49 protein-coding genes, 2 tRNA genes and 3 pseudogenes (2 of these 54 cut by a window edge) are annotated in these 55,925 nt (G+C 69.8%); 31 read left to right on the top strand and 23 right to left on the bottom strand.

Going from position 1 to position 55,925, the window contains the following annotated elements; genetic code table 11:
• Positions 1 to 326, top strand: the 3' portion of a protein-coding gene (locus tag DAETH_RS03550; protein WP_264777385.1) for a DUF1684 domain-containing protein. It extends 235 nt beyond the left edge of the window; the window shows 326 of its 561 coding nt (coding positions 236-561); its start codon lies beyond the left edge, outside the window; the stop codon is at positions 324 to 326.
• A gap of 4 nt (positions 327 to 330) precedes the next feature.
• Here DAETH_RS03550 and lepB read toward each other — a convergent pair whose 3' ends face one another.
• Complete coding sequence (gene lepB / locus DAETH_RS03545) at positions 331 to 948, bottom strand: signal peptidase I (RefSeq protein ID WP_264777384.1); 618 nt, start codon at positions 946 to 948, stop codon at positions 331 to 333.
• Between the two features lie 102 nt (positions 949 to 1,050).
• On the opposite strand from lepB, the gene DAETH_RS03540 reads away from it, so the two are divergent.
• A complete protein-coding gene (locus tag DAETH_RS03540; RefSeq protein WP_264776549.1) occupies positions 1,051 to 1,383 on the top strand; it encodes an FKBP-type peptidyl-prolyl cis-trans isomerase in 333 nt (110 codons plus the stop codon).
• A 118-nt stretch (positions 1,384 to 1,501) separates the two neighbouring features.
• Here the strand turns inward: DAETH_RS03540 and DAETH_RS03535 are convergent, their stop codons facing one another.
• Positions 1,502 to 1,711 (bottom strand): hypothetical protein, encoded by a 210-nt coding sequence (locus DAETH_RS03535; RefSeq protein ID WP_264776548.1) that lies wholly within the window; start codon positions 1,709 to 1,711, stop codon positions 1,502 to 1,504.
• Between the two features lie 208 nt (positions 1,712 to 1,919).
• Here DAETH_RS03535 and DAETH_RS03530 point away from each other — a divergent pair, with 208 nt between their 5' ends.
• The 3 genes from DAETH_RS03530 to DAETH_RS03520 all read left to right on the top strand — a co-directional run bounded on the left by DAETH_RS03530 (position 1,920) and on the right by DAETH_RS03520 (position 6,100).
• Complete coding sequence (locus DAETH_RS03530) at positions 1,920 to 3,962, top strand: beta-galactosidase (RefSeq protein ID WP_264776547.1); 2,043 nt, start codon at positions 1,920 to 1,922, stop codon at positions 3,960 to 3,962.
• 21 nt (positions 3,963 to 3,983) lie between these two features.
• On the top strand, positions 3,984 to 5,081 hold the full coding sequence (gene galT, locus DAETH_RS03525; protein ID WP_264776546.1) for a galactose-1-phosphate uridylyltransferase: 1,098 nt from the start codon (positions 3,984 to 3,986) through the stop codon (positions 5,079 to 5,081).
• A 68-nt stretch (positions 5,082 to 5,149) separates the two neighbouring features.
• The gene (locus DAETH_RS03520) at positions 5,150 to 6,100 is read left to right on the top strand and encodes a nucleoside hydrolase (RefSeq protein ID WP_264776545.1); all 951 of its coding nucleotides are present in this window, start codon (positions 5,150 to 5,152) and stop codon (positions 6,098 to 6,100) included.
• 102 nt (positions 6,101 to 6,202) lie between these two features.
• Here the strand turns inward: DAETH_RS03520 and DAETH_RS03515 are convergent, their stop codons facing one another.
• Together DAETH_RS03515 and DAETH_RS03510 are read right to left on the bottom strand one after the other, a co-directional pair.
• Positions 6,203 to 6,679: an AAA family ATPase gene (locus DAETH_RS03515; protein ID WP_264776544.1), complete on the bottom strand. Its 477-nt coding sequence runs from the start codon at positions 6,677 to 6,679 to the stop codon at positions 6,203 to 6,205.
• Positions 6,672 to 7,073 (bottom strand): M67 family metallopeptidase, encoded by a 402-nt coding sequence (locus DAETH_RS03510; RefSeq protein WP_264776543.1) that lies wholly within the window; start codon positions 7,071 to 7,073, stop codon positions 6,672 to 6,674. The genes DAETH_RS03515 and DAETH_RS03510 overlap by 8 nt, the downstream gene beginning before the upstream one ends.
• A 120-nt stretch (positions 7,074 to 7,193) precedes the next feature.
• Here DAETH_RS03510 and DAETH_RS03505 point away from each other — a divergent pair, with 120 nt between their 5' ends.
• The 3 genes from DAETH_RS03505 to DAETH_RS03495 all read left to right on the top strand — a co-directional run bounded on the left by DAETH_RS03505 (position 7,194) and on the right by DAETH_RS03495 (position 13,650).
• Positions 7,194 to 10,256 (top strand): DNA translocase FtsK, encoded by a 3,063-nt coding sequence (locus DAETH_RS03505; protein ID WP_264776542.1) that lies wholly within the window; start codon positions 7,194 to 7,196, stop codon positions 10,254 to 10,256.
• A gap of 312 nt (positions 10,257 to 10,568) precedes the next feature.
• Positions 10,569 to 12,794, top strand: coding sequence for a fasciclin domain-containing protein (locus DAETH_RS03500; RefSeq protein ID WP_264776541.1), 2,226 nt, complete (start codon positions 10,569 to 10,571; stop codon positions 12,792 to 12,794).
• A 130-nt stretch (positions 12,795 to 12,924) separates the two neighbouring features.
• Positions 12,925 to 13,650 (top strand): fasciclin domain-containing protein, encoded by a 726-nt coding sequence (locus DAETH_RS03495; RefSeq protein ID WP_264776540.1) that lies wholly within the window; start codon positions 12,925 to 12,927, stop codon positions 13,648 to 13,650.
• Between the two features lie 60 nt (positions 13,651 to 13,710).
• Here DAETH_RS03495 and DAETH_RS03490 read toward each other — a convergent pair whose 3' ends face one another.
• Positions 13,711 to 14,553, bottom strand: a complete 843-nt coding sequence (locus tag DAETH_RS03490; RefSeq protein WP_264776539.1) for a metallophosphoesterase family protein — start codon at positions 14,551 to 14,553, stop codon at positions 13,711 to 13,713.
• A gap of 105 nt (positions 14,554 to 14,658) precedes the next feature.
• Between DAETH_RS03490 and cysK the strand changes: the two genes are divergently transcribed.
• On the top strand, positions 14,659 to 15,633 hold the full coding sequence (cysK, locus tag DAETH_RS03485; RefSeq protein ID WP_264776538.1) for a cysteine synthase A: 975 nt from the start codon (positions 14,659 to 14,661) through the stop codon (positions 15,631 to 15,633).
• Between the two features lie 299 nt (positions 15,634 to 15,932).
• Here the strand turns inward: cysK and DAETH_RS03480 are convergent, their stop codons facing one another.
• Complete coding sequence (locus DAETH_RS03480; protein WP_264776537.1) at positions 15,933 to 16,733, bottom strand: DUF937 domain-containing protein; 801 nt, start codon at positions 16,731 to 16,733, stop codon at positions 15,933 to 15,935.
• Between the two features lie 194 nt (positions 16,734 to 16,927).
• Between DAETH_RS03480 and DAETH_RS03475 the strand changes: the two genes are divergently transcribed.
• The 5 genes from DAETH_RS03475 to DAETH_RS03455 all read left to right on the top strand — a co-directional run bounded on the left by DAETH_RS03475 (position 16,928) and on the right by DAETH_RS03455 (position 20,776).
• Positions 16,928 to 17,734, top strand: a complete 807-nt coding sequence (locus DAETH_RS03475) for an ABC transporter permease (RefSeq protein ID WP_264776536.1) — start codon at positions 16,928 to 16,930, stop codon at positions 17,732 to 17,734.
• Entirely contained in the window at positions 17,727 to 18,593 is an 867-nt protein-coding gene (locus DAETH_RS03470; protein ID WP_264776535.1) for an ABC transporter permease, read from the top strand. Before DAETH_RS03475 ends, DAETH_RS03470 begins: the two co-directional genes overlap by 8 nt.
• A 138-nt stretch (positions 18,594 to 18,731) precedes the next feature.
• The gene (locus DAETH_RS03465; RefSeq protein WP_264776534.1) at positions 18,732 to 19,694 is read left to right on the top strand and encodes an ABC transporter ATP-binding protein; all 963 of its coding nucleotides are present in this window, start codon (positions 18,732 to 18,734) and stop codon (positions 19,692 to 19,694) included.
• Positions 19,691 to 20,137, top strand: coding sequence for a hypothetical protein (locus DAETH_RS03460; RefSeq protein WP_264776533.1), 447 nt, complete (start codon positions 19,691 to 19,693; stop codon positions 20,135 to 20,137). The genes DAETH_RS03465 and DAETH_RS03460 overlap by 4 nt, the downstream gene beginning before the upstream one ends.
• Positions 20,138 to 20,146: 9 nt before the next feature.
• Positions 20,147 to 20,776, top strand: coding sequence for a DNA-3-methyladenine glycosylase (locus DAETH_RS03455; protein WP_264776532.1), 630 nt, complete (start codon positions 20,147 to 20,149; stop codon positions 20,774 to 20,776).
• A gap of 10 nt (positions 20,777 to 20,786) precedes the next feature.
• Here the strand turns inward: DAETH_RS03455 and DAETH_RS03450 are convergent, their stop codons facing one another.
• Positions 20,787 to 21,857 carry a methyltransferase domain-containing protein gene (locus DAETH_RS03450; RefSeq protein ID WP_264776531.1) on the bottom strand — a complete coding sequence of 357 codons (1,071 nt, stop codon included), beginning with the start codon at positions 21,855 to 21,857 and terminating at the stop codon, positions 20,787 to 20,789.
• Positions 21,858 to 21,909: 52 nt separating this feature from the next.
• Between DAETH_RS03450 and DAETH_RS03445 the strand changes: the two genes are divergently transcribed.
• The 3 genes and pseudogenes from DAETH_RS03445 (at position 21,910) to DAETH_RS03435 (ending at position 25,472) form a co-directional block, all read left to right on the top strand.
• Entirely contained in the window at positions 21,910 to 23,310 is a 1,401-nt protein-coding gene (locus DAETH_RS03445; protein ID WP_264776530.1) for a TrkH family potassium uptake protein, read from the top strand.
• Positions 23,311 to 23,370: 60 nt separating this feature from the next.
• Positions 23,371 to 24,704, top strand: a pseudogene (locus tag DAETH_RS03440) (TrkH family potassium uptake protein).
• A gap of 108 nt (positions 24,705 to 24,812) precedes the next feature.
• Positions 24,813 to 25,472: a potassium channel family protein gene (locus DAETH_RS03435; protein ID WP_264776529.1), complete on the top strand. Its 660-nt coding sequence runs from the start codon at positions 24,813 to 24,815 to the stop codon at positions 25,470 to 25,472.
• Positions 25,473 to 25,829: 357 nt separating this feature from the next.
• On the opposite strand, the gene DAETH_RS03430 is transcribed toward DAETH_RS03435, so the two are convergent.
• The 3 genes from DAETH_RS03430 to trpC are packed head-to-tail and all read right to left on the bottom strand — an operon-like array spanning position 25,830 to position 27,944.
• Positions 25,830 to 26,285 carry a hypothetical protein gene (locus DAETH_RS03430; protein WP_264776528.1) on the bottom strand — a complete coding sequence of 152 codons (456 nt, stop codon included), beginning with the start codon at positions 26,283 to 26,285 and terminating at the stop codon, positions 25,830 to 25,832.
• A gap of 43 nt (positions 26,286 to 26,328) precedes the next feature.
• Positions 26,329 to 27,150, bottom strand: a complete 822-nt coding sequence (locus tag DAETH_RS03425) for an MBL fold metallo-hydrolase (RefSeq protein WP_264776527.1) — start codon at positions 27,148 to 27,150, stop codon at positions 26,329 to 26,331.
• Positions 27,151 to 27,155: 5 nt separating this feature from the next.
• Positions 27,156 to 27,944 carry an indole-3-glycerol phosphate synthase TrpC gene (gene trpC / locus DAETH_RS03420; protein ID WP_264776526.1) on the bottom strand — a complete coding sequence of 263 codons (789 nt, stop codon included), beginning with the start codon at positions 27,942 to 27,944 and terminating at the stop codon, positions 27,156 to 27,158.
• A 76-nt stretch (positions 27,945 to 28,020) separates the two neighbouring features.
• On the opposite strand from trpC, the gene hpt reads away from it, so the two are divergent.
• Positions 28,021 to 28,548, top strand: a complete 528-nt coding sequence (hpt, locus tag DAETH_RS03415) for a hypoxanthine phosphoribosyltransferase (protein ID WP_264776525.1) — start codon at positions 28,021 to 28,023, stop codon at positions 28,546 to 28,548.
• Positions 28,549 to 28,612: 64 nt separating this feature from the next.
• Here hpt and DAETH_RS03410 read toward each other — a convergent pair whose 3' ends face one another.
• The gene (locus DAETH_RS03410; protein WP_264776524.1) at positions 28,613 to 29,089 is read right to left on the bottom strand and encodes a GreA/GreB family elongation factor; all 477 of its coding nucleotides are present in this window, start codon (positions 29,087 to 29,089) and stop codon (positions 28,613 to 28,615) included.
• A 211-nt stretch (positions 29,090 to 29,300) separates the two neighbouring features.
• Here DAETH_RS03410 and DAETH_RS03405 point away from each other — a divergent pair, with 211 nt between their 5' ends.
• From DAETH_RS03405 to DAETH_RS03385, 5 genes and pseudogenes are all read left to right on the top strand, one after another.
• Positions 29,301 to 30,704, top strand: a complete 1,404-nt coding sequence (locus tag DAETH_RS03405) for a DEAD/DEAH box helicase family protein (protein WP_264776523.1) — start codon at positions 29,301 to 29,303, stop codon at positions 30,702 to 30,704.
• Positions 30,691 to 31,935 (top strand): DUF790 family protein, encoded by a 1,245-nt coding sequence (locus DAETH_RS03400; RefSeq protein WP_264776522.1) that lies wholly within the window; start codon positions 30,691 to 30,693, stop codon positions 31,933 to 31,935. The genes DAETH_RS03405 and DAETH_RS03400 overlap by 14 nt, the downstream gene beginning before the upstream one ends.
• A 235-nt stretch (positions 31,936 to 32,170) precedes the next feature.
• Entirely contained in the window at positions 32,171 to 32,551 is a 381-nt protein-coding gene (locus DAETH_RS03395; protein ID WP_264776521.1) for a helix-turn-helix domain-containing protein, read from the top strand.
• Positions 32,548 to 32,982 carry a type II toxin-antitoxin system VapC family toxin gene (locus DAETH_RS03390; protein WP_264776520.1) on the top strand — a complete coding sequence of 145 codons (435 nt, stop codon included), beginning with the start codon at positions 32,548 to 32,550 and terminating at the stop codon, positions 32,980 to 32,982. The genes DAETH_RS03395 and DAETH_RS03390 overlap by 4 nt, the downstream gene beginning before the upstream one ends.
• A 91-nt stretch (positions 32,983 to 33,073) precedes the next feature.
• Positions 33,074 to 33,211: pseudogene (locus DAETH_RS03385) on the top strand (hypoxanthine phosphoribosyltransferase); the annotation flags it as partial.
• 152 nt (positions 33,212 to 33,363) lie between these two features.
• Here DAETH_RS03385 and DAETH_RS03380 read toward each other — a convergent pair.
• The 6 genes and pseudogenes from DAETH_RS03380 to nth form a co-directional block, all read right to left on the bottom strand.
• Entirely contained in the window at positions 33,364 to 34,149 is a 786-nt protein-coding gene (locus tag DAETH_RS03380; RefSeq protein WP_264774389.1) for an IS982 family transposase, read from the bottom strand.
• A gap of 83 nt (positions 34,150 to 34,232) precedes the next feature.
• Positions 34,233 to 35,375, bottom strand: coding sequence for a hypothetical protein (locus tag DAETH_RS03375; RefSeq protein ID WP_264776519.1), 1,143 nt, complete (start codon positions 35,373 to 35,375; stop codon positions 34,233 to 34,235).
• 243 nt (positions 35,376 to 35,618) lie between these two features.
• Positions 35,619 to 41,420 carry an LAGLIDADG family homing endonuclease gene (locus DAETH_RS03370; protein WP_264776518.1) on the bottom strand — a complete coding sequence of 1,934 codons (5,802 nt, stop codon included), beginning with the start codon at positions 41,418 to 41,420 and terminating at the stop codon, positions 35,619 to 35,621.
• Between the two features lie 367 nt (positions 41,421 to 41,787).
• Entirely contained in the window at positions 41,788 to 42,504 is a 717-nt protein-coding gene (locus DAETH_RS03365) for a zinc ribbon domain-containing protein (protein ID WP_264776517.1), read from the bottom strand.
• A gap of 88 nt (positions 42,505 to 42,592) precedes the next feature.
• A pseudogene (locus DAETH_RS03360) lies at positions 42,593 to 43,662 on the bottom strand (MFS transporter).
• 16 nt (positions 43,663 to 43,678) lie between these two features.
• The gene (nth, locus tag DAETH_RS03355) at positions 43,679 to 44,341 is read right to left on the bottom strand and encodes an endonuclease III (RefSeq protein ID WP_264776516.1); all 663 of its coding nucleotides are present in this window, start codon (positions 44,339 to 44,341) and stop codon (positions 43,679 to 43,681) included.
• Between the two features lie 94 nt (positions 44,342 to 44,435).
• Here nth and DAETH_RS03350 point away from each other — a divergent pair, with 94 nt between their 5' ends.
• The 4 genes from DAETH_RS03350 (at position 44,436) to DAETH_RS03335 (ending at position 46,647) form a co-directional block, all read left to right on the top strand.
• A complete protein-coding gene (locus DAETH_RS03350; protein ID WP_264776515.1) occupies positions 44,436 to 44,657 on the top strand; it encodes a hypothetical protein in 222 nt (73 codons plus the stop codon).
• A gap of 339 nt (positions 44,658 to 44,996) precedes the next feature.
• Positions 44,997 to 45,072: transfer RNA gene (locus DAETH_RS03345), tRNA-Trp, on the top strand.
• Positions 45,073 to 45,655: 583 nt separating this feature from the next.
• On the top strand, positions 45,656 to 46,123 hold the full coding sequence (locus tag DAETH_RS03340) for a hypothetical protein (RefSeq protein ID WP_264776514.1): 468 nt from the start codon (positions 45,656 to 45,658) through the stop codon (positions 46,121 to 46,123).
• 131 nt (positions 46,124 to 46,254) lie between these two features.
• A complete protein-coding gene (locus DAETH_RS03335) occupies positions 46,255 to 46,647 on the top strand; it encodes a hypothetical protein (RefSeq protein ID WP_264776513.1) in 393 nt (130 codons plus the stop codon).
• 12 nt (positions 46,648 to 46,659) lie between these two features.
• Here DAETH_RS03335 and DAETH_RS03330 read toward each other — a convergent pair whose 3' ends face one another.
• From DAETH_RS03330 to DAETH_RS03315, 4 genes are all read right to left on the bottom strand, one after another.
• Positions 46,660 to 46,797, bottom strand: a complete 138-nt coding sequence (locus DAETH_RS03330) for a hypothetical protein (protein WP_264776512.1) — start codon at positions 46,795 to 46,797, stop codon at positions 46,660 to 46,662.
• An 874-nt stretch (positions 46,798 to 47,671) separates the two neighbouring features.
• Positions 47,672 to 49,270: a diguanylate cyclase domain-containing protein gene (locus DAETH_RS03325; protein WP_264776511.1), complete on the bottom strand. Its 1,599-nt coding sequence runs from the start codon at positions 49,268 to 49,270 to the stop codon at positions 47,672 to 47,674.
• Between the two features lie 93 nt (positions 49,271 to 49,363).
• Positions 49,364 to 49,684, bottom strand: a complete 321-nt coding sequence (gene cutA, locus DAETH_RS03320; protein ID WP_264776510.1) for a divalent-cation tolerance protein CutA — start codon at positions 49,682 to 49,684, stop codon at positions 49,364 to 49,366.
• 45 nt (positions 49,685 to 49,729) lie between these two features.
• Entirely contained in the window at positions 49,730 to 50,125 is a 396-nt protein-coding gene (locus DAETH_RS03315; protein ID WP_264776509.1) for a cell division protein FtsB, read from the bottom strand.
• Between the two features lie 58 nt (positions 50,126 to 50,183).
• On the opposite strand from DAETH_RS03315, the gene DAETH_RS03310 reads away from it, so the two are divergent.
• From DAETH_RS03310 to DAETH_RS03300, 3 genes are all read left to right on the top strand, one after another.
• Positions 50,184 to 50,675, top strand: coding sequence for an acyl-CoA thioesterase (locus DAETH_RS03310; protein WP_264776508.1), 492 nt, complete (start codon positions 50,184 to 50,186; stop codon positions 50,673 to 50,675).
• Between the two features lie 29 nt (positions 50,676 to 50,704).
• Positions 50,705 to 50,959, top strand: coding sequence for a hypothetical protein (locus tag DAETH_RS03305; protein WP_264777383.1), 255 nt, complete (start codon positions 50,705 to 50,707; stop codon positions 50,957 to 50,959).
• A gap of 111 nt (positions 50,960 to 51,070) precedes the next feature.
• Complete coding sequence (locus tag DAETH_RS03300; RefSeq protein ID WP_264776507.1) at positions 51,071 to 51,961, top strand: ROK family protein; 891 nt, start codon at positions 51,071 to 51,073, stop codon at positions 51,959 to 51,961.
• A gap of 111 nt (positions 51,962 to 52,072) precedes the next feature.
• Here the strand turns inward: DAETH_RS03300 and DAETH_RS03295 are convergent, their stop codons facing one another.
• Positions 52,073 to 53,323, bottom strand: a complete 1,251-nt coding sequence (locus DAETH_RS03295; protein WP_264777382.1) for an aminopeptidase — start codon at positions 53,321 to 53,323, stop codon at positions 52,073 to 52,075.
• A 62-nt stretch (positions 53,324 to 53,385) separates the two neighbouring features.
• Here DAETH_RS03295 and DAETH_RS03290 point away from each other — a divergent pair.
• A tRNA-Pro gene (locus DAETH_RS03290) sits at positions 53,386 to 53,462 on the top strand.
• 38 nt (positions 53,463 to 53,500) lie between these two features.
• Here DAETH_RS03290 and DAETH_RS03285 read toward each other — a convergent pair.
• Positions 53,501 to 55,925 carry the 3' portion of a tetratricopeptide repeat protein gene (locus tag DAETH_RS03285; RefSeq protein ID WP_264776506.1) on the bottom strand. It continues 65 nt past the right edge of the window, so only the last 2,425 of its 2,490 coding nucleotides appear in the window; its start codon lies beyond the right edge, outside the window — the gene reads right to left on this strand; its stop codon occupies positions 53,501 to 53,503.

The following is a 55,925-nucleotide window of genomic DNA, read 5'->3' as shown; positions in this document are numbered from 1 at the left end:
TCGGCACGGCGACGGCGGACCTACCCGGCGGCCCGCACACCTTCACCCTGTACGCCCCTCCCGGCGAGGACTTCCCCGAGCGGGTCTTCGTCCCCTTCCGCGACGCGACGAGCGGGCCGGAGACGTACGGGGCCGGGCGCTACCTCGACGCGCCCCTCGTCCGGGCGCCGGGGGGTGACGGGATGCTCGTCCACCTCGACTTCAACCTCGCCTATCACCCGTATTGCGCCTACGGAGAGGGGTGGACGTGCCCCCTGCCCCCGCGCGAGAACTGGGTGAGTCAGCCCATAGCCGCCGGGGAGCGGTTGCCGGGCGCCCTGGCCTGAACCCTCAGCGGTGGACCAAGCCCGGATTCGGCCACAGCCGCAGGTTGACGGGCCCGGCGGCGTCCCCCAGATCGACCGGCCCATAGGCGCGCGAATCCAGGCTCTCGCCGACGAGGCGGTTGTCGCCCAGCACCCAAACCTTGCCGGGGGGCACGCGCAAGGGGGGCTGGTCGGTCAGCACGCCGCCATTGACGTAGCTCTCCGCGATGGCCCGCCCGTTCACGATCACGCGCCCGTCCGTGATGGCGACCGTATCACCCGGCAGGCCCAGCACGCGCTTGATGTTGTAGGGGCGGTGCCGCACCCCCCAGACGGTCTCGTAGCTGTAGGGGCTGTCCGCCGGGGACTTGAAGATGAGCAGGTCGCCCCGCCGGGGGTAGGGGGTCGGCAGGCCCCAGGCGCGCAACCAGCGCGGGTACTTCAGGAGCACAAGCAAGTCCCGGTTGTGGAGGGTGGGATTCATGCTGTTGCCGTCCACCCGGGCGAGGGTCGCCACGAAGGTCGTGAACAGCCACACGGGCAGCAGCGCCCCGAGCACCCAGACCCGCCAGAAGGTCCGCAGCTCGGCGGGGATCGTCCCGGCGAGGGGCCTGCGGGAGGGGACGGGCGTCACGCGGGGCATGGTAGCAGCGGGCTCGCGGGGGCAGAGGACGGGGGTCACCCTTCCTTCACGCCCGCTTCAGAGTCCGGGCCGGGGGGAAGGTGGGAGCTTACGCTGGGCGGCATGACCCAGCAGGAACTGATCGTAGACAGGTACCACGAGGGCAACGGCACCCCCGCCTCGCCCGGCAAGACCGTGCGGGTCCACTACACGGGCACGCTGGAGGACGGCCGCAAGTTCGACTCCAGCCGCGACCGGGGCGAGCCCATCGAGTTCCCGCTGGGCGTCGGCTACGTCATCCCCGGCTGGGACCAGGGCGTCGCGCAGCTCCGGGTGGGCGACAAGGCGCGGCTGACCATTCCCCCTCACCTCGGCTACGGGGCGGCGGGCGTTCCCGGCGTGATTCCGCCGAATTCCACCCTGATCTTCGACGTGGAACTCGTGGACGTGCGCTGAGGCAAGGTCCGCCAGCGCCCAGCTTCCAGCCGCCAGAAAAGAAGCAGGGGGATCGCTTCGGGACAACAGGAACGCCCCGCACCTGACTCTCCGGTGCGGGGCGTTTCCAGCTCGACGTTCAGCCGCCGCCCGTGCCCACGTCGTCGTCGCCGACGTTGTTGCCCTGGCCGTCGATCAATTCCGCCTCCTCCATGCTGAGGTCGGTGGTGCCGGGGCTGTCCTGCACGACGCCGGACTGGGGGGTGGGGTACTTCGTCGCGCTCTCGGAATCGGTGCTGCGCTGGGCCTGGGGGGCACCCGGCTGCTCGTCGTCGCTGCGTCCGGTCATGGGGGGCAGCGTAGGCGTGCCCGGCCGGGGCCGTGTGTGCCGGGCGTGAAGTGGGGTTCACGGCGCCGGATTGACGCCCCGGCGCCGTCCCCCTAAGCTCCCCGGGAAGAACATTGTGAGGTCCCTTGCGATGATCCGGGGAGCCTTCGTTCTGGCCGCTGGCCGCGACACGGCCCCCTTCCGCCTCTCCCCCTGACAGGACCCCGCCATGACCCCACCCGACGCCGCCTCCCCCCACCACCTCCTGCTGGGCAGTTGCGACTACCCCGAGCATGTGCCGCGTGACTGCTGGGAGACGTACGCGCGGCGGCAGCGCGAACTCGGCCTGACCTTCGTGCGCCTCGCCGAGTTCGCCTGGAGCCGCCTGGAGCCCCGGCCCGGCGAGTTCGACTGGGCGTGGCTGGACGAGGCGGTGGAGGCGTACCACCGGGAGGGGCTGCGGGTGGTGCTGTGTACCCCCACCGCGACCCCGCCTGCGTGGCTGATCCGGACGCACCCCGAAATCCTCCCCGTGGACGAGGAGGGCCGGGTGCGCGAGTTCGGCTCGCGGCGCCATTACGACTTCGCCTCGCCCGTGTACCGGGAACACTCGCGGCGGATCACCCGGGCGATGGCCGAGCGGTACGGTCAGCACCCAGCGGTCGTGGGCTGGCAGACCGACAACGAGTTCGCCTGCCACGGCACCGGGAGGAGCTACGGCGGGGCGAGCGCGGCGGCCTTTCCCGGCTGGCTGCGGGAGAGGTACGGCACCCTGGACGCGCTGAACGAGGCGTGGGGCAACGTCTTCTGGAGCATGGAGTACGGCGACTGGGGGCAGATCAAGCCGCCGAACCTGACCGTGACGGAGGCGAACCCGGCCCACATCCTCGACTTCTCCCGTTTTGCGTCGGACCAGATTGCCAGCTTCCAGCGCGAGCAGGTAGACCTCCTGCGCGAACTCTCGCCGGGTCGCTTCGTCACCCACAACTTCATGATCTTCGAGAGCGGCTTCGACCACTACGAGGTGGCGCGCGGCCTCGACTTCGCCACCTGGGACAACTACCCGACCGGGATGCTGGAGTTCTTCGCGCAGGGGATCGTAGGCGAGGAGGACAGGAACCACTTCGCCCGCACCGGACACCCCGATCTGGTGGGATGGAATCATGACGTGTACCGGGGGCTGCTGAGAGGAGCGGGCAGACTGGGGCGGGAGGGCGAGGGCACTCCGAACGGCTTCTGGGTGATGGAGCAGCAGTGCGGGCAGGTGAACTGGGCCCCCTTCAACCCTCTGCCCGCCGATGGAGCCGTCGCCCTCTGGACGGCGCAGGCGTGGGCGCACGGGGCGGATGTGGTCAGTTACTTCCGCTGGCGGGCCGCCACGATGGCGCAGGAGGTCCTGCACTCGGGGCTCTTGCGGCACGACGAGACGCCCGACCGGGGGTACGCGGAGGTGGCGGCGCTCAATCAGGCCCGCTTCCCCCTCGGCGAGGTGCCCGCGCGGGTGGCCCTCCTCCACGATTACGAGAGCCTGTGGCTGCTGGGCGCGCAGCCCCACAGCGCCTCGCTGAGCTACTGGGCGCAGACGGTGACGTACTACCGGGCGCTGCGTTCCCTCGGGGTGGACGTGGACATCCTGCACCCGGACGCGGACCTGGGCGGGTACGCGGTCGTCGTCGCCCCGGCGATCACGCTGGCGACCGAGGAACGCGCGGTGCGGTGGGCGACGGCGGTGGAGGGCGGCGCGCGGCTGGTCTGCGGGCCGCGCACGGGCTTCCGCACCCCGAGTGGGCAGGCTTGGGCACAGGGGCAGCCGGGACCGCTCGCCGAGTTGCTGGGCGTGCGCCTGTTGCAGTTCGACTCGCTGCGGTCCGGGCTCACCCAGAAGGTCGCAGGGCCGGAAGGCGACTTCCAGGCTCACGCCTGGGCGGAGAGCTACCGGCTGGCGGGAGCGGAGGCAACCCACACCTACGTCGGAGGCCCGCAAGGCGGCCTGCCCGCCGTGACCCGCCAGGGCCGCGCCACGGTGATCGGCGCCCACTCCGACGCCCTGATCCGCGCCGTGCTGCGGGACGTGCTCGCCGAGGCGGGGGTCGAGACGGTGGACCTCCCCGACGGGGTGCGCCTCAGCCGCCGGGCGGGCGTGACGCTGGTGCAGAACTGGAACCCGGAGGCGGTGACGTGGGAGGGCCGGACGCTCGCCCCCGTGAGCTTCGAGGTCGTGGAGGAGTCTACCCCGGCGGGTGACGATCCCCGCCCGGCGCGGTTAGGGTAGGCCCATGAAAGCGGAGCGACCATGACCCAGCCCTCCCCCACCTTCCATGCCGAGGACTTCGAGAAGCCCGACGGGCGCGAGCTGACCCTCTACGGCCTGGAGCCCGTGCGGGTGGAGTCTGAGATTCCCACCCCCGGCGACCCGGTGCAGGCCCGCCCGGTGATGCGCTGGCACCCCCTGCGCTCCGAGTGGGTGATGTACGCCGCGCACCGCCTCAACCGCACCTTCCTGCCCCCGCCCGACTACAACCCGCTCGCGCCCATTCAGGAGGGGGGCCACCCCACCGAGCTGCCGCGCGGCGTGTACGACCTCGCCGTCTTCGAGAACCGTTTTCCCAGCCTGACCCTCGACGCGCCCGAGCCTGAGCCCGTCCAGGGCGCGGTGGTCCGGGCGGGCGTGGGCCGCTGCGAGGTCGTCGTCTTCAGCCAGAGCCCGGAAGGCCGCCTCGCCGACCTGACGCCCGGGCAGATGACCCTCCTGATCGAGGTCTGGGCCGACCGCACCACCCGCCTCGCGGCGACGGGCAAGATCAGGAGCGTCCTCGCCTTCGAGAACCGGGGGGTCGAGGTCGGTGTCACCCTTCACCACCCGCACGGGCAGATCTACGCCTACGACCATATCCCGCCCGTGCAGGCGCGGCTGCTCGATTCGGCGCGGGGGTACATGGAGAAGAACGGGCGCCCCTGGCTCGCCGACTTCGTGGCCGGGGAGCGGGCGGCGGGGCTGCGGGTCCTCCACGACGAGGGCGCGGCCCTGAGCGTCGTGCCCCCCTTCGCCCGCTACACCTACGAGACCTGGGTACTGCCCGCCCGCCCCGTCGCCCTGCTGAGCGACCTGAGCGCGGAGGAGAAGGCCGCCTTCGCCCGGACGCTGAAAGACGCCCTGCTGCGGCTGGACGCCCTCTTCGGCGTGCGGATGCCGTACCTCCTGACCGTCCACCAGGGCCCGGTGGGAGGCGACCCTCACCCCGAGTTCCCCCTCCACATCGAGATTTACCCGTACCTGCGCGCCCCGGGCCGCATGAAGTACCTCGCGGGCACCGAGCAGGGCGCGGGCGAGTTCGCCAACGACAAGCTGCCGGAGGTCGCCGCGCAGGAGTTGCGGAACCTGACGGTGTAGCTGGGAAGGACAGGTCGAGAGGTCGTCTGCGTTGCGGCGTGGACGACCTCGCTGCCTACAATGCGCGGGTGACCTCTGCCCCTGCGCTGCCCCGCCCCGTCATCCTCGACGGCGACCCCGGCCTCGACGACGCCATCGCCTGGCTGCTCGCGCTGGCGAGCCCGGAGGAGGTGCGGGTGCTCGGCGTGACGACCGTGCACGGCAACGTCGGCCTGCCCCTCACCACCCACAACGCCGGGGTGACGCTGGCGCTGGCAGGGGCGCAGGTGCCCGTGCACGCCGGGGCAGACCGCCCGCTCGTCCGCCCTCCGCTGACGGCGGCATCAGTGCATGGGGACAGCGGCCTTCCCGCCGCCGATCTTCCTGAACCGCTCCGGGCACCCGAGGCCGAGCACGGCGTCGATTTCATCATCCGCACCGTGCGCGAACGGCCCGGCGAGGTTACCCTCGTCGCCACCGGGCCGCTCACCAACGTCGCGCTCACCTTCCGGCTGGCCCCCGACCTGCCCGCTCTGCTGCGCGAGGTCGTGTGGATGGGCGGGAGCACCGGGGGAGGCAACCGCACCCCTGCAGCCGAATTCAACGCCCTCGCCGACCCGCACGCCGCCCACATCGTGCTGGGCTCGGGTGTGCCCCTGCGGATGTTCGGGCTGAACGTCACCATGCAGGTCATCGCCACGCCGGAGCGGCTGGACGCCCTGCGCGCCCTGGACAACCGGGCGGGGGCCGTCAGCGCCGAACTCCTCACCTTCTACGCTGGGGTGTACCGCGAGCGCTACGGTCTGGATGGCGGCGCCCTGCACGACCCGGTCGCCGTAGCCGCCGTGCTGCGCCCGAACCTGTTCGACATGAAACCCATGTCCGTGCAGGTCGAGCTTCAGGAGGGATTGAACCTCGGGCGGACGGTGTGCGACCTGTACGGGGTGACCGGACAGCCCGCGAACGCGCAGGTAGCGGTCGGCGTGGACGCGGAGGGCGTGTTCGGCCTGCTGCTGGAGCGGCTGGGCAGGCTGCCCTGACCGTCGTCTTTGCTCCTCCCCCTTGAGGGGGGAGGCCGGGTGGGGGTGAGCGAGCAGAGCAGTCCAGCCCCACCAGTTGCCCAACCTCCTGCCGCCATCCACCTACTCCTGCCCCACCCGAACCGCCTCCTCGTCCGCTTCGAGCGGCTGGAAGCGGGCACGCAGGAGCCGGAAGGTCTCGTCGCTGATCGGCAGGGCGTCGGGTTTGGCATTCCTCGACCTGACCCGCCTCAACGCTTCCTCGTCAGGCAGGGTCAGGGCGTACAGGGTGAGGGGCACCCCGAGCGCGGCGGCCTTCGCGCGCAGGGCGTCCCGGTCCGCCCGCCTCCAGTACCCGTGGTCGAGGATGACGGGCACGCCGAGGTCGAGGGCGCGGGTCCACTGCCCCTCCATCAGGGTCATCACGCGGGCGAAGGCGGGCGGGAACTCCTCGGCGTTCAGGTTCGGGCCGTACAGGGCGACCATCCACTCGTCCGGGGTGAAGCGCATTCCGGGCAACTCGCGCTCCAGCCACCCGGCGAGGGTCGTCTTGCCGCTCCCGACGAAACCGTGCAGGGCGTGGATGCGGGGCTCAGCCATCCGCACGAATCGGCACCACCCCGCCCTCCGGCAGCCGGTAGGCGACGAGGGTGCGGGTCACGAGGTCGGCGATCACGTACGGCACCGGGTACGCGGCGAGGCGCAGGTCGGTGGGGCTGGGCGAGGCCGGGCCGCGCGGGTGGCTGTGGTACAGCGCGACGAGGGTCAGGCCGCCCGCCTCCATCGCCCGCAGCGCCCGCAGCAGGTGTCCGGGGTCGGCGAGGTATGTGCTCTCGGGCTCGGGCGCGATGTTGGGCAGGGGGTAGAGGGCGACCGCCTCTCCCACCCCGGGCCGGGTGTGGCCGCCGAGCACGCCGACGCACTCGCGCGGGGCCTCGCGCCCGGCGTGCTCCCACAGGGCGTCCGCGAGCGGCGGGGGGAGGATCAGGGCCACCCGGGCATTATCGGGCCGGGGCGCGGCGCGGTGACGGTATTCTGCCCCACACCCCATCCCCGCCGCGAAAACGCGCGCTGGGCGCGGCAGAGAAAGTAAGGCTGGGGTACAATTCTGCCCATGGCGAAGGCTCGTGCAAAAAGCGCTCCTCCCGCGAACCGCTTCGACGGGGAGGCGCTGGGGCTGGTGCTGTTCGCGCTGGGGATCTTCCTGGCGGTCACGCTGACCCTGCCCCAGGTCGCGGAGGGCGGGTTCATGACACAGGCGCACGGGGCGCTGACCGGGTGGCTGGGCTGGGGAGCCTACCTCCTGCCCGTCGTGCCCGTGGCGTATGGGGTGCTGGTGTTCCTGGGGCGGGACCTGAGGGGCCTGACCCGCCGCGTGCTCGGCGGCGTGGTCGTCGTGGCCTCGCTCCTCGCGCTCCACGAGGTCTTTTCCCCGGGCGCGGCGGGCAAGGGAGCGGCGAGGGTGATGGGGCCGGTGGTGGACGCCCTGAGCCTCGCGGCGGCCCTCTTCCCGCTCGTCACCCTGACCCTCGGGCTGGAAATCATGCTGCGGCTGCGGCCCCTCACCCTGCTCAAGGGGCTCTTCCGGCGCCTGAGCGTCCTGCTGGGCGGGGCGACCACCCGGGTGCAGGGAGTGATCGAGACCCGGCAGGAGGGGCGCGAGGCGGCCCGGGCGCGGGCGGGGGTGCGGCAGGGGCTGGCGGCGCAGGCCCGCGACCTCGACGCGCTGCGGCGGCTCTACCCGGAGGCCCGCGAACTGGGGGGGCTCGACGAGGAGGTCCGCGCCGCCCGCCGCGAGGTGCGTGCTCTCGACGAGGCGGGCCTGAAGGGCATGGAGGGCGAGCTGGGAAGGTGGCGCGAGAGCCTGGGCACCTTCGCCCGGGGCGCCGCGCGTGACCTGCGGGAGGCGGTCACCCGCGAGGCTCCCGACGCGGGAGCCCAGGCGGAGGCCGTGGCGAACGAGGTCCGCGCCGGACGCCACGAGCTGAGCGTCGAACTCCCCAGCACCCTGGCGAGCGGCGCCCTGGAGCGGTTGCGCCGCAACATGGTCGCCGACCTGCAACGCCTTTCCGGCCGGGCCGGAAAACTGGAGCGCGAGCGTCAGGCGACCCTCAAGGCGCTGGCGAAGGCGGACGCGGCCACCCTGGCGCGTGAACTCCCCGCATGGCGGGAACGCGAGCGGGCGTGGCGCGAACTCGCCGAGGACTTCACCGCCTGGCAGGGGCGCGAGCGGCACTACCCCGGCTGGCCCGACCTTGCGGCGGCCTTCGACCGCGCCCCGACAGAGATCGCCGCCACCCTCGCCGAGGCGCTGGCGGGTGACCCCGACGGGACCCTGAGTGCCCAGGAGGAGTGGCGGGGCCGCCTCGCCCGCGCCCAGGAGGAGGCGCTGGAGCGGGTGCAGGCGATGGCGGTGGGGGGAAATGACCTCCCAGCTCCCGCCCTCGACTTCGACTTCACCGGGGAGCCTCCTGCCCGTGAAGGCCACCCCGCCACGACCGGGGAGGGCCAGCCCGTCCCCCTCTCCCCTCCCCCGTCCACCACCGTGATCGGCGCCGTGCCCCCCCGTGCCTCCGAACCGCTTCTCGGCGCGGCGGGCGTGCAGGCGAGCGCCCCCGCCCGCCGCGCTGCCCAGGCCACGCTGGAGGAGGAAGAGGAGGAAGAGAGCGCCGCCCCCTGGGAGAGCGCGCAGCCAGGGCGCCGCCGCCCCAACCAGGGCGCCGTGGACCTCGCCCTCCCCGGCTACGACCTGCTCGACCCCCTGCCCGTGGGCACGGTGAACCCCGCGCAGCTCGACGTGGCGGCGCGGCAGCGGGCGGCGGTGATCGACCAGACGCTGCGGCACTTCGGCCTCCAGGCGCGGGTGGTGGACTTCGCGCGGGGACCGACGGTGACCCGCTACGAGATCGAGCCCGCCCCCGGCGAGAAGATCAGCCGCATCGCTTCTCTCTCGAACGACCTCGCGCGGGCGCTCGCGGTGGGCGGGGTGCGCGTGGAGGCGCCCGTGCCCGGCAAGAGCGTGATCGGCCTGGAAGTGCCCAACACCGAGCGCGAGCCCGTGACCTTCCACCAGGCGGCGGCCTCGGGCACCTTCCGGGGAACGCGGGCGAAGCTCCCGATCATCCTGGGCAAGAGCATCGACGGCGAACTCATGGTGGGCGACCTCGCCAAGATGCCGCACCTCCTCATCGCGGGTTCGACGGGCTCGGGCAAGTCGGTGTGCGTGAACACGCTGATCACCTCGCTGCTCTACCGCTACCTGCCCACCGAGCTGCGTTTCCTGATGGTGGACCCCAAGATGGTCGAACTCACCCCCTACGACGGGATTCCCCACCTCGTGCGGCCCGTGGTGACGAACCCGATGGACGCGGCGGGGGTGCTGCTGGGCGCGGTGGCGCACATGGAGCGGCGTTACAAGATGATGAGCCAGGTCGGCGCGAAGAACCTGGAGCAGTACAACGCGAAGATGCGGATGGTGGGCGACCCCGAACTCCCGCACCTCGTCATCATCATCGACGAGCTGGCCGACCTGATGATCACCTCGCCCAAGGAGGTCGAGTCGGCGATCATGCGCCTGGCGCAGATGGCGCGCGCGACCGGGATGCACCTCGTCCTGGCGACCCAGCGCCCCAGCGTGGACATCCTGACCTCCCTCATCAAGGTGAACGTGCCGGCGCGCATCGCCTTCGCGGTGAGTTCGAGCCACGACTCGCGCACCATCCTCGACGCGGTGGGCGCCGAGCGACTGACCGGCATGGGTGACATGCTGTTCTATCAGCCCGGCCTGATCAAACCCCTGCGCCTCCAGGGTCCCTACATCTCCGAGGTCGAGTCGGCCCGGATCACCGACGAGCTGCGGCGGCAGGTCTTCGACGACGTGTTCGTGGAGGAGTACGGCGCGGACTTCGACGGCACCGTCTCGGCGAGCGGGCCCACCACCGACAAGGCGAACATGGACTTCAGCGACCCTCACCTGCGTCAGGCCGCGCTGATCTGCATCGAGGAGGGCCAGGGCAGCGTCTCGCGGCTGCAACGGCGCCTCTCGGTGGGCCACGCCCGGGCGGGCAAGCTGATGGACATGCTCGAAGCTATGGGCATCGTCTCCAAGCACCAGGGCAGCAAGCCGCGCGAGGTGCTGATCACCGAGGCCGACCTGCCGGAGTATTTCGGGCGGTAGGGCACCCGGACGCGGCGGGGGTGGGTGGGGAGAAGAGCCTCCCCACCCCCGGTTCCTTGTGCACCCAGGCAACTCGGGAACACAAGACGAGACGACGCCTCCAACCGCTCACCTGCACGTCTCGCCGAGCTTGATTTCCCCCGTGGAGCAAAAGAAAAACTGGTCGTGCATAAGAATGAAACCTGAATGAGGACAGCGTCAAATGACGCGGGGCATTTGTTTATAGCTTCTGTCTCAACCGCTACCGAAGTTGCTTTTCACGGCAACGTGGTGAAGATTGGGAAGCGGACATTTCAGCCCAGAGGTGAGTTCATGAAGAAGCAAACCAGCCTGATCACGCTCAGCCTGCTGCTCGCGACGCCCGCGCTCGCCGGGGGTGGCGGTGCACCCGCGACGCGGCCCGCGACGGCGACGGCCTGCCAGCCCATCGCGCAGCTCATCACGAACGACCCCCAGTTCAGCACGCTGCTGACGGCGGTGCAGGCGGCGGGCCTCGCCGAGACGCTGTCGAGCGGCCAGTACACGGTGTTCGCGCCGACGAACGCGGCCTTCGCCAAGCTCCCCAGCGACACGCTCGCGGCGGTGCTCAACGACCCCGAGCAGCTTCGCGCCGTGCTGCTCTACCACGTGGTTCCTGGCAAGGTCACCTCCCAGCAGGTGCGGAGCTTGCGCAGCGTCAAGACCGCGCAGGGCGGCAACCTCACCGTGAGCGTGTCGGGCAACACTGTCCGCATCAACAACGCGAACGTGATCCGCGCGGACTTGAGCGCCTGTAACGGCGTCGTCCACGTGATCGACGCGGTGCTGGTGCCCCCGGCGGCCGCCGCTCCCGCCGCCGCCACCCCCGCTCCGGCCCCGGCCCCGGCTCCCGCAGCCGAGGCGCCCGCCCCGGCCGCCACCACTCCGGCCGCGCCCGCGCCTGCCGCCACGACTCCTGCCGCCCCGGTGGCCGTCACCTCGTTCGACGTGAGGAGTATCCCCTCGCTGCCCCTGACCGGCGCGACCGTCAGCTCGACCGGCACGGCCACGTCCACGACGACGGACTCGGCGGCGACCACGACCACCACGGACACCGCCGCCACGACGACCACGGACACGGCGACCACCGCGACGGACACCACGACGACGGACACCGCCACGGCCACGACGGATACGGCGACGACCGCGACCACGGATACGGCCACCGCGACCACGGATACGACGGCGAGCGCTGACACCTCGGCGACGGTGCAGGCGAACACGCTGTACGACGTGATCGTGGCTGACGACCGCTTCAGCACGCTGCGGGATCTGCTCAGCGACGCCGGGCTGACGGAGATGCTCACGACGGGCGAGTACACCGTGTTCGCCCCGACGAACGAGGCCTTCGCCGCCGTGCCCGCCGACACACTCGCCGTGCTTGCCAGCAACCCCGAGGCGCTGCGCCAGGTGCTGTCCTACCACGTCGTCGCGGGGCGCCAGACCGCCCAGGGGCTCGCGGGCGCGACCCAGCTCACCTCCGCCGAGGGCAGCGCCCTGCCCCTGAGCCTGAGCGGCACCACCCAGCAGGTCGGCAGCGCCACCGTCACCGAGACGATCACCACCGCCAGCAACGGCACGATCTTCGTGATCAATCAGGTGCTGCTGCCCCCCAACCTGACGCTGCCCGCCCCCGCCTCCGACACGTCCTCCACCTCCACCGACACGGCGGCGGGGACGGCTACGACGGGCACGGCGACCACCGGGACCGGCACGGCCAGCGGCACCTCGACGACGGGAACCACGGGCACCTCCACGACGGACACCTCGACCACCGGGAGCGGCACGACCAGCACAACCACGGGGACGACGGGGACCACTGGAACGACGACCACGGGCGCGACGGGCACGTCCACCGGGACTGCCGCGACGGGAACCACCGGAACGGCGACCGGCACGACCTCGACGGGCACGACGACCGGGGCCACGGCGACGGGGACCGGGGTCACCGGAACGTCGGCGGGCACCATCGGAACGGCCGGGGCCAGCACGACCGGGACGACCGGGGCTCCGGCGGGCAGCACGATTGCCGCGCCCTCGACCGCGCCCGGCAGCGGGACGAGCGCGAACACGGCCACGACCACGCGCGACAACACCACCCTCGCCACCCTGATCGCCAGCGACAACCGCTTCACCACCCTCGCCCGCCTCGTGCAGGTCGCGGGGCTGACCGAGACCCTCGCCAGCGGCACCTACACCATCTTCGCGCCGACCAACGACGCCTTTCTCAAACTCTCGCCCAGTGACCTCAACGCATTGACCGCCGATCCAGCCCGGTTGCGTCAGGTGCTGCTCTACCACGTGGTTCCCACCCGCGTGACCGGCACCGCGCTGGCGACGGCCTCGCAGCTCACGACGGCCCAGTCGGGCGTGTTGACGATCACGCGGCCCAGCGGCAGCAACGCGGCGGGCACGCGCACCCTGATCAACGGGGCGAACCTGCAGCCGAGCAGCATCGACGCGGGCAACGGTATCCTCTACGCCATCGACAACGTGCTGCTGCCCCCCACCACCCGCTGAGCCCCCGCCTGCTCCCCCGCAATCGTCTCGTGTGAGGGTTCCAAGGAGGTCGGTTGAACACGACGATCCCCCGCCCCGCGCCCCTGGCAGATCGGCTCTCCGCCCAAGACGAAACTTCTGGAGGAAGCACATGCAGGCACACGACACATCCGCACCCAAAGGCGCCGACCGTCGCCCGGTTCTTCTCGCGCTGACGGGGCTGCTCGCGGCCCTCAGCCTCTCGGCCTGCGCCCCCGCGACCTCGACCGGCACGACCGGAGCTGCGGCGATGGGCACCGGGGCGACCGGGACATCGGGGGGAACCATCAGCTCGGCGGGAGCCAGCACGACGGGAACGGCGACCGGGACCCCGGCGGGAGGCACGGCCGCCGCGACGTCGGACGCGCCCGGCACGGGGCCGGACTCGAACACGGCCACCAGCGCGCGTGACAACACCAACCTCGCCACCCTGATCACCAGCGACGACCGCTTCACCACCCTCGCCCGCCTGGTCCAGACGGCCGGGCTGACCGATACCCTCGCCAGCGGCCAGTACACCATCTTCGCGCCGACCAACGACGCCTTCCTCCGGCTCTCGCCCAGCGACCTCAGCGCCCTGAGCGCTGATCCGGTTCGCCTGCGTCAGGTGCTGCTCTACCACGTGGTGCCGACCCGCGTGACGGGCTCGGTCCTGGCGAGCGTCTCGCGGCTCGCGACCGCCCAGTCGGGCCTGCTCACGATCTCGCGGCCGAGCGGCACCAACGAGGCGGGCACCCGTACCCTGGTCAACGGGGCGAACATCGAGCCGAGCAGCATCGATACCAGCAACGGCGTCCTGTATGCCATCGACGCCGTGTTGATGCCCCCCGCCCGCTGAGCCCCCGCCTTCTTTCCAAGACCGTCCGCCTCGCGCGGGCGGTTTTGTTGTGGGCCCGGGTCAGTCCAGGGGATGTTGCCGCAGGAAGGCCGCCCAGGTCCGCTCGTCGCGGGGCTGTTCGTGCGCCTCCGTCCAGAGCCAGTAGGGGGTGTAGAGGCTGCGGGCGGTGCGCAGCTCGTCCCGAAAGATCTCGGCGCTCAGCCCCCCCGCCGCGAGCAGGCCGCTCGTCTCGAAGCGGCGCAGCACAGGCTCTATATCGTAGGAGACGGCGCGGAACTCGGGCCGCCAACCCTGCGGCGTGGCCGTCAGCAGGAGGTACTGGGCGCGGCGGTCGCCGTTGGCAGGGGCGCCCACCGCGCCCGTGTTCAGCACGAGCACGCCGCCCCGCTCGGCCCGCGCGGGGCGGTGGATGTGCGAGCCGACGAGGACCCCCGCCCCGCCCGCCAACTCCCGCACCCGCTCGGGGTCGGTGCGCTCGCTCAGGCTCTCGCGGTAGTGGGCGGGGGTGCCGTGGGCGACTAGCACCTCGGGCAGGCCGGGCCCGTGCAGCGTGACGGTCATCGGCCACCCTCCCGGAACGTCCAGCAGCCCCACCCGGTCGAGCTGCTCGGCGCTCCAGGCGGTCGCCCCCCAGAAGGGATCGGCGAACCACTCGGGCGGCAACGTCTCCGAGCGGGCGTGCCACAGCCGCAGCAGGTCGTCGTGGTTGCCGAGGGTAAAGGCCACGTCGTCCCGGTCGAGCAGGAGCCCCAGCGCCTCGGCCGAGTCCGGCCCCCGGTTCACCACGTCGCCGTTCACGACGATCCGGTCCACCCCCTGACGCCCGATGTCGGCGAGGACGGCGCGCAGGGCGTCCGCGTTTCCGTGGATGTCGGCGATCAGGGCGACGCGCACGGGGGGCATTGTAGGGGAGCCTTCAGGGATCAGCGGTCAGCTTTCAGCCAGAAAAGCCTCACAGGGTAAGCTGACGGCTGACCGCTGACGGCCGACCGCTCTATCCTTTCTCCCATGATTGACGCCCTCGTGGGAAACACGCCCCTGGTGCAGCTTCGGCGGGTGGTCGAGCCCGGCATGGCCGACGTGTTCGTGAAGCTCGAAGGCCTGAACCCGGGCGGCAGCATCAAGGACCGCACGGCGCTGGGGCTGATTGAGGACGCCGAGCGGCGGGGCGTCTTGAAACCGGGCGGCACCATCGTCGAGCCGACGAGCGGGAATACGGGCATAGGCCTCGCGCAGGTGGCGGCGGCGCGGGGGTACAGGCTCATCCTCTGCATGCCCGCCCAGATGAGCGAGGAGCGCAAGCGGACCCTGACGGCCTACGGCGCCGAACTCGTCCTGACCGACCCCGAGCGCCGCATGATCGCCGCCATCGAGGAGGCGGAGCGCATCTCGCGTGAGACGGGTGCGGTCATGATGGGCCAGTTCACCAACCCCGCCAACCCCGCCGCCCACGAGCGCACCACCGGCCCCGAACTGTGGGAACAGATGGAGGGCCGCATCGACGCCTTTGTCTTCGGCTCGGGCACGGGCGGCACGATCAGCGGGGTGGGCCGCTTCCTGAGGCGCCAGAATCCGGAGGTCCGGGTCTTCGCCGTCGAGCCCGCCCGCTCCAACGTCCTGAGCGGCGGCGAGCGCGGCGAGCACGGCTTTCAGGGCATGGGGCCGGGCTTCATCCCGGAGAACCTCGACCGCTCGGTGATCGACGAGATCGTCCCCGTCTGGGAGGAGGACGCCTACCCCCTCGCCCGGCGCCTCGCCCGCGAGGAGGGCATCTTCGTGGGCATGAGCAGCGGCGCGATGGCCTGGGCCGCGCTGGAGGTCGCCCGGCGACTGGGTCCGGGCAAACGGGTCGCCACCATCGCCTGCGACACGGGCGCGCGTTACCTGACGACCAGCCTCTTCAGCGACCGCCCCGGCACGCCCAAGGGGTACAAACCCTACTCCCGCGAGCGGGTGGAGGAGGGGGAGAGGGTCGGGGTTTGAGGCGGGATGTGGAGGAGGAGGTGGGGAAAGTCCCTCCCCCTTGAGGGGAACTCTAAGAGATGCGGAGCAGAGGGGATGAGCGGGCGCGGTGTCTTGAGGCCAGTGGGAACGTTCGGGCAGTCTTCTTCCCGCCACGTTGAAGGGGCGATTGCGGTCACCCCCACCCGACCTCCCCCATAAAGGGGGAGGGGCGAAAACAAGTCATCGCCTGTGTTACCCAACACGGAGGGCCGCCCGCGACCCCTGGACAGCCCTTCCTTCGTCTTTCTGGCTGATCGCTGACGGCTGACGGCTCCTCCCTACCTCCGCCCGCCCCCGAACATCCCGATCAGGTCGTCGAGCGCGTTGCCGTCACCGTCGCGGTCGAGGACGTTGTTGAGGGTGCCGATCATGCCGCCCATGTTGCCCAGGCCGCCGCCCATCTGGCCGGTGCCGACGTGACCGGGCTGGCCCATCGGATTCTGCGCGTACCCGGAGCGGTCGTACGGGTCCTGGGAGTAGCCCGGAATCACAGGGCCGCCGCCAAGAACTCCGCCCTGCGGCTGGGACGGCATTTGTCCCTGACCGCCGCCGAGCATTCCACCGAGGCCGCCGCCCATGCCGCCCCCCAGCATTCCGCCGAGGATGCCGCCGATGTCGAAGCCGCCCATGCCGCCCCCCATCTGCCCCCCGCCCATCTGGCCGAAGCCGCCGCCCTGGCCCTGTCGCTGGCGGCTGAGGTAGCCGAGCACCAGGGGCGCGGCCATCGAGAGGACCTGCATGGCGAGTTGGGGGTCAATCCCGGCGCGGCGGCTCACGGCGTTCGCGGCGGCCTGCTGCTGGTTACCGAAGACGTGCCCGAGAATCTTCTGGCCCTGGTATGGATCGGGCGCCTGCCCCTGGCCGAACATGTCCAGGGCGCTGCCGTCGTGCCTGTCGAGCGCACTCTCCAGGGCCTGCGCCCCGCCCGGCTGTTGGGCGTTGCGGGTCATCGCGCCCAGAAGCAGGGGCACGGCGGCCTCCAGCGCGGCGTGCGTCTGGTTGGGGCTGGTGCCCAGGTGGTTGCCGAGCGTCTGCTGCGCCTGGCCCATGCCGCCGAGCATGTTGAAGATGTCCATCATGGTGCGTTCCTCCTTGAGGTGGGAATGGGACGTGGGAGCCGTCAGACAGCCTAGCCCCAGGCCCGCCTCCGCAGGGCCAGGGAGGGTTGAGGGTTTCCTGACCTCCGCCATGTGGCGCATGTCCTGTCCGTCGCCAGCCCTTAGCCTGGGAACTTCCGATGGAGACGGCGAGGGATGTCCTGAAAGTGGCCACCGTGGGCGGGCCTCATCTGCGCCCCTACCTGTCGGCGGCACGGCTGAGCTTCCGGCGGCAGTTCGCCTACCCGGCGGCGACCTTCTGGGGGCTGACCACCAACCTGTTTTTCGGGGCGCTGCGGATCGCGGTCCTGCTCGCCCTCTTCGGCGCGCGGCCCCAGGTGGCGGGCTTCACGCCGCAGGACGCGATCACGTACACGGGGCTGACCCAGGCGTTCATCGGCGCCCTGAGCCTCTTCGGCTGGTACGACCTGATGCGGACGGTGCACCGGGGCGAGGTGGCGACCGAACTCCTGCGCCCGCACTCCTTCCTGGGCTTCTGGTTCGCGCAGGACGCGGGGCGGGCGGCGGCGCAGTTCATGCTGCGGGGCGTGACCATCCTGGCGCTGTACGCGCTCCTCTGGGACCTCAAGCTTCCCGAGGGTCCCCTCGGCTGGGTCCTCACCCTGCTGAGCGCCGTCCTCGCCTGGGCCTGCGGCTTCGCGTTCCGGTTCCTGGTGAACTGCGCGGCCTTCTGGTCGCCGGACGCCGTGGGCATCGGGCGCTTCGCGTGGGCGCTGCTGGGGCTGTGCTGCGGCTTTCTGATGCCGCTCGCCTTCTTCTCGGCGTGGTTTCAGAACGTGCTCGCCTGGACCCCCTTCCCCAGCATGATGAACAGCACCGTCGAGGTCTGGCTGGGGGTCAAGGCGGGGGCGGAGGCTCTGGGTGTTCTCGGCGTGCAGGCGGCGTGGACCGTGGCGCTGCTGGGACTGGCCCGCTTCGTGCTGGGGCGGGGACTGCGGCGGCTGGAGGTGGCGGGTGGGTGAGCGGTCAGCCCTCAGCCGTCAGCAGTCAGCAGACGACCCTCTGCTCTCGGCCCGCCACCTCCTGCGCCTGTACTTCCGCCTGCTCGGCGCGCAGGTGCGGTCGCAGCTCGTGTACCGGACGGCGTTCGCGCTCGACGCCCTCGCGGCGGCGCTGATCACCGGGGCGGAGTTCGCGGCCTTCGCGCTCGTGCTGCCGCGTTTCGGGGGGCTGGGTGGGTGGACGTTGGGGGAGGTCGCCCTGCTGTACGGCCTCGCCGAACTCGCCTTCGTGCTGATGGACCTCGCCTTCGGGGGGTTCGACGCGCCCAACCTGAGCGCCCACGTCCGGGCGGGCACCTTCGACACCTTCCTGCTGCGCCCCGTGCCCCTGCCCGTGCAGGTCTTCGGCTCGGACTTCGCCCTGCGGCGCCTGACGCGGGTAGGTCTGGGGGCCGCCATCGTCGCCTACGGGGTGGGCCAGGTGGACGTGCCCTGGGACGTGGGGAAGGTCGCCCTGCTCGCGGGCAGCGTCCTGGGGACGATTGCTTTTTTCGGCGGCCTCTTCGTGGTGGGCGGGACCCTCACCTTCTGGACCGTGGAGAGCGTGGAGGCGATGAACGTCCTCACCTACGGGGGCCGCACCCTGATCTCCTACCCGCTGGGCATCTACCCCGCCGCCCTCCGCAAGACCTTTACCTACCTGATTCCCGCCGCCTTCCTTAGCTACTTCCCCGTCCTGCACGTTCTCGGCCGCCCCCTCCCCGACGGGCTGCCGGGCTGGGCTGCGTCCCTCTCACCCCTCGTCGGTCCACTGATGCTCAGCGCCGCCTTCGCGTTCTGGCGGGTGGGGGTGCGGCGGTATCACGGGGCGGGAAACTGAGGGGGTGTGGTACGCGGGAAGCGGTACGCAGACCACAACCCGCTTTCCTCCCACCCAGGCCCTCTTTTCCCGCGCACGTCGTACCGCGTACCGCCTCCCCCGCCGCAAGCAGCTCTACGAGTCCGAAGGAGCCTCCCCATGATCCACGTCGAACACCTCCACAAAGCCTTCCAGACTCGCTCGGGTGGCCTGCTGCGTCCCACGCGGCGCACGGTGGAGGCCGTGCGGGACGTGAGTTTCACGGTCGGTGCGGGGGAGGTGGTCGGCTACCTGGGGCCGAACGGGGCGGGCAAGAGCACGACGATCAAGGTGCTGACCGGGCTGCTCGTGCCCACCTCGGGAAGGGTGGAGGTGGGCGGGCTGGTGCCGTGGCGGGAGCGGCGTCGGCATGTCGCGCGGCTGGGGGCGGTGTTCGGGCAGCGGACGACCCTGTGGTGGGACCTCCCGGTGCGCGACTCGCTGGACCTGCTGCGCGACGTGTACCGGGTGCCTCCCGCGCGCTTCCGGGAGAACCTGGCGGCCTTCACGGAACTGCTCGACCTGGGCCCCTTCCTGGGCACGCCCGCCCGGTCGCTTTCCCTCGGGCAGCGGATGCGGGCGGACCTCGCGGCGGCGCTGCTGCACGATCCCAGCCTCCTCTTCCTCGACGAGCCGACGGTGGGGCTGGATGTGGTCGCCAAGGAACGCATCCGGGAGTTCGTGCGGCACGTCAACCGCGAGCGGGGCGTCACGGTCCTGCTCACCACGCACGACCTGACGGACGTGGAGCGGCTGGCACGGCGGATCATGATCATCGACCACGGCTCGCTGCTGTACGACGGGGGGCTCGCCGATCTCCAGGCCCGATTCGGGGGCGCGCGGGAACTCGTGGTGGAGTACGAGACGCCGCCCACGGACCCGGCGGTGCCCGGCCTGCGTCTGGTGAGCGCCGAGGGCCCGCGCGTCACCTACGCCTTCACGGGGGCGGCGGCCCGGCCCATCGCGCTCGTGACCGCCCACGCGCCCGTGCGGGACGTAACGGTGCGCGAGCCGGAGATCGAGGCGACGGTGCGGCGGATTTACGAGGGAGGGCTGTTGCGGGCCGGCATCGTGAGAACATGACGGAAGAGGGCAACCCCAGGCGAGACGAACCTCGACGGGCGGACGACTGGAGACCGCCGCCACCCAGCATCGGCACACCCGTCCTGCTGATGGTCTTCATGACGGCGGCGACGCTGTTCAACCTCCCGGCGCTGGTGCTCCCGTCCGGCCCTCAGGCCCTGAAAGTCGTCCTGGTCGCCCTGACATTGGCGCCCCCGGTGTACGGCTGGTGGCTGCTGGTGCGCTCCCGCCGTCGGGGGCCGGTGCCAGTCACCGCCCTCTTCCCCGTCGTGTTCGCTATTGCGGCGCTGCCGGTTCTCTCCCACCTCCTGCTCAGCCTCGCCGAGGGGCGCCCGGTGCTGACGTTCGATATGGTGGCTCTGGCCTTCTTCGGCGTTGCCCTGCTGCTCTTCCTTCTCCGGGTCCGCACGCGGCCTTCCTCCCGTCACCGGAGCCGGCGCTAACCTCGCCCTGTGCCCCTCCCCCTCTCCCCCGCCTTCTTCGACCGCGACCCCACGCGCGTCGCCCGCGAACTGCTCGGCTCAACCCTCGTCCGCGTCCTGCCCGGCGGCGAGCGGCTCGCGGGCCGGGTGGTGGAGGCGGAGGCGTACGACTGCCCGCGCGATCCCGCCTGCTCTGCCGGGCGCTTCCACCTCGTCCGCACCGTGGCGATGGCGATCCCGCCCGGCCACTGGCTCTTCTGGTCGGCGCACGGCCACCCGCTGCTGCAAGTCGCCTGCCGCGAGGAGGGCGTCTCGGCCAGCGTCCTGATCCGCGCCCTCGAACCGCTGGAGGGCCTGGGCACCATGCTCACCCACCGTCCCGTCACCCGTGAGCGCGACCTGACGAACGGCCCCGCTAAGCTCGTCTACGCCCTGGGCCTCGATCCGGCGGTGGTGGCAGGCCTGCCGGTGAATGGTCCCACCCTGCACCTCCTGCCCGGCGAGCCCCTGCCCGACGAACGGGTGGAGGTCACGGCGCGGGTGGGCATCCTCGCGGGGAAGAACCTGCCGTGGCGATTTCTGATCCGAGGCAACCCGTGGGTCTCGCCCGCCGTGCCCAGCATGGAGTTGAGCGCGGGGGTGACGGGGGCGGAGGGCTGAGACGGCGCCTTCAGGTCTTGCCCAGCAGGTACGCCTTGGGGTGGTGCCCGCCGCTGTAGACCTGAAATAGCTCGCGTGCGTGCCACCCCGTCTGCTCGTGCAGCAGCCGCTCGAAAAGACGAATCTCGTGGGTGAGGACCACCAGACGGCCCTGGCGGCTGCACAGGCGGTGCATCTCGGTCAGGAAGGCGGGATACAGGGCCGCGTTGGCGCGGTGGTCGCCGATGGCGTCGCCCCAGGGGAGGTCCGAGACGATCAGGTCGAAGGAGCGCGCCGGGAGACCGGTGTGCAGGGCGTCCACCTGGGCGACCTCCACGTCACGCCCGGCGGCCTGAAGGTTGGCGCGGGCGCACTCGACGGCGCGGGGGTCCAGGTCCACCCCCACCATCGCGGCGGAGGGACCCATCAGGGTCCGCTCGACGAGCAGGGTGCCACTGCCGCTCATGGGGTTGAAGATGCGGTCCTCGTCGCGCTGCCCGGCGAGCCTGTGCAGGGCGAAGGCGACTGTCGCGTTCAGGCCGCCCCCCAGGTTGCACACCCGCCACGCGCGGGCGGAGAGGGGCCGGGGCGTGATCCGTGCCAGCACCTCCCAGCCGGGACCGTCCTCCTGGGGGCGCAGCCGGATCAGGAGTTCGCCCTCCTCGGGGTCGAAGGGGAGGTTCAGGGCCGTCTGGAGTTCGTCCGCAAGGCGTGCCATGACGCTCGACTCGCGCCCCGCCGCCGCCAGCCGGAAGGAGCGGTGCCCGCCGAGCCGCACCGCCTCCTCCAGAAAGGCCGCGAGTTCCCCGAGTTGCTGGTGCCCCAGCAGGCCGCGTGGGCGGGGCACGTCCCAGGCCCGCACCCGGTAGACGGCGACCGCCCCGCGCAGCCGGGTGAGGCGTTCTGGCTCGCCGGGATACCAGAAGCGCAGGCCCCGGATGTCGCGGGCCAGGGGCACGGTCGCCAGTTCCGCCGCCGCGACCTCCTCCAGGCCGGGCAGGGCTTCCAGAACGTACTCGTGGGCGGGCTGGCGGGCGCGGTGGTCACCCTGGCGTCTGGGGCGCTGGGGCTGCGAACTTCTCGGGTGGGGGGAGCGCGGCATAGCAGGGCAGTATAGAGGGCGGGGGGCCGGTGATAGAATTCCCCGTTTCCCTATGGCGCTCTCCCCTCCTCCCCGAACGTCCGGTGCCCCGGCGGCGCGCGTCCGCCGGGCGCTCTTCTCACGGATCAGCCCACCGCAACTGATCGCGCTCTCGTTCGCGGCGGGCATCCTGGTGGGGGCGGCGCTGCTCGCCCTGCCCGTCACGCACGGGGCCGGGCGCAGCGTCACCTTCTTGCAGGCCCTCTTCACGGCCACGAGCGCCCTGTGCGTGACGGGGCTCAACGTCATCGACCCGGGACGGGACTTCAATCGGCTGGGGCAGGTCATCATCCTGATCCTGATTCAGGTCGGCGGGCTGGGGATCATCACCTTTGGGACCGTGTTCGCGCTCGTCACCCGGCGGCGGGTGAACTACTCCGAGCGCATCCGCCTCGCCCAGCAGGTCAGCGCCTTCAGCGCGGGCGACGTGGTGCCCCTTATCCGCAACATCTTTCTCTACACCTTCGTGATCGAGGGCGTGGGGGCGCTGCTCCTCGCCCTGCGCTTCGTGCCGCTGGAGGGGTGGGGGCGGGGGCTCTTCTACGCCGTGTTCCACTCGGTGAGTGCCTTCAACAACGCGGGCTTCGCGCTGTACAGCGACAACTACCTGCGCTTCGTGGGAGACGACCTCGTGAGCCTGGTAACCGCCTTTCTGATCATCCTGGGGGGGCTGGGCTTCCTCGTGCAGCTCAACGTGGTCGCGCACCTCCTGAGGCCCCGGCGCAACCGCCTGCTCGTCCACAGCAAGCTCGCCCTGACGATGACGGCGGCGCTGCTCCTGTTCGGCACGCTGATCTACCTGGGGCTGGAGTGGAACAACCCGAGGACGCTCGCCCCCCTGAATCTGGAGGACAAGCTGCTCGCCTCCTTCTTCCAGAGCGTCGTGACGCGCACGGCGGGCTTCAACACGCTCGACTACGGGGTGATGGGGCCCGCCACCCTCTTTCTCTCCATCATCCTGATGTTCATCGGGGCAAACCCCGGCTCCACGGGCGGCGGCATCAAGACGAGCACCTTCTACGTGATGATGGCCTCCGCGTGGAGCATGGTGCGCGGGCGCGGCGAGGTCGTGCTGTTCAGCCGTCGCATCGACCGCGAGACGGTGATCCGCGCGATGACGGTGGGGCTGCTGAGCATCGGCCTCGTGAACCTGATGTTCGTCCTGCTCCTGATCTTCAACACCAACCCGAATCTGCCCTTCCTGCACCTTTTTTTCGAGTCGGTGAGTGCGTTCGCCACCGTGGGCCTGAGCATGAACGCCACGCCGCTCCTGAATCCGGCGCAGGAGATCGTGGTGATCTTGCTGATGTACCTCGGGCGCATCGGGCCGCTGACCTTCGCGGTGGCCTTCAACAGCCGCGAGGAGGCCGACCTCGTGAAGTACCCGGCGGAAAAGGACATCCTGATCGGGTAGCCCATGCTGATCCCCCTGCCGCACGCCCCGCGCCCCCCCGGTTCGCCCCGGCGTCCGCTGATGTCGCGCTTCACGCCGCCGCAGCTCATCGCCGTGGTGTACCTCGTGGGGATCGCCCTGGGAACCGGGCTGCTCCACCTCCCCGGCGTGACAGCTCCCGGCGCGGGGCTGGGGAGCATCGACCGGCTCTTCACCGCCACGAGTGCCATCTGCATCACCGGGCTCGTGGTGGCGGACACCGGGGAGGCCTTCACGCGGGCCGGGCAGGTCATCATCCTCGTGCTCGCGCAGGTCGGCGGGCTGGGCATCCTGACCTTCGGGACGCTGTTCGCGTTCCTGACCGGGCGGCGGGTGAACTTCACCGAGCGCCAGCACCTCGTGCAGCAGATCAACGCGCTCGACGTGGGCGGGGTGGTGCCCCTCATCCGCATCATCTTCCTGTACACGGTCGTGGCGGAGCTTCTCGGGACGGCGCTCCTCGCCCTGCGCTTCGTGCCGCGGTTCGGGTGGGGCGAGGGCCTGTACCACGCGGTCTTCCACTCGGTCAGCGCCTACAACAACGCGGGCTTCGTGGTCGTGCCGGGGGGGATGGGGCAGTACGCCGCCGATCCCCTGGTCAGCCTCACGGTCAGCGGGCTGATCATCCTGGGTGGCCTGGGCTTTCTGGTGCAGCTCAACGTGGTGACCCACCTGCTGCGGCCCCGGCGCAACCGGCTCCTCGTGTACTCCAAACTCACCCTGCTGACGACCGGGGTGCTGCTGGGGCGGGAGCCGTGCTCCTCCTGGTGCTGGAGTGGGCGAACGCGCGCACGTTCGGGCCGCTGGAGACCCCGGCCAGGTTCCTCGCTGCCTTCTTCCAGAGCGTGACGCCGCGCTCGGGGGGCTTCGCCACGGTGGACATCGAGGCGATGACGAGCGCGAGTCTCTTTCTCCTGATCGCCCTGATGTTCGTGGGGGCGAACAGCGGCTCGACGGGGGGCGGCATCAAGACGAGCACCCTCGCCATCCTGGTCGGCAGCGCGTGGAACATGGTGCGCGGGCGCGGCGACCTGATCGTCTTCGGGCGGCGGGTGGAGCCGGAAAACCTCGTGCGGGCGGGAACCGTCACCACCCTCTACACGCTGCTGGTGGCCGCCGCCTGTTTCGCGCTGCTCGCCACCAACCCGAATCTCGGCTTCACCCACCTGCTGTTCGAGACGGTGAGTGCCGCCGCCACCGTGGGCCTGAGCATGAACACCACGCACCTCATCAACGACCCCGGCCTGGTCATCCTCAGCGTGCTGATGTACCTGGGGCGCATCGGCCCCCTCACCTTCGCCACCTCCTTCAGCCTGCGCGGCGGGCAGGGTCGGGGCGTCCAGTATCCGCCGGAACGGGACATCTTGGTGGGGTGAGTGGAGGTGCGCTCAGCGGCCCGCCGTCAGCAAGCGGCAAAAGGAGCCGACGGCTGACCGTTGAGCGCCGGAGGCTGTTAACCTGTCTCCCGGAGGGATGACGCCCGCATGAAGACCAAACAATGCCTGGTGATCGGCCTGGGCCGCTTCGGCACCGCCGTCGCCACCACCCTCTACGAGATGGGCCACGAGGTCGTCGCCATTGACCACAGCGAGGACAACGTCGAGCGCGTGATGAACCGCGTCACCCACGCCGCCATCGTGGACGCGACCGACGAGCGGGCGCTGCGGAGCATCGGTGCCGCCGACTTCGACGTGGTCGTGGTCGCCATCGGCACCGACGTTCAGGCAAACATCCTCGCCACCATGAACGCCAAGAGCCTGGGGGCGACGTACGTCGTCACCAAGGCCATCGACGAGATGGCGCGGCGGGTGCTGGAGCGCATCGGCGCCGACCTCGTGATCCGGCCCGAACACGACATGGGGGTGAGGCTCGCGCGGCAGATCGCCACGCCGAACATCGTGGACACGCTCGACCTGGGCGGCGACTACGCCATCGTGGAGATTGAGGCGAACGAGCGGTTGCGGGGGACGCTGCGGGACCTCAACCTCACGGGGCGGTTCGGGGTGCAGGTCATCGCCGTCAGCCGGGCGGGGAAGGTGGAGGTGACTCCCCGGGCGGAGGATGCGCTTCGGCCGCACGACAAGCTGGTGGTGATCGGGACGGGGCACAGTCTGGACGAGTTGCGGCGATATCTGGGGGAGTGAGGGTGGGGGCCGGACAACTTGCCACGGTTTATCCCCACCCCCCAGCCCCCTACCCCCAGAGGGGGCAGGGGGCGCGGCGCGGCGCTGGGCAAGGACACACGGGCGGCGTGGGTGGACGTGTTCCTCTGAACGCAATGTTTGATCTTGTCGCATCCCGTCTGCGAGCCCACCGTCTCGCTGCGCGAGCAAGGCGGGGTCGTGGGCCTGGGGCGTTGATGGGACGTGTGCCTGTTCGGCGTCTGGATTGGCGTTTTGAAAAGCGCGAGGGCTCCAGCCTCTTTTTGCTCCTCCCCCCTTGTGGGGGAGGTTGGGAGGGGGGTGACCGAAGCGTCCCCCAGCGCCCCCCACGCCCAACCCTCACGTATCGGCATTCTCCCCCGGCAACGCACGCAACCCCGGGCAGCTCAGCCCTCCGCGCACGCCCAGCGCCTCCACGACGGCCTGGGGCGGGAGGGGTCCGGTCACGCGCGTGTCCGGGAGGAGAGGCACCGGGTCCCCGGCGGTGAGGAGTTCGCTCCGGGTATGGAGCCGCACGGCACGCTCGACGCAGGCGGCCTCCCCGGCACTCAGGGTGAGGGTGCGGGAGGTGCCGCCGTTCGTGACCGTGACCGTCACGGGCCGGGGGTCGAACCCGGCAAGGACCCGGGCGGCGCGGGCCTGCCCCACGAGGGCCCCCACGCAGGCCACGAGGAGGGGGAGCAGGGCCGCCAGTCCCCACACCGCACCGGCCCGCGCCACGCCGGGCCGCAGGAGGAGCGCGAGCAGCACCCCGGCGAAGGCGAGCGTGAGGAGCAGGTATAGGGCCGCGAGCATGGGGGCAGTGTAGAGCGGGGGCGCGGGAGAGCAAGGCCCGGCCTCAAAGATCGACTTCCAGCCCGTCTCGCGCGAAGGCCCACCCCTCGGGCAGCCCCACGGCCCGCACATCTACGTCATGAGACAGGTGGGTCAGGAAGACCCGGCGGGCGGCCCTCGCCCACGGCAGCGCCACCGCCTCGCGCACGTCGTACACGCTGCGGGTGGCGTGGACGGCCCCGGACTCGTCCGCGAAGGACGTGCCGAGGATCAGGAGGTCGAGGCCCGTGAGCCACGTCCGCACCGTCTCCTCCGGGATGTCGATGGCGTCGGTCACGTAGGCGGCGCGCCAACCCGGGCCGTCCAACCGGAAGGCGTGGCTGTGCCCGTTCGCCCCGTGGGGGACGCGGAAGGCGCGGACGTGGACCCCAGCCATGCTCAGGCCCTCTTCGGGGAAGGGCTGCACCGGGGGACCTTCGCGGAAGGCGTACCGGAAGCGGTCCTCGATCCGGGGGAGAACCTCGGCGGGCGCGTAGACCGGGAGGGGAGCCAGCGCCGTCTGCCCTGCTGGGGCGCCGTTCATGGGTAGGTCCCCCCCCGCATAGACGGCATAGTCGAGCAGGTCCCCGAGCCCCAGCAGGTGATCGTTGTGCGCGTGTGAGATCAGCACCGCATTCGGCACGAGCGGCCCCGGCAGCCGGGCGAGTTGACCGTGGAGGTCCGGGCCGCAGTCGAGCAGGAGCGTCTGACCTTCCCCCCGGACGAGGGCGGCGCTGCGGGTGCGGCGGTTCACGCCTCCCGCCCGGGCCTCCTGACAGACGGGGCAGCCACACCAGAAGCGCGGGACGCCCTTGCTGTCCGCCGTGCCCAGAAAGCGCAGGGTCACCCGACTCAACGTCCCAGCAGGCGCCGCGCCGCCCCCTCCAGGTCGCCGCTGCCCGCGAGGCTGCTCCCCACGAGCACCGCGTCGGCGAGGTCACGCACTCCCTCCAGGTCCCCCGGAGTGCGGTAGCCGCTCTCCGCGACGAGGAGGCCCGTGAAGCCCGCCTCCCGCGCGCGGCGAATCAGGCGCGGACTCACCCCGAGGTCGATGTGCAGGGTGGTCAGGTCCCGGTTGTTCACCCCGATGATCTCCGGCCCCGCTGCCAACGCCACCTCCAGCTCCGCCTCGTCGTGGACCTCCACGAGGGCGTCGAGGCCGAGGTGGTGGGCCGTCCGCAGGGAGTCGCCCACTGCCTCCCCGAGCACGCTGACCATCAGCAGGGCGGCGGAGGCTCCCCAGTCGGCGGCCTCGCGCAGCATGGCGGGGTGGACGACGAAGTCCTTACGGAGGACCGGAATGTCCACCCCGGCCACGACCGCGTGCAGCGCCTCGGGGCTCCCGTCGAAGTGGCGGGGCTCGGTGAGGACGCTGATGGCAGAGGCACCCCCCGCCTGGTACGCGCGGGCGGCCTGCGCCGGGTCGAGGGGGGCGATGGCGCCCTCACTGGGGCTGGCCCGCTTGACCTCGGCGATCAGGGCGAGGTCCGGGCCCGAGAGGGCGGCGTGGAACCGGCTGTGTCGGGGACGGGGAGGGCCCAGCGTCTCCTCTGCCCCCTCATAGTCCCGCGCCCGCTCGCGCACGATGCGGCCCAGGACACCCGGCACCCGCTCGAAACTCACCGCAAACCCGCCCGTCATGGGGCGGAGTATACGGGCGGGCAGGGAGGCCGGGCATGTGGGGAACGGGGGGGGCGCGTGTTAGCCTGGGCGCGATATGAGCCTCGCCCCCGGCAACGGCCCCGTGCAGATCACGCAGGAGCAGCTTCAGGCCCGCATCCAGGAACTCGGGCGGAAGATTCGCGCCGACTACCAGGGCAAGGACCCCCACCTGATCTGCGTCCTCAACGGCGCCTTCCTCTTCCACGCCGACCTCGTGCGAGCACTGGGGATACCGTGCACCATCGACTTCCTCCAGGCGAGTTCGTACGGCGACGCCAAGCAGTCGAGCGGCGAGGTCAAGCTCGTCAAGGACCTGCAATTCCCGATCAGCAACCGGCACGTCCTCCTCGTCGAGGACATCGTGGACACCGGCATCACGATGAACTACCTCCTGCACTACCTCCAGGGGCGCGGCCCCGCCAGCCTCAAGGTCGCCGCGCTGCTGAGCAAGCCCAGCCGCCGCAAGGTCGAGGTGCCCGTCGAGTACCTGGGCTTCACCATCCCCGACGCCTTCGTCTACGGCTACGGCCTCGACCGCTCCCAGTTCGACCGCAACCTGCCGTTCATCACCAGCCAGGATTGAGGGGGATAGGAAGGGGGCTTTCGGAGGTGAAGGCTCGCGCTGGAGACAAAACAGGCGTTGAAGCTCAGGAGGTGACGCTTACCACTCGGTACGTCACCTCTCGCCGTCCCAGATTCACCGCGAACGTCTCCCCCACCCGGCGCCCGAGCAGTTCCCGCCCCACCGGGCTCTCGGTGCTGATGCGCGGCAGCTCCCCGGCAATGGCCGACGCCTCGGGCGGGCTCACGAGTTGCAGCCGCAGTTCGCGCCCCGTGTCCATGTCGAGCAGCGTCACCACCGCGCCCAGGGTGGCCCGGTCGTCCTGAACCTCGGCCCGCTCGATCATCACCGCCCGCGAGAGGCTGTCCTCGATCTCGGCAATCCGCGCCAGGGTCGCCATCACCTCGCGCTGGGCGGCCTCCAGCCCCTGATTCTCCTGCTCGTTCGCCTCCATCTGCTCCTGTACCACACGCCGGGCCTCCTCCAACCGGGCGTACTCATGCGCCAACGTGCGCTGGAGGCGTTGAAAGCCTTCGGGGGTGAGGTGGAGGGGGGTGGGCATAGGGGCTTAGTTTAGGGAGCGTGGGGCCCAGGACAGTTGCCGTCAAGGCGGATGACCTTCGGAGGACCCTTTAGCGCACCTCCCACCCCGCCTGCCCCGGACCCTGTTTGCCGCCTGGGGCCACCGCGCCGCGTTTTCGTTGAGCGGCCCCACACGCAAACGTCACCTCGGGCGGGATGGGGGAAGCACCCCCCCCGTACCATGAAGGCCCATGACCCCCGCCCTGCGGCTGGACCGGGGCACCCTCGTGATGCGTGAGGTGCCGCCCTGCGCCGCGTCCCTGTTCACCTGGGACGCCCGCAGCCAGTCCTGGCGGGCGCCGGGCCGGGCCTACCGCGACGTGATGGAAACGCTGATGAGGGCAGGCGTCCCGGTGCGCGACGAAGCGGCAGCTTTTCAAAAGCTCGACCTGGGGTACGCGCGTGAGGTGCGGCCCTACCCCCACCAGCGCGAAGCATTGCAGGCCTGGAAGGCGGCGGGACGCCGGGGTGTGGTCGTTCTGCCCACCGGAGCAGGAAAAACGCTCGTCGCCCAGCTCGCCCTGCGCGACACGCCCCGCAGCACCCTGGTCTGCGTCCCCACCCTGGACCTGATGCACCAGTGGTACTCGGGCCTCCTCGCCGCCTTCCCCGACGCCGAGATCGGACTCCTGGGTGGGGGCAGCCGGGACGAGACCTCCATCCTCATCAGCACCTACGACTCGGCGGCCATCCATGCCGAACTGCTGGCGGGGAAGTACGCCCTGCACGTCTATGACGAGGCACACCACCTTCCGTCCGACTTTCACCGGGCGGTGGCCGAACTCGGGCTGGCCCCCTACCGCCTGGGCCTGACCGCCACGCCGAAACGGGGCGACGGGCGGGAGCTGCATCTGGACGAACTGATCGGCCCCGTGATCTACCACCGCAGCCCGGAGGAACTGGCAGGCGACACCCTCTCCGACTACCGCGAGGTCGTCATCCGCGTGCGGCTGAGCCCTGCCGAGCAGCGGCACTACGACGACCTGATCCGGGCCAGGAACAACTTCCTGCGGCGGAACAACATCCGGCTGGGCAGCCTCGACGGCTGGAAGCAGTTCGTGATGCAGAGCGGGTCTCCCCAGGGCCGGGCCGCCATGCTCTCCCACCGGGAGGCGCGGGGCATGGCCTACGGGACCGAGGGCAAACTCCGCGTGCTGGAGGAACTGCTGGCGAACCATCCCCACGACCGCACGCTCATCTTCACCGATGACAACGCGACCGTGTACCGCATCAGCCGCGACTTCCTGATCCCCGCCATCACTCACCAGACGCCGGTCAAGGAGCGCCACGCCCTGCTCGAACGCTTCCGGGACGGGCGCTACCGGGTCATCGTCACCAGCCGGGTGCTGAACGAGGGGGTGGACGTGCCGGAGGCCTCGGTGGCGGTCGTCCTCTCGGGCACGGCGACCGAGCGCGAGCACATCCAGCGCCTGGGCCGCATCCTGCGCCGCGCCGAGGGCAAGCAGGCCGTGCTGTACGAGGTCATCACCGAGGGCACGAGCGAGGAGCGGGTGAGCCAGCAACGGCGCGGGCAGTGGACGCCCGGCGCCGCAAGCGTCACACCCGTGTGGGAGGACCTGAATGCTTCCGACTGAACTCCTGATGTTCCGGGTCAAGGCGGGGCTGGTCGAACCCAAGCGCCTGAAGCCCCACACGAACAACCTGGGGCTGGCCGAGTCGGTCATCCACCTCTTCGAGACGAACCTCGGGAAGCGCCGGGCGGACGTGGAGGAGGATTTGAAAACCCTGGAGGCGGGCCGGGCGGACTTCAAGGTCATTCGCGGGATGGAGCACCTGCTGGCGAACGGGGCGGCCACCTTCGAGGCCGGGGGCGACGTGGAGCCAGGGACGGTGCGGGCGAAGGTCTTCGAACTCGCCCAGGCCCACCCGCCGAGCCGCCACCGCCGGGCCGACGTGCTGGAGCAGGCCGCCGCCGCTCTGTCGGGGGAGCGGAGTCTGACCCCGGAGGATCTGGCCGACCTCCTGTACGCGGACCTGCCGGACCAGCAGCGGCTGGTGGCCTTCGACCCGCCGGAGCCCAAGGAATTGCTGGAGCGCTTCAACCTCGCCCAGGCCCAGGGGATGCTCTACCGCGCCTACAGCCTCGTCATCACCGCCCGGCGCAACGAGCCCGCCCGGTACAAGCAACTGCTGAAGTACACGAAACTCTTCGGCCTGATGGTCACGGTCGAGGGGGACGCGGACTACGGCTTCACCCTGACGATGGACGGGCCCACGTCCCTCTTCGGGGGCACGACCCGCTACGGCCTGGCGATGGCGAAGTTCCTCCCCGCCCTGCTGCACGTGACCAAGTGGGACCTGACCGCCACCCTCAAGCCCCGCAAGGACCTCGCCTGGGTGGACCCCGGGGATGACGAGTGGCTGTTCGAGCTGACGAGCGAGGACGGCTACGTGAGCCACTACAAGCCGCCCGAGGAGCACGACAGCGCCCTAGAGTCGGGCTTCAGCGACCGCTTCGGCAAGCTGGGTGCGGCCTGGACCCTGGAGCGGGAGGTGGACCTCGTGCCGGTGCCCGGGGGCGTGATCGTGCCGGACTTCCGCCTCGTCCACCCGTCGGGCCGCAGCGTCCTCGTGGAGATCGTGGGCTACTGGCGCCCCGAGTACCTGCGCAAGAAGTTCGAGCTGCTGCGGAAGTCGGGGCGAGGTGACGTGATCGTCTGCGTGTCCGAGCGGCTGAACTTGGAACGCGCGGGCGTGGACCCCAGCGACTTCGACGAGAGATTGGTGTGGTTCAAGGGCGTGCTGCCACCGAAGGACGTGCTGGCGGTGGCCGAGCGGATGGTGGGGGACTCGGCGTCGGCGTGAGAGGTCTTGAGCCCCGGTTCTCCTGCCTGCCCGCCTCCATCTGATCCTGCACCACGCGCCGGGCCGCGTCCAGCCGGGCGTACTCATGCGTCAACGTGCGTTGGAGACGCTGTAAGCCTTCAGGGGTGAGGTGGAGGGGGCGGGCGTGGGAGCTTAGTTAAGGCGGAGGCGGGTGTCGAAACTGGGCAGGGAAGCCCGCCTATCATGACTACCCGGTACACTCTATACTCGGGATATGGAGATTCGGCTGAAGTTCGGGGAGTTGTTGAACGAACGGAAGGTGACCCCAAATCGCCTCGCCCAACGGCACGGGCTGGCGCGCAACACGGTCTACGCCCTGGCGCACCCCGAGCCTGGCCGCGTCCGGGTCGATCTGAACGTGCTGGCCGCCGTTATGGCCGCCGTCGAGGCGGAGACCGGACGGCCCGTGACCCTGGGCGACGTGCTGGAACTTCGGCCCGGCATTCCCGTCACCCCCGGCGATCCACGCGGTTACCGTGACCTGATCGGCCTGTTCGGCGAGGAGGACGGGCCTGGCGACATCAGCGCCCGGCACGACGAGTACCTGAACGCCGCCCTTGAGGAAGACCTTCGCCGTGAAAGCGGGCCACGTTGAGTGCACGGCGCCCCGCCCCTCGCCTAATCTACCTGGACACCGGCCCACTGTACGCCCTGGGCGCGCGTGGGGACGAGCACCACGTCCGGGCCGTGCGTGCCTTCACGGCGCTCGCCGCGCTGCCGGGGGCGAGCGTGCGTGTCCCGGCGCCCGTGGCCCTGGAACTTCACCGCCTTCGTCTGTACCGAAAGCCCAGCGATCCGGCTGCCGCGTTGCGGGAACTGCGCGCCGTCCTGGCCCGCTTTCCCCTCGCCCACCCCACGCCCGAACAGTTTGCCGCCGCCCTCGACCTGCTGGAGGAACACGGCGACCTCAGGGCCACCCTGACCGACGCGCTGCTCGCCGCCATGAGCCGGAGCGACGGGGCCCAGGTCCTGACCTTCGACGCACATCTGGGCGTCCTCGGCGCTGATCTCCGTCCAGAGGAATGAAGTCGGGAAGCCCGCCTTTCACGTGCTTCTTCTGGTCGGCGGCCCGTCTGGGTTCAGCGTGAAGGTCTTCCCCACCCGGCGCGAGGGCAGTTCCAGCCCCACCAGCCGCAAGGTCGAGGTGCCCGTCGAGTACCTGGGCTTCACCATCCCCGACGCCTTCGTCTACGGCTACGGCCTCGACCGCGCCCAATTCGACCACAACCTGCCGTTCATCACGAGTCAGGATTGAGGGGGCAAAACGGGGGGAAGGGTCCGGGCGGGAGATACGATAGGTGTAAAATTTCAGGGGATGATGCCTACCATTCGGAAGGTCACCTGCGGCCGCCCGGACTCACAATTTACGAACCGCGAATAGGGATTGACTCGGAGCGCCAAGTGTGATTAGGCGGGGAGGTCAAAGAACTTGAGGTTGTGGGCGAGGACGAGGAGGGCGACCTTGAGCCGCAAGCTCGCCATCGTCTTGACCTGCCCCCACCGCAAGCCGGAACCCACCAGCACCGAGAACGCCGACTCGATGATCTTGCGGGCAGCCGCATATTCGTCTTTCCAACGAGGGTCAGGACGCTTGGCATTGCTTTTGGGTGGCGTCAGGTACGTGCCGGACTGATAGCCTTTGTCCCCAATCTGCTTCGGCCCACCGAAGGTGGGCCAGTCGCGGTTCATCACGCACCCGACGGTGAAGTCATGCTCGTTGGCGGGCCGGAGCACGTACTGGGCGATTTTGCCATTCAGGGTCGTCCAGGCATGCAGCTTGAACCCATACACCGGGCCGGAGGTACTGAAGCCGTGTCGTGCCCCCTTGAACTTGCAACGGGGAGCGCGCTTGAAGGTGCAGACTGGGAGGGGTTCGGAGTCCACGGCCACGAAGTCCAGTGCCTGGACTTCGACACTCGCGCCCTCGATCACAGGGGTCAAGCGTTCCAGCCGGGTACGGGCCTGGACCTCCGAAGGGTAATGGGGACAGTGGTTGAGTTTGAGCATCCTCCACCAGCCCCTGAAGTAGGGTGCTTTGTGAATCCGCTGCAATAGGGCCACCGCCACCAATTCGGCGTCACTGATCTTCTCGTGGGGGTGGACCAGCTTGGATGGCATCTGGGGGGTCAGCCAGACCGTCAGGCGTCGCAGGGCGTCGGGAATGGGGAGTAGACTGAGGTCGGGACGGCACATGAGCACCGTCCCTTTGCCATTTCTCCCCCCACCCTGTCAACCCCTATTCGCGGTTACGAGTATTTGAGATAAAAGTTTTATCTTCAACCGAAGATTAGGGGGATGAGGGCGGCCAGTACAGATATGACCGCCGACACCAATAGGGCTATAATTGCAACAGCCAATCCTACTGTGGTAACCACAGATTGTGCGGTTACCGTCAGATTCTTTATGATCTCTAAAGTTTCTTTATTGTATGTTATTAGGTCATTGTTATATCTCGAAATGTCCTCTGACAATTTGCCAATACCAAAATTATCTTCTTTTGGTAGGTAGACCCTCACTTGCGCTCCATCATCAATTTCAAACGGAAGAGAGGGTATAGTCGAGTATCTACCAAACTTAACAGAAACATCGATCAAACGAAATGGTGATTGTAGAGTCCTATAGGATGCGTTGTTTTTTCCTATTCTTATATAACAGTCTAACATTTGATGAGTAAGTCGAGAAGTTTGATCTAACTTGATTGATAACTCCAGATTCCTATGAAGTAGAGACCAATGATGTAGAGTTCCCTTCCAACTACTTGGCTTCAGGATTCCAAGGTCCTTAAAAACAGGCAAGGGCGCAGGCAAGTATGTTATTTTGCGCAACTCTCTCGAAATTCTTCTACTGCTGCCCTGAACGGACTCCTGTATTTGACTCAACGACCTGAGCAGCTCTGACTGGTGCGAGTTTGAATCCTCGACTTGATCAACTGCGCCGACGTATACCTCAAACTCTTCCCCAGAGGAACCTTCTCCTGTAGGTTGAACGACTCGTATTACACGGTGGTCAACAATATTTTTTCTCAACACCAGTTCATGCTGCTGAAAGTTTGGCTTTAAGACTTTGACTAAAGCCGACAGATCAGCTGACTGAGTGCAATATTTCCAATCTGTTCTAGCGGAACATCTCAACTCTAACAAGGAAAAGTCAGTATCGTTTAGATTTGGGAACTCCACTGAATTATGGTGAATTGATCCTCCATGCTCGGCATACTGCAAATATGCTTCTACTGGCATTTCGCCCACCGCAGCAAGACGCCTTGATACAAACATTACTCCATCGAAAACAACGTCGGTTCGATACTTAACGTGGGTGTACCTCAACGTCCAAGGTAGACCTATCGGAGACCTCTCCCGAACCAGTCTTACGTTGGTATATTCAGGAGAGTCTTGTAAGTAACCAGCAAATTTGTACAGCATAGACACGTCCTGCGTATATTTTGCACTCGGATCGCGTACAAGTAGGGAAGATACATCACCTCCAAGCGTCTCAAGAGAAATTGAATCCAATAGATTCTGATAATCTTCCAAAGATGTTTGTGTTAAGAAAAAATCTTCAATATTCTGTAGCCCAAAAGATATATATTGGTTACACTGAAAGAATTTACAGATGTAAGTTCAGATCGAGGTAACACCATAAACTCCAATAGTAACCATAATCCTCTATCCGCACTTGCTATACCCGCACGCCTGGCACTTCAGGCACCCTTCTTCCCGGATCACCGCCCGTTCCTCGCACACCGGGCAGCGTTCGCGGCTCAGGCCCTCCACGCTGACGCCGCTCGGAGCAGCGGGGGCGAGGGCGGGCGCGTCCACGCTGGCCCCGGCGAGGGGCGGGAGGCTGGCGGCGTCCATGTCCTTCTGGAAGGTCTCCAGGGCGACGGCGATCAGGTCGGCCTTGGAGCCCACCAGACGACCGTTGTAGCTGCCGTACAGCCCGCCGTTGATGCCGCGCAGGGTCTTGACGAGGGCCGAGGCGGGCACGCCGTACTGCAACGCGATGCTGACCACACGCCCCAGCGCCTCGGAGTCGGCGTTCGCCTCGTCGCCCGCGCGCCCGGAGATGACCATGACCTCAACCGGCTTGCCCCCGAGGTGGTTGACAGTGACGAGGAAGGAGCGCCGGTGCCCGCTCGTCGGGTCGGTGAGCTTCACCATGTCGGTGATGCCCTGAAGGCGGGCGGGACGCTCGTAGACCGGGGCGCTGGGAGCGGCGGGGCGGGCGGCGGGCTGGACGGGCCCAGCGGCAGGGGCGACCGGAGCGGGGACGCTCTGGACCTCGGGCTGGGTCACGACCTCCCCCGTCTTCTCGCCCATGACCTCGGCCACCGCCTCGGCGGGCGTCTCCTCGGCCTTCTTCTCCTTCTTCTTGCTGGTGGAGAGCACCTGGAACTGGCGTGAGCCGTCGCGGTAGACGGTGATACCCTTGCAGCCGGTGCGGTAGGCCTCGCTGTAGGCATCCTGCACGTCCTCCACGGTGGCTTCGTGAGGCAGGTTGATTGTCTTGGACAAACTGTTCGCGGCGTGCTGCCCGCCGTCGTCGAAGGCCCGCTGCACGGTGCCCTGCATCCGCACGTGATCTTCCGGCTTGATGTCGTGGGCGCACACGAAGACCTGTTGCAGCGCCTCGGGGATAAAGGCCAGGCCCACCACCGAGCCGTGGTTCTCGCTGATCGCCTCCGTCACCTTGTCCCAATCCCAGCCGCCGTCCTTCTCCAGCCCGGCGGGCGCGGGGTACTGATTCAGCAGCTCCACGAAGAGGGGGGCGAGGAGTGCCCGGTACTCCGAACCGATCTTGCGCCAGATGAAGGGGCTGAAGACAGGCTCGATGCCGCTGGACACGCCCATGAGCATGGAGGTCGTGCCCGTCGGCGCCACGGTCAGTACGGCGACATTGCGGCGCGGCCCGTGCGGAATCTTCTTCGCGTTGCGCCCGTACACCGGGTACACGCCGCGCTCCTGACCCAGCCGCTCGCTCTCGGCCACAGCCTCTTCCCGAAGGGCAGACATGATCTCGTAGATCGCCTCTCTCCCCGCCTCGTTGTCGTAGCGCAGCCCCATCTTGATGAGGGCATCGGCGAGGCCCATCACGCCCAGGCCGAGGCGGCGCAGGTCCTGGCTCGCCACCCGGTTGTCCTCCAGCGCGAAGACGTTCACGTCGAGCACGTCGTCGAGGAAACGGACACAGGTGCGAACGTCGGCGCGGAAGGCGGCGTAGTCGAAGGTGCTGCCCTTCACGTAGGCGGCGAGGTTGATAGCACCCAAATCACACGGTTCTCCAATTGTGAGTGGGATCTCACCACATTGCCGGGTATTTACGTAACTGAAGCGAGGTTTTTCGCCTTCGGCAGATACAGTGTGGTGCCCGATGTAGTAGTTGTGGAACTCGTCCACCGTGCCGTTGTATACGTCCTCCCGCCCCACGTACTCCACCGTCACGACACGGTGATTTGCCATGCTGGCGCGTTCGGTAAGAGCGGCGTAAGTCGGCAAGCCGCCCGGATGGAGCCGCACGGGCACTCCTACCTCACGGCAATGCGCCTCCCACTCCGTCTTGAAAGGACGACGGCCTAGACGGAACTTCAGGTCGTTGAAGGCCCGCACCTGGCGCTCGCTGGTGTTCTCGCTGACCCGCCCCATCGTGGCCCGCGCTCCTTCCCGTCCAGCAGCGGAGGCACGCTTCAGGCCGCAGGGACGGCAGTAGCTCACCTCGCGGCGACTCCAGGGCTGCTCGTAATGGGTTCTGCAGTCTTCACAGGCGCGCGTGACGATGGGATAGAAGTTGCCCTCATGGCGCACAGCCACATAGCCAGAGTCAAGTGCCGATTGGTAGAGGTCGAAGTTGTGGACGATCTGACGAGACTGCCCCACACCGCGAGGCAGCACTGGGAGACCCAGATCGTTAGCCACCCGCTCGGAGAGAGCATTCACGCTCCCCAGTTCCGCCTCGCGGTGATCCGAGAAGCTCTGGGGAAGGCCGCGCTCCTTGGCGTGGGTCTGCCACTCGCGGTTCGTGAACCCCCGGCCCAGGCTTCGGGCGAGTTCGCGGGCGGCCTCCTCCAGCTCGGTATGACTCAGCCCCGAGTGGCGGCCATTGCGCTCGCCAGAGGTGGAGACACTCATGCGGCTGCGGTAGGCGTCCTTTTCCGCGTCTGTGAGCTGACCCCACCACCGCTCGCGCATGGGGTTGTTGTCACCGAGCATATCGGTGCGGTGCAGGTCGTCGTGCGCCTCCACGGTCATGACTTCCAGGTTGCCCGGATGGTTGTTCTGGGCATCGTAATCGCGGTGATGCACGACCTCGCCCGTCTTCAGGGCGCGACCAAGCGAGAAGGCGGCGATCAGCCGGTGCTCGCCCTTCGGCTTCCCCTTACCGCTGGTGAGCCACACGTAGTCCTGGCTCCGGGTCTTCGTCATGTGCGGCAGCACTTCGTCGAACTTGGCATGAAACTGCGTCAGCGACGCTACCGAATCCCCCGGCCGGAGCGCCAGCGCCTCCCGGGCCGTGCCGTCCGTCAGGTTGAACCGGTGGTTTCTCGTCACCCGGACTTTCAACCCATCGTCGAAAGTCACCTCATAGATGGGCTGGTCATACCCGGTCACGCGCGGGTTACGCATCCAGCGCACCACGACATCGCCCCGCCCATCCTTCGTGTATACGGGCACGTCCACGCCCGCCTCGGTCAGCTCACGGAAGCTCACCGCGCCTCGCCCATCTGCCACCGCGACGAGCGTATCCCCGGTCACGCAGGGGTTTGTCGACCGAATCTCGTACCGCTTCCCCAGCCCCTTCAACGCCGAGTACTCGTTCACCCGGTCCACGAAGATCAGCCCCGGCTCGCCCGTCGCCCAGGCGTGCTGCGCGATCTGGTCCCACAGCCACTTCGCCGGAAGCCCAGGCCGCTTGTCGGCGGGATTGTAGCGACCCTGCGGCGCGGCGCGGTACAGCGGCACCCCGCGAGCCCCGTCCTCGGCCCGCTCGGGCAGGGTGGGGAGGTGTCCGTTGTACATGCCTGCCTGGGGCTCCAGGTAGTACTTGCCGGGCACCTCCTGCACGTCCACGTGCCACAGCCCGTCGCGCTCCAGCGTCTGCCAGAACTTCTCGGTGACCAGGATGGAGATGTTGAAGGTGGAGATGTCGCCCTCGGCGGCCTCGCGGTCGAGGTCCTTGGCGGTCAGGAAGTCGAGCACATCGGGGTGCTCGATGGAGATAGTCGCCATCCCAGCGCCGCGCCTCGTGTTGTGGCTGACCATCCCGTTCGCCAGATACGTGTGGTTCTCCTCCACCGAGATGTCGAGGGTCAGGATGCGCTCGCCCGGCGTCACGCCCTGAACGCGGACGTAATACTCGTCATGGTCGAAGGCGGGCAGAGCATTGGCGATCTGCGGGTTCAGGGCGAGGGCCGCGTAGCCGCTGGCGGTCAAGCCACGCTCGCCCCGGATGTACCGCGAGAGGGTCTTGCGCGTCCCGGTGTAAGCCGAGGGGCTGCCCTTGCGCCCGGCGGGGAGGCTGCCGTGCACGCCCGCCAGCAGACCGGACGCGTGGGGCAAGGGCCACGCGGACTCGCGGGCTGGGTCAGGTTGGAAGGACCCCAATGCCTCGAAGCGCGAGCCGAGCAGCCAGCCCACACGCTCGACGTACCGCTCCAGGCCCTTGCCGCTGACGACGTTGAGGCGGTAGTGCTCGCGCTTGGAGTAGCGGTTCGGCAGGGCCTCGTACCGGGTGAGCTTGGCCGGGATGCCCAGGCCGCCCAGCAGCACCACCACGTCCTCGGCCAATTGGCGTGAGGCGGCGGAGAGTTGCGGGTAGCCGTGCAGCAGCGTACCGTCGGCCTCGAACAAGCCGCGCAGGAACGCGCCGAGGACGGGGCGGGGCGCCTGGCGAACGGGGCGCGGCACCTCCAACGTGAGGGCCTTGCCCTTCAACAGGTCATTGCGTTCCAGCCACGCCACCAGCGCCGCCGAGCGCGTGACGAAGACGACGCTGCGGTCGTCCTCCTTTTGCTCCTGCCGCAGTTCCAGCCCGAAGAGGTCGCGGAAGAGGCGCGGGGTCTCTTCCATCATCGGGGAGCCGTGCGCGACGGCGAAGCCCACGCGGTTGCCGCTCACGAAGCCGTCGCCCCACAGGTAGCCGAGCCAGAAGGCGAGGTCTTCGGTCAGCGTTTCGGGCGTGCGGATGCACTTGGTGTTGAAGTGCAGCTCCGGCAGCGGTTCGAGCAGGGCGGGCGTGCCGGTGTGCCCGTCGAGCACCTGAATCGCCCAGTCGCCGGACTGGAGTTCGTCGAAGCGCACCCACTCGTGCGAGCCGTCCTCCCGCAGCACCTTGAGCTTGTGGTTGGGCGTGCCCTGGAGGGTTAGCCCGTTTTCCAACCCAACCCGAAGCGTGTCCGCCAACCCGTTGTTGAACCCTTCCGGGCTGTGTCGCCAACCCTCGTCGGTGGCGACCTCCAGCGCGTGCCCCTGGTGCCCGAAGCTCCGCGCGTCCACGAGTTCACGCAGTCGCAAGGTACCCCGGCTGGTGTGCACGAGGGTATCGGGGTGCAGACAGCCTCCCTGCCTCACAACACGCAGCACCGGCGCATACACGAACCGCAGCGTATTGATCGGCCCGCTCGTCTCCCCGCCCCGGTTGGCCCACTCCAGGAAGTTGTCGAAAATCTCCATCAGGAAGGAGACCGGACCGCTGCTCGTGCCGCCCGAGCCCTTGATGGGCGCCCCCTCCGGCCGCATCTCGGAGAGGTCGATGCGGGGCTCGACGCCCACCTTGGCGCTCTCGGCGACTGCCCGGGCCGCGTCGATGATGCCGCCCATGTCGTCGGCGACGGCCTGCACGCCCTCGGGGAGCGCGCGGACGATCTGCACTCCATTCAAGCGGGCGCTGGCGACAAGTTCGGCGGGGATGGCGTGGCCATACACTACCCGGGTCCAGTTCCGCACCGCGACGGGCTGCTTCTCCCCGTCGGGCTGGGTGGGGGGCCGCATCAGCCCCTCGATGAAGTCGCCCACGTCGGGGTGGGTGGCGCTCATATAGGCCCAGCCGCGCACGCCCGCGTCGGGGCGGCTGGAGGCGGCGCGGGGCGTGTACACGTCGAGGTTGACCCCGTTGCCGCCGCCCACCTTGGTCACCAGGGCGAGCTTCTTGGCGACTTCCATGACGCCGTCGAAGCTCTCAGGATTATGTTCTGTACTACCTTGCACAAAGCAGTTGAGAACGTTCCCGTGTTGCGTCCCAGCCCCCGCCAGCACGCGCCCGCCGGGGCAGAACTTCTTCTCGGCCATCAGGTCGTAGTACTTCTGCGCCCACGCGAGCCGCGCCTCGGGCACCTCCGCCCCCGCCACCCAGTCGGCGATGCGGCGGAACATGCCGCCCAGGTCGCCGTCCCCCGCCTGGAGGTACTGCCGCTTGGCGATGTGATGGGCGTTCTCGTCGAAGTTGCTGAGGCTGCGGTCGGGCGCGGTGGTCATGGGCAGGGCTCCTCGGGAAAAGGGACAGCAGAAGACCTCACCTCCCCGGGAAGGGGCGGTGCGGGGCGGACGAGGTGGCCCGGTCAGAGGGGCCGCTCACAGATGGTTGACTGTACCACCATCAGGCGGAGGGTACAATGTCTTGTACCTGTACTCGATTTGGTGTACCAGATAGCGCACCCTGGGGTGAGATAGTGCGACGCGCATCCGAGGCCACCTCAGCACACCACTCCCGGGCCGTGCCTGCAAGGGGAATTCCCGCAGAAAGGGGACCGACCCCGGATGAGGTCCGGATGCCTGCCTCCGACCCTCCTCTCAGCACGTGGGGAACTGCCAAGGCGGCCAGCGCCCCTTCCCCCTCGTCGCCTCAACCCAGCTTGATCAGGAACCGCCCGCACGACGGGCACTTCACGGGGGGCAACTTGCCCTGCGCCGCGCGCTGCTGGACGTTGACCGGGAGGTTCACGTTGCAGCCGGTGCAGCGCCCGCCCTGAATCTCGGCGAGGCCGAGGCCCTTCTTGGCCCGGCGGATCAGGTCGTACTCCTTGACCGTGCGGGAGTCGAGGGAGGCGACGAGCGTGGCGCGTTCCTCGCGCATCCCGGCGCCCTGGTCGCGCAACCCCCCCACGCGGGCCTCGTCCTGAGCTTCCAGTTCGGCGAGGCGGGGGCGCAGGGCGCGGTGCTCGGCGCGCAGTTCGGCGGCCCGGTTGCCCAGGTCGCGGGCCCGCTCACGCAAGGGCGCGAGGTCCTCCTCCATCTCCTCGGCGCGTTCCCCGAGCATCTGGATGCGGCTGCCGTACTGGGACTGGGTGCGGGCGTCGAAGGCGTTCTTGTCCTGCTCCTCGCGGGCCCGGGCCATCTGGTCTCGGGTCCCGGCGAGGTCCTGTTCGAGCTGCCGGATTCTCTTCTCCACGCCCTCCAGGGTGATCTCGGTGTCCTCCAGCTCGTTGTTCAGGCGCTCCTGCCCGGCGCGGGCCTCCCGCAGGGGCTCCGGAATGCTGGCCTCTTCCGCCCGCAGCCGGTCGAGGTCCAGGTCGAGCTGCTGGACACGGTACAGGCGCTGAAAGGGTCCGGTGTCACTCATCGGGGCCAGTGTACCCCCGCCTGACGCGCCGGGCGCCGGGAGCACCTTCAGGAAGTGCCCCGGGAACGGGGGTCCCCTGACCATATCCTCAGGAGGTGGGGCCCGCGCTCGCCCGCGCCGCCGGGTGTCCGCTGCGGCGGGCCGGGCGGTACAGCCCCAGGTAGATCAGCACGACGCTCCCCGCGTACATCAGCAGGGTCCAGGCGAACAGCACGTTGAAGGCCACGCCGAAGGGCAGCGCCCCCGCACCACCCTGGACATGAGGCTGCTCACGGCCCAGCCCGCGTCCCAGGCGATCAGGTTGACCCCGGAGGACATCGGGCGGTCCTCCTCGGGGAGGGCGGACATCGCGTAGGCGGTGTAGACCGGGCCCGCCGCGTTCATCAGGGCGCCGCGCGTAAGAAGCGCCGCACTCACCATCCAGAACTGCGGCGCATAGCCCAGCACGGCCAGGAAGGGCAGGCTCGCCGCCTGCACGACGAGCACGGCGGTGAGTTGCCCGAGCCGCCGCACGAGCAGGGGTTGCAGCAGGGCGGTGGCCGCCGTGGCGAGGCTCATCCAGGCGAAGAGGGTCCCAAGCCCAGCGTAGTCCACCCCGAATTTGCCCTCGATGAACGCGTTGAGAAAGGGGATGGTCGCCCCCGCCCCCAGCCCCACGAGGACATTCGGGGCCACCAGCCGGATCATCGTGAGCCTGTCGCGCACGGCGAGGGAACGGCCCCCCGGGCGCGGCTTGCCGCTGGGATGCAGGAGGAGCACCGGCAGCAGCCCCGCGATCTGGAAGGCCGCCGAGACGAGCAGCGCGGCCCGCAACGCCTCCAGACTGTCTGGGGCCGTGCCGGTTGCGGCCGCGTAGGCCCCGGGCACCCGCCCGCCCAGGAGGTTGCCCAGGAAGCCCGCGCCGGTCATCAGGGCGCTTTGCACGCTGAACAGGGTCACGCGGGTCGACTCGTCGCTGTGGTTCGCCATGAAGGGCGACCCGGAGACCGAGAGCAGCGCCGCCCCCGCCCCCTGCACGAGCGCCCCTGCGAGAGCGGCCCCGAGTCCCAGCGCCCGCAGGTAGAAGTTGAGAAAGAGCGCCGCGAACGCCTGCGACAGCCCGAAGGTGAAGGCCGAGGCGAGGTACAGCCAGAGTTGGCGGGAGAAGCGCCAGGTCACGCCAGCCCTCTGCTCCTCACGCCTCCACCCCGATCTGCGGACAGAAGGCGAGCATCGCGCACTCGGCGCAACGCGGGCGGCGGGCCACACAGACGCGGCGCCCGTGCAGGATCAGGGCGTGGTGCAAGAAGACCCAGCGCTCCCGGGGGAAGAGCTGCCCCAGGTCGGCCTCCACCCGGTCGGGATTGGTGTGCGCGCTCAGGCCGAGCCTGCGGGCGAGGCGGCCCACGTGGGTGTCCACGGCGATGGCGGGATAGCCGTAGGCGTTGCTCAGGACCACGTTGACGGTTTTGCGCCCGGCACCGGGCAGGGCGACGACCGCCTCGAAGTCGTTCGGCACCTCGCCGCCGTGCCGCTCGACGAGGAGCCGGGCGAGGGCCGCGAGGTTGCGCGCCTTGGCCCGCGACAGGCCGATGGCGCGGATCAGGGGTTCGAGGTCTTCGGGGCTGGCCCCGCTCATCGCGTGGGCGTCGGGGTAACGGGCGAACAGCGCGGGTGTGGCGGCATTGACGCTCACGTCGGTCGCCTGGGCGCTCAGGACAGTGGCGACGAGCAGCTCGAAGGGAGTGCGGAAGACGAGTTCGGTGCGGGCGTCCGGGTACAGGGCCTCCAGCGCCGAGAGCACGAGCGGGGCGCGTTCATAGGCACCGTCGGGAAGAGGGGAGGTCTTGGGGGGCACGGGGGGCAGCCTAGCTCCCCGCCTCCCCGCCGGGGTGGTGGAGGAACGCAGTTGCCACACGCAACCTCGAGGCGGCCTTCACCGTACTGGAGGCATGAGAACTCTGTCCCTGATCTTCGGCATCCTCGCCGCGCTCGGGCTGCTGCTGGGGCTGCTGCCCTTCTTCGGGTGGCTGAACTGGCTCTTCGTGTTGCCGCCCGCCGTGCTGGGGCTGATCTTCGGCGCCCTCGCCCGTGACCGGGGGGCCCTGACCCTCAGCGCAGTCGTGGCCCTCCTGGGGGCGCTGCGGCTGATGCTGGGCGGGGGGCTGATCTGAGGGCAAAGAGCCTCCCCGGGTGAAGGAGGCCCCGGCCAGCCGACCTTTTAGAGCGTGTTTTAAGAGTCGGACCCGGCTTCTCACCGACATGATGAAGACGAGATGGTTGCTCCTCCCCCTCGCGGGGGACGGGTACAGCTCGCACCGCGAGACTCGCGGAGCTACGCAGCAGAGGGGGCAACGCAGACGACCTCCCGGCGCACTCCACCGACGATGAGGACCCTTTTCAAACGGGCTCGTAAACCCGCCCCCGGGCGTTCTCGCTACCCTTGCGTGCTCCCGGGGGCTTTGCTATGCTGCCCGGGCTCGCGTGCGGGGTCACCTCCCAAGCGGCGTGCTGGGTCCTTAGCTCAGTTGGTAGAGCGGCGGTCTCCAAAACCGTAGGTCGAGGGTTCAAGTCCTTCAGGGCCCGCCAGGAAAAACTCCCGTGCTGAGCGGGAGTTTCGCATTCTTGAACCCCCTGATCGCGCCAGTTCCGGCCCTCGGGTGCAGGAGCTGTGGAATGGGTTCGATTCACCACCCTGGGCCGAGCCTTCCAGGGAGGCGGCGCCCTCTCGAACAGAGCGACCACCAGGGCCCGGCGTTCGTTGTTCAGGACATGCCGGTACACATCGAGGGTTCAGCCTTCCTTCCCGAGCACGGCGATCAGTTCCCCAGGGCGTTGAGGACCCGCTGAGCTTTCCGGCACAATTCCGACCCGGCCTACCGACAGCCGCTGCACATTCGGCTGCGCTCTGCCGACCAGCTCGCCGAGGTTCGCTTGCCTAACGCCCTGGGCCCTCATACGTTCTGCGACGGTCTGCTGCGCCCGTTCCTCATGGGCACAGCGGCATCTACCGGCCATGCGTCCCAGGGGGCGGGCCGTGGGTCACCTCCCGCTCGCCGTGAGGGCAGCAATGTACCGGCGCGCGAGCGTCGTGCAGTAGGCTGGCAACACTCCTCACCTGACACCCAGGCGACCCCCTCCATCCTCACGGGCTGTCGCCAGGAGGCCTCCCATGAAGAAGCTGATGCTCGCCCTTCCCCTCCTGCTGGCCGCCTGCGCTCCCAGGACGACCACCGTCACCCAGCCCGTCACCCCCGGGGAGGAAACCGTCATCGTGGCGTACGAGGCGCCGCCCGAGCAGGTGTTCACCGACGTGCTCGTCTCCCTCCGGCTGGACCCCGGCGTGCCTCGCTACCGACCGGGCCTCTCGCTGGGGGGCGACTTCGTGGAGCGGGAGGCGTCGGGACCGTGGACGGTCGTCAGCAACGCGGCGACCGGGACGATCACGGCCCAGGCGCGCAGCCCGCGCGTGACGACGGGCGAGCCGGACGTGCACCGGATGAACGTGACCGTGACGGGGACGCAAACGCCACTGCGGACACAGGTGGTGTTCCGGTTCACCGGGCGAGCCGGGGCGCTTGTGGACGAGTTGGTCGCCCGGCTGGGGGCGAAGTACAACCGGCTGCCAGTCGCCCGGTGAGGGCAGCGCCGGGTCGCGGCCGAGCACATCAGCTGGGCGCCGCGCACCGGGGGGGACCCAGGGCAGCACTGGGGGGCGCAAGACAAGTCGAGCGCCGCTCGGGACGCTGGCCGAATACGCTGGACCGAGTTATGCGAACAATCTCACTTTTCGCCGCCCTGCTCGCTGGCCCAGCCCATGCTCAGACCCTTCCCAACATGAGCCCCGCCACGTCAGCCCAGCGCACCGTCATCGACACCAACGCCCGGGCGTTTACCGGGCGGGGCTGCAAGACCTACGGGATCAAACTCAACCCCGCCCCGCCCAACATCACCGCCGCCCAAGCCAAGCTGGCCGCCGACCTCGCCGTCACCTCCCTGGTGGAGCTTTACCAGAAGCTGGAGGTGCCGATCACCCGGTTTGTCCGGACCCCAGCCGGGGGCGCACACCTCTACCTCGCCAAGGACCGGTCCTACATGGAGGTGCTGACGGTCAAGACTGGAGGACGGTACTACCAGGGCATCAGGGCCTGTGTTCTGCGGTGAGCAGGGTCGACATCAGTTCAACCAACGATGCTGGGGAGGCTTGTTCTCCTCGTCGTGGTCGAGGTCGACCAGCAGCTTGCGCAGGTCCTGGACATCCTTGTTCATGGCGATGACGCTGTCTTGGAGCTGGGGCAGGAGGTCGCTGTACAACAGAAGGAGGCGGTTGCTGGCCTGGTCGTGCTCCAGGGCCGAACGGATGGACTGGCCGGAGCGGCCGAGGTTGAGTTCTCGCCAAGGGCAGTGCTCCGGGAGCCGAAGTCAGGTCAGCCAGTTCGAGCAGCAGGCACCGCTGCAACAGCAACAGATCGGCGAACTCCTCGACTTTCGTCATACCTGGCCGTCATGCCTGGCACCGTACAGGTCACCCCTCAAGAACTCCGTAAAAGCCTCCTCGGACCTCGCACCGTTCGGCAGGAACTCACCCGTACCCCAACACACCCGTATCCGCACCGGGGGCCCGCCGAATGCGGACGGGTGTTCCTGGTCTCCCGGGGGTGTGTCGCGTACACCATGTCCACCCCGAAAACTCAGGCCGACCGGGTGAAGTCGGTGGGTGGCTCCGCACATGAGCCGGGGCTTTTTCCGCTGTACCGAGCAGCGGCGGCAGGCGCGGACAGTCGCACCGGCACGTTGGGGCACGGCCCCGCGAGCTTCCCAGGCCTCCTGCACGACGGAAGAACGGCGAAGGGGAAGGCAGGCCACCCACATTTCCCGTTCCCCGTCTTCAAGCGGACGCCTGCCTGCGTCTGAACACGCCTTGCCCTGGGACTTGAGAACCAGAGCAAGGCAGCAACCCCCTCCCGAATCCTGATCCCCGAGTCCCAGCGAGCCCGCCGAAGATGGCGGGTCTTGTCATGCCTTCGACCCGTGCCACCCTCTCAAGCCTCGTCCACGACACTGTTTCTCGACGGACGGTCCGCTCGACACCTCCTCATCCACGGCGTTTGGAGACGATGAACCCGTGCCTTTTGGACGGGATCACTTCGGCGCCCAGCCGATACACATCGGAACCGCTCGGAACAACTCAGTTGGGCTTGGGGGTGCCGCTGCGCCTTCCAAAACCGTAGGTCGAGGGTTCAAGTCCCTCAGGGCCCGCCAGGGTCGCCTCCCACCCGGGGGGCGCTTTTTTCTGGGGGCCTCCCCGGGCGGAGTGGGTCACCCGCTTGACCCCGTACATCGCGCCGTCGGCGACCCGCAGCAGGGCGTCGGGCGTCCGGGCCTCCCCGGGCGCGAGGCTCCAGCCCAGGCTGCCGCCGAGCCGCACGGTCGCCGCCCCAAGCGGGAAGGGGGTGCCCAGGACCGCGCGCACCCGGCGCTTGACGGCCCCCAGCCGCCGGAGAGTGGCGCCGGGCACGAACAGCGCGAATTCGTCGCCGCCCATGCGGGCCGCGAGGACCTCCGGGGGCAGGGCTGCGGTGAGCCGCCCGGCGAGCGTGACGAGCAGCCCGTCCCCGGCGGCGTGCCCGTAGGCGTCGTTCACGAGCTTGAACCCGTCGAGGTCGAGCACCCCCACCGCGAAGGCCCCCCCGCCTCCCGCCGACCGGGACGGCCCGGCCAGGCCCGCGCAGGCCTCCTCCAGCACGGCCATGAAACGCGCCCGGTTGGGCAGGCCGGTCAGCCCGTCGTGGAAAGCGAGGTGTTCGAGGCGGCGCAGGGCCTGGCGCCGGGCGATCAGGAGGGCGGCGAGGTCCGCGAACTGCGCGAGGAGGTCCGCCTCGGTGGGGTGAGGCGGGGCGGCCCGGCGCCCGTACAGGGTCAGCGCCCCCAGCACCGGCCCGCCCGCCTCACGGATGGGGACGCTGTAGGCCCGGCGGTACCCCGCCCCGACGAGATTCTCGCGCAGGGCCTCGGGGAATCCCTCCGGTGTGAGGGCGAGCACCGGCTTTTCCTCGAAGACTGCCCCCCCGCAGGAGAAGGGGCGCGCCTCCCGCGCGGGCCCCCGGACCTCGCGCGGCAGGGGCGGCAGGCGCGGCGGACCGATCAGAACGAGGTCCTCACCCTCGCACAGCGAGGCGCACGCGGCGCTGCCGGGCAGGCGTTCGTCGAGGGTGGCGATCAGGGCGCCCAGGATCTCGGGCAGGGGAGCGCCCTGCGCCGCGAGATGCATGGCGCGGGTGTGCCCGGTGGCGAGCGCGAGGGCCTGGCGCTGCGCCGTCACGTCGCGCAGGACGGCGAGCCAGTGGGTCACCGCGCCGCCGGTCCCCTGCGGGCTGCCCTCTCCCAGCCGCAGGGGCGTGACCTGGGCCTCCATCCAGCGAATGTCCTCCGAACGCAGGGGCAGGTCCACCCGGAAGGGCTGCCCCCGGGCGGCGAGGTCCGCCGCATCCGGAAAGGCGGCCCGCAGGCTCTCCCCGGCCCCCGCGAACAGGGCCTCCAGCGTGAGGCCGCGCAGGGTGTCCGGCGTCTGCCCCAGCAGCCGCGCGAAGGCGTGGTTCGCAAAGGCCACCCGCCAGGCCGCACCCGGCCAGGCCGCCTCGCGGGCCGGGCGCTCCTCCACCCGTTCCAGGATCAGGGTTGGGTCACTGCCCTGCAGCAGGGCGAGCACTTCCAGCGGTGCCTGGGCGGAGGACGGGCCGGACGGCGCGGCCTGATCCCGCGACGCCTCCTCCCAGTGCACGGTCATACGTCAGTGTAGGACCTTAAGCCGGTGTTTATCTATGAAAGTACTCGCAACCGCAAGTCTTTGGACCCAGTTCAACGTGCTGGAGGCAAAGGCCTACTCGCCCCGCAGGGTGGTGCTGGCGAGAAGCCAGCTCTGGAACTCGGGGAGGGCGCGGTCGAAGGGGAGGGCGATGATCTCGGGGATCTCGTAGGGGTGCATGGCCCGCACCCGCGCCTCCAGGTCGGGGTAACGTTCCCCGGTGGTCTTGATGATGAGGAGCGACTCGGGGTCCTCGGCGATGTCGCCCTCCCAGCGGTAGACGCTGTGGAGACCGCCCACGACGTTCACGCAGCCCGCCAGCCGTTCGGCGACGAGCGTGCGCGCGAGTTCATGGGCGCGTTCGGGAGGAACCGTGACCAGCACGACGAGTGACATACCCCGGCAGCATACGCCCCCGACCCGCCCGTCGGCGTGCCCGGCTCAGGGCAGGCGCCGCACCACGCAGTTCTCGCCCGTCGTCTCGCCTGGCGTCTCGGGAGCCCCCACCGCGACGATCACGTCCTCCTGGGCCCCCACGAAGCCCTGGCAGCGCGCGAGCTGTTCGAGATACGTGGGGTCGTCGGCGGCGGCCACGGCCTCCTGGAGCACGCGCACGTCGCGCTCCAGCGCCGCCACGCGCTCCTGGGTGGCCCGCGTCTCGCGCAGCCAGGTCACGCTGCGGTAGCCCAGGTTGCCGATCTGGAAGGTGAGCTGCACGATCCCCAACCCGGCGAGCAGGGAGGCGAGCATCAACGTGAAGGGCAGTCGCCGGACCTGGCGCCAGCGCGAGAGCAGGCCACGGTCGGGGTGGGAGGGCGGCGGGTCGGGGGCGGTCATGGGGCAGAGCATAGCGCCGCGCGCCAGGAGAACTGGGGGCGCCCGGCATAATGGCCCCATGACGAGCGGCACCCCCTCCTCCCCGCGCGGCGAGGCCGAGTCCCCAGCTCCCCTCAACTGGGCCGCCCCCGACTGGACCCGCGCCCACCGCGCCGAGATCCAGATGCGCTACGGCGACATCGACGCGATGGGCCACCTCAACAACGCCGTGTACGTGCAGTACCTGGAGACTTCGCGGGTGATCCTGATGGGCGACCTCGGGGTGCGCGACACGGAGGACCATTCGGTGATCGCCCGCCTCGAACTCGACTACCGCCGCGAGGTCCTGTGGGGCCAGCGGGTCGTCGTGGAAAACCTGGTCGAGAGGGTGGGCCGCACGAGTTGGACGGTCGTCTCGCGCCTCCTGGCGGACGGCGAGCCCTGCGCCTACGCCCGCACCGTGCAGGTGAGGGTGGACGCCGCTCACCGCCCCGAACCCCTTCCTGAGCGGGTGCGGGGGGCCCTTGCCCCGCTGCTCGTCCAGCCGAGTGCCGAGGGTGTGGCGACGTGAGCGGCCGGGCGCGCTTCGAGGACCGGGTGATGTACCAGGGGGACGTGTGGGTGCGGCTCGACACCCTGCCGCGCCTGCTCGCCGAGGGCTGGCGGCGCACCCTCATGAGCGGCGGCGTGGTGAGCGTGGTGCGGACCCCCTTCCAGTGGGCGATGGGCAGCCCGGTCATCGAGATCGAGACGGGCGGCTACATGGGCGACGTGGGCCTGTACGTGCCCGAGGTCCAACTCCGCGAGGCGCTGGTCCTGCTGGGGGACGGGGAGGATGGGGCGCCCCCGACATAGAGCGGTCCTGCCGCCCGCGACGGGGCCGGGGTAGAGTGCGGGCCGCAAGGTCGTTCACTCCCCCCGGCCCGTTTTGACCGGGCTCCCTGTCCCCCTTTTCGAGGTGAAGCAGTGAATCAAGCTAGCATCGGCGTGGATGTCGGCGGCACGAAGATCGCCACCGGCGTCCTGCGCGCCGGAGAACTCCACGACCGCCACGTGCAGCCCACCCCCGAGACCGGCTGGGAGGGCGTCCTCGATGCCGTCGCCGCCCAGGTGCGCGAGCTTCAGGGGCGGCACCCGGACGCCACCCTCGTCGGCGTGGGGGTGCCCGGACCTCTGAGCAGCGACCGCACCCGGGTCAAGTTCGCCCCCAACATCTACGGTTTCATCGACGTGCCGCTCGTGGACGGGCTGCGCGACCGCCTCGCCCAGCGGGTCGTGCTGGAGAACGACGCCAAGGCCGCCGCCCTCGCCGAGGCGTACCTGGGCGCGGCGCGTGGCACCGAGAGCAGCGTGTACGTGACGGTGAGCACCGGCATCGGCTCGGGAATCGTGCTGGGCGGCAAGATCTGGCGCGGGCGGCATGGGATCGCCGGGGAGATCGGCCACATCACCGTCATGCCCGGCGGCCCGGTGAGCGGGGCGGGCCTCGACGGGGCGCTGGAGGCCGTCGCCAGCGGCACCGCCATCGCCCGCGACGCGAGCTACGCGCTGAACCGCGACGTTTCGACCGCCGAGGCCTTCGCCTTAGCCGCCCAGGGTCACCCCGCCGCCCGCCGGGTGGTGAATCAGGCGATGAAGGCCATCGGCGTGGCGCTGGCCGACCTGCAAAAGATCCTCGACCCGGAGGTCTTCGTGATCGGCGGCGGCGTCGCCAGTGTCGGCGACCCCTTCTTCCAGGGCGTCCAGGCTGCCGCCGACGAGTACGCCGGGCCCTTCGCCCCCGTCACCATCCGCCGCGCCCAGCTCGGTACGGACGCCGGAGTGATCGGGGCGGCGCTGGCGGCTCAGCAGGGGTGAACGTGGTGAGTGGTCAGTAGGCAGTGGTGCGTGGAAAAAGAGGGGACTCGCACGTCGAACAACGTCGCAGGACCCCTCTTTTGCTGACGGCTGACCGCTGAGGGCTGACGGCTAGATCACGAACTCCCCGGACCGCATCACCGCCTCGCGCCCGCCTTCCTTGGTGATCCCGTCCACGTCCATCTCGCCGCTGCCGATCATCCAGTCCACATGGGTGAGGCTGTCGTTGCCCCCCTTGGCGTTGAACTCCTCGACCGTCATGTCCACCCCGCCCCGCACGTTGAAGCGGTAGGCGTTGCCGATGGCGATGTGGGAGGCGGCGTTCTCGTCGTAGAGGGTGTTGAAGAAGAACAGGCCCGAGCGGCTGATCGGGCTGGAATTCGGCACCAGCGCGACCTCCCCGAGGCGGTGGCTGCCCTCGTCGGTGTCGATCATCTGAGCCAGGGTCTCCTCGCCCGTTCTCGCGGTCGCCTCCACCACGCGCCCGCCCTCGAAGCGGATGCGGATGCCCTCGATCAGGACGCCGTTGTAGGAGAGTGGCTTGGTGCTCACGACCACCCCGTCGACCCGCTCGCGGTGGGGGGCGGTCCAGACCTCCTCGGTGGGAATGTTCGCCGTGAAGGTGATCCCCAAGGGCGTGTCCGCCGCGCCGCCACCCCAGATGTGATCGTCGGCGAGGCCCACGGTGAGGTCGGTCTCCCCTCCCCGGAAGTGCAGGGCCGCGTACTGCCGCCCCGTCAGGGTCTCCCGGCGCCGCTTCAGATCGGCGAGATGAGCCTGCCAGGCGGCCACCGGGTCGGGCTGGTCGGCGCGGGTGGCGGCGAAGATGGCGTCCCACTGCTTCTGGACCGCCTCCTCCCGGGACACGCCGGGGAACATCAGCTCGGCCCACTCGGGCACGGGGGCGGAGATCAGGTTCCAGTTCAGGCGGTTGGTCATCACCTGCTCGGTGTAGGGCCTGCGGTAGGCGGCGAGGGCCCGCTGGTGGGTCGTCACCCGCGCGGGGTCCACGCCCGCGTAGAGGTTGGGGTTGGTCGCGCGGATGGCGATGACGGCCCCGCCCGCCTCCGCCGTCTCCTTCTCGGCCTCCACCCGCCAGCGGCTGATCCCGTCGAAAGACCCCTCGGGCGCCAGCGAGAAGCGGGCGAGCTGCACGTCGTCGTCGTCCCAGCGCACGTCCACGAAGCTCGCACCCGCCGCGTAGGCCTCGCGGACGATGAGTCGGGCGAGCGGCGCCGTGTCCACCGGGGCCTGGACGAGGACGCGCTGCCCCCCCCGCACGCCCAGACCTACCCGCACCGCGAGCCGCGCGTAATTGCGCAGCTTCTCCTCGAAATTCAACCTTGTCACGGGGGGCAGGATACGCTGATCCGCTCACTCTTGACGCCTGATCGGGGGCCATCTATAGTCTTGGGGCTGGCCGTCGAGGCGTAGCGCAGCCTGGTAGCGCACTACCTTGGGGTGGTAGGGGTCGTGAGTTCAAATCTCGCCGCCTCGACCAGCGAAAGACTCCCTTCCAGAGGGAGTTTTCTTTTTGGCTCAGGAGGCGCCCAGTTCCTCCAGGATGTCGTTCACGCGGGCGCGTTCCTGCCCGGCGCTCTCGGGGTCGCCCTGGCTCAGGTGCCAGTCCACCAGTCGGGTGCGGGCCTCGATGTTCAGGGGGTCGGCGGCGATCAGGGAGCGCAGGGCGTCGCGCCGCTCCAGACTCTCCTCGGGCTGGGCGTCGGCGTAAGCCTGGAGGGCGTCGTGCAGCAGCCGCTCGGCCAGCTCGCGCTCCTCGTGGAGTTCGGCCGCGAGGTCCGGCAGCACGGCGGGGGGCGCGGCCTCGCGGCGGATCAGGGCGCCGACCCGCTCCAGGTCGCGCGCCTTGAGCGCCTCGTGCAGGTCGGCGAGGTCGCTCTGCACCGGGAAGGTGAGGGTCAGCCGCCCCCGCGCGGAGCTGATGAGGTTCACGCCGAAGGTGCTGCGCAGGTGGTACATCGCCGTCTGGAGGCTGGCGAGCGGGTTCTTGGCGTCCGGCCAGAAGCGTTCGGCGAGGGCCTCGCGCGGCAGGGAACGCCCCGAGAGGGCCAGCGCCACGAGCAGGGCCGCACTCTTGCGGGTGGGAAAGTCCTCCGAGCGCCAGGTGCGGCCCGCGTGACTGAGGCGCAGCGGGCCCAGGGTCCGCAGCACGAGCGGAAAGAGCGCCCGGGCAGCGTCGTCCTGAACGTGGGCCACGAGGCGGTGGGCGGCGGGGCTCTCCAGCAGGGGCCGGTAGCCGTGCGCGCGGATCAGGCCCAGCGCCTCCTGAAGGTCCTCCGGGCGGGCGCGGTGCAGCAGGGCCGTGGCGAGTTCGAGGCGGGCGTCCTCCCGGCGGGCGGCCTCGACCACCTCGCCCAGGTCGCCGTCCCCCTGCAACGCGGCCTCCAGGTCGGCGCGCAGGCCGAGCGTGCGGGCCTCGGCGAGCGCCTCCCGGGCGGCCTCCGGCTCCCGGAGTTCGCGCAGGGTGCGGGCGAGCAACAGGTGAGTTTCGGCGTGCAGGCTGCGGTCGGGGGTGCTGGGGTGTTCCAGCAGGCCGCGCGCCACCCCGGGCACCCCGGCGTGCAGGGCGAGCAGGGCCTGCACCCGCGCCGCCCACCCGCCGAGGTGCGGGAGGTTGCAGCGTTCGGCGAGCGCCCGGGCCCGGTCGAGGTGGGCGCGGGCCCCGGAGGCGTCCCCCAGCAGGGCGTGGACCTCGGCGAGGTTGACGTGGGTGAGGGCCGTGTCCCCCGGGTGTTCGCCCTCCAGCAGCAGGAGCACCTGCCCGTACGGCTCCAGCGCCTCCTGCAACAGGCCCCGGCCGAATTGCAGCGCCCCCAGCGTCTCCAGGCTGCGGGCCTCGCGCCGCAGGTCGCCCGCCTCGCGGAAGGCGGCGACCGCCTCGTCGAGGCTGCGCTCCGCGTCGGCGTGGCGCCCGAGCTGCACGAGCAGGGTGGCGCGGTTGTGCGCGGCCTCCCCGCCCGTGAGCCCGCCCGCAGGTGTGGCCGCCTCGAAGTCGGCGAGGGCCCCTCCGGCGTCCCCCCGCAGCGCCCGCACCACTCCCCGCGCGTTGTGCGCCAGGGGCTGCAGGGCGGGGGCCAGGGCAGGCAGCGCCCGGGAGTACAGGGTCTCGGCCCGCCCCAGGTCCCCGGAGGCGCGGGCGAGCAGCCCCGCGAGGTACAGGGCCGGGGGCTGCTCGCGCCAGTGGGGGGGCAGGGCGCGCAGGGTCGAGCGCAGGGCGTCCGTGCCCGCGTTCGCCCGCAGCGTCCGGGCGAGCAGGGTCAGGTGCTCCTCCCACGCGGCGGCCTCGCGCAGCAGGGTCAGCGCGTTGGCGGTGTGGCCCGCCCGGTGGAGCAGAGGCGCCACCCGGCGGGCCGTCTCCGGGTCGGGCAGCGGGCAGAGGTAGCGGCGCAGCACCCCCGGAAGGCGCCAGCCCCCGGGCGCGGCCCACAGCCACCCCCCGTCCGCCAGGGCGGCGACCAGCTCGGCGGGAACGTTAAGGGCAGCCTCCACCTCCGGGGTCACCAGGGGCGCGAGGGCCAGCGCGCGGCAGGCAGCCAGCAGCGGCTCCGGCGGCAGCAGGGGGGCGAAGAGGGCGCTCGCCAGGGGATGCCGGTACCACTCCTCCCGCCCGGGACCCGGCGCGTCCCCACCCTCCGCCAGGGCCAGCGCGAGGGGCAGGGCGGCGGGCCAGCCCCCGCTCAGGGCGAAGGTCTCCGCCGCCCAGCGTTCCGCCGGGGCCAGCCGGGCGTGCCATTCCTCCTCGGGGTACAGGGTATCCGCGCCCGTCAGGACCAGAGGCGGGTGGGGGAGGGGGCTTTCGCGCGCCCACCGCCCGACCTCCGAGCGGCGGTGCGGCCACCACAGCCAGCCCTCCAAATGCTCGCCCGGGGGCTCACGGGTAGTGGCCAGGCCACGGGCGCGGGCCCAGGCGACGAGGGCCTCCTGACCGGCCCCCACGTCCACG

This window comes from Deinococcus aetherius (genome assembly GCF_025997855.1).
Taxonomy (GTDB): domain Bacteria; phylum Deinococcota; class Deinococci; order Deinococcales; family Deinococcaceae; genus Deinococcus; species Deinococcus aetherius.
The sequence above is the reverse complement of the archived record's forward strand: the minus strand, read 5'-3'. Positions and strand labels throughout refer to the sequence as shown.

Bases quoted from the DNA above. Each gene is read 5' to 3' on its own strand.
- galT (WP_264776546.1), top strand. From the start codon at position 3,984: ATGACCCAGCCCTCCCCCACCTTCCATGCCGAGGACTTCGAGAAGCCC.
- DAETH_RS03405 (WP_264776523.1), top strand. From the start codon at position 29,301: ATGACCCCCGCCCTGCGGCTGGACCGGGGCACCCTCGTGATGCGTGAG.
- DAETH_RS03480 (WP_264776537.1), bottom strand. From the start codon at position 16,733: ATGATGGACATCTTCAACATGCTCGGCGGCATGGGCCAGGCGCAGCAG.
- DAETH_RS03540 (WP_264776549.1), top strand. From the start codon at position 1,051: ATGACCCAGCAGGAACTGATCGTAGACAGGTACCACGAGGGCAACGGC.
- DAETH_RS03365 (WP_264776517.1), bottom strand. From the start codon at position 42,504: ATGAGTGACACCGGACCCTTTCAGCGCCTGTACCGTGTCCAGCAGCTC.
- DAETH_RS03500 (WP_264776541.1), top strand. From the start codon at position 10,569: ATGAAGAAGCAAACCAGCCTGATCACGCTCAGCCTGCTGCTCGCGACG.
- DAETH_RS03495 (WP_264776540.1), top strand. From the start codon at position 12,925: ATGCAGGCACACGACACATCCGCACCCAAAGGCGCCGACCGTCGCCCG.
- DAETH_RS03460 (WP_264776533.1), top strand. From the start codon at position 19,691: ATGACGGAAGAGGGCAACCCCAGGCGAGACGAACCTCGACGGGCGGAC.
- DAETH_RS03325 (WP_264776511.1), bottom strand. From the start codon at position 49,270: ATGACCGTGCACTGGGAGGAGGCGTCGCGGGATCAGGCCGCGCCGTCC.
- DAETH_RS03310 (WP_264776508.1), top strand. From the start codon at position 50,184: ATGACGAGCGGCACCCCCTCCTCCCCGCGCGGCGAGGCCGAGTCCCCA.
- DAETH_RS03305 (WP_264777383.1), top strand. From the start codon at position 50,705: ATGTACCAGGGGGACGTGTGGGTGCGGCTCGACACCCTGCCGCGCCTG.
- DAETH_RS03400 (WP_264776522.1), top strand. From the start codon at position 30,691: ATGCTTCCGACTGAACTCCTGATGTTCCGGGTCAAGGCGGGGCTGGTC.
- DAETH_RS03445 (WP_264776530.1), top strand. From the start codon at position 21,910: ATGGCGCTCTCCCCTCCTCCCCGAACGTCCGGTGCCCCGGCGGCGCGC.
- DAETH_RS03350 (WP_264776515.1), top strand. From the start codon at position 44,436: ATGAGAACTCTGTCCCTGATCTTCGGCATCCTCGCCGCGCTCGGGCTG.
- lepB (WP_264777384.1), bottom strand. From the start codon at position 948: ATGCCCCGCGTGACGCCCGTCCCCTCCCGCAGGCCCCTCGCCGGGACG.
- trpC (WP_264776526.1), bottom strand. From the start codon at position 27,944: ATGACGGGCGGGTTTGCGGTGAGTTTCGAGCGGGTGCCGGGTGTCCTG.
- cysK (WP_264776538.1), top strand. From the start codon at position 14,659: ATGATTGACGCCCTCGTGGGAAACACGCCCCTGGTGCAGCTTCGGCGG.
- DAETH_RS03395 (WP_264776521.1), top strand. From the start codon at position 32,171: ATGGAGATTCGGCTGAAGTTCGGGGAGTTGTTGAACGAACGGAAGGTG.
- DAETH_RS03315 (WP_264776509.1), bottom strand. From the start codon at position 50,125: ATGACCGCCCCCGACCCGCCGCCCTCCCACCCCGACCGTGGCCTGCTC.
- DAETH_RS03450 (WP_264776531.1), bottom strand. From the start codon at position 21,857: ATGCCGCGCTCCCCCCACCCGAGAAGTTCGCAGCCCCAGCGCCCCAGA.
- DAETH_RS03515 (WP_264776544.1), bottom strand. From the start codon at position 6,679: ATGGCTGAGCCCCGCATCCACGCCCTGCACGGTTTCGTCGGGAGCGGC.
- hpt (WP_264776525.1), top strand. From the start codon at position 28,021: ATGAGCCTCGCCCCCGGCAACGGCCCCGTGCAGATCACGCAGGAGCAG.
- DAETH_RS03490 (WP_264776539.1), bottom strand. From the start codon at position 14,553: ATGCCCCCCGTGCGCGTCGCCCTGATCGCCGACATCCACGGAAACGCG.
- DAETH_RS03370 (WP_264776518.1), bottom strand. From the start codon at position 41,420: ATGACCACCGCGCCCGACCGCAGCCTCAGCAACTTCGACGAGAACGCC.
- DAETH_RS03335 (WP_264776513.1), top strand. From the start codon at position 46,255: ATGCGAACAATCTCACTTTTCGCCGCCCTGCTCGCTGGCCCAGCCCAT.
- DAETH_RS03410 (WP_264776524.1), bottom strand. From the start codon at position 29,089: ATGCCCACCCCCCTCCACCTCACCCCCGAAGGCTTTCAACGCCTCCAG.
- DAETH_RS03375 (WP_264776519.1), bottom strand. From the start codon at position 35,375: ATGCTGTACAAATTTGCTGGTTACTTACAAGACTCTCCTGAATATACC.
- DAETH_RS03380 (WP_264774389.1), bottom strand. From the start codon at position 34,149: ATGTGCCGTCCCGACCTCAGTCTACTCCCCATTCCCGACGCCCTGCGA.
- DAETH_RS03530 (WP_264776547.1), top strand. From the start codon at position 1,920: ATGACCCCACCCGACGCCGCCTCCCCCCACCACCTCCTGCTGGGCAGT.
- DAETH_RS03435 (WP_264776529.1), top strand. From the start codon at position 24,813: ATGAAGACCAAACAATGCCTGGTGATCGGCCTGGGCCGCTTCGGCACC.
- DAETH_RS03430 (WP_264776528.1), bottom strand. From the start codon at position 26,285: ATGCTCGCGGCCCTATACCTGCTCCTCACGCTCGCCTTCGCCGGGGTG.
- DAETH_RS03535 (WP_264776548.1), bottom strand. From the start codon at position 1,711: ATGACCGGACGCAGCGACGACGAGCAGCCGGGTGCCCCCCAGGCCCAG.
- DAETH_RS03340 (WP_264776514.1), top strand. From the start codon at position 45,656: ATGAAGAAGCTGATGCTCGCCCTTCCCCTCCTGCTGGCCGCCTGCGCT.
- DAETH_RS03505 (WP_264776542.1), top strand. From the start codon at position 7,194: ATGGCGAAGGCTCGTGCAAAAAGCGCTCCTCCCGCGAACCGCTTCGAC.
- DAETH_RS03465 (WP_264776534.1), top strand. From the start codon at position 18,732: ATGATCCACGTCGAACACCTCCACAAAGCCTTCCAGACTCGCTCGGGT.
- cutA (WP_264776510.1), bottom strand. From the start codon at position 49,684: ATGTCACTCGTCGTGCTGGTCACGGTTCCTCCCGAACGCGCCCATGAA.